Source organism: Actinoplanes italicus, from assembly GCF_003001815.1.
GTDB lineage: Bacteria > Actinomycetota > Actinomycetes > Mycobacteriales > Micromonosporaceae > Actinoplanes > Actinoplanes italicus.
In genome coordinates this window covers 115095-172765 of sequence record NZ_PVMZ01000018.1, presented here as the reverse complement: position 1 = coordinate 172765, position 57671 = coordinate 115095, and the positions used below count along the sequence as shown (strand labels likewise).

Below are 57671 nucleotides of genomic sequence, written 5' to 3'. Positions count from 1 at the left end.
GCGGCCCGGAGACCGCAGCCGTCCAGATGGAACGTCTCCAGATCGGCGTCAAAACGGATCACGAACCGCATCGTCACGACCCCATCATCCTCATCGCCGGACAATTCGCCTCCGAATTACGCTCCGGAGGCGCGGCTGGCGGGTAGCGGGGTTCCGGACTGGCCGACGCGGGCTCCGAGGCGGGCTTCGGTGCGGTGGTATGCGATCGCGGTCAGCAGGGCCAGCGCGGCCAGGGTGATCCAGAGCAGGCTCGGTGCGGTGGCGAGGAGAACTCCGGCGAGTACGGGGGAGAGCGCGGCCGACACGCCCCAGGCCAGCTGGTAGACGGCGGTGTAGCGGCCGGTCATGTGCGCGGGGGCGAGAGCGAGGGCGACCGTGTCCGCGGTCGGTTCGTAGAAGGACTGCGCCAGGCCGAGCACCACGGTCGCGGCGATCGCGACGGGAGCGGCGGCCAGCGGGGCGGGGAGGAACAGCAGGCAGCCGGCGGCCCAGAGCAGGGCGGCCAGGGCGAGCACCCGCAGCCTGCCGGTACCGCGGGTCAGCAGCGGTGTTCGGGTCATCGCCAGCGCCACCGTTCCGGTGAGCAGACCGGCCGCGAGCCCGGGCAGCCAGGCCGGTCCGTGCGCGACCTCGATCAGGTAGACCGGCATGGCGATGATCGGGGTCGATGCCAGCAGGGTGCACACCGTGTTCAGCAGCGTGAGGTGCAGGAGGGCGCGGTCCCGGAGCACCGTCCGGTACGACGCCCGGCCGCCGGCGGGATCGCCGGTGCCCGGGGACGGCCGCCGGATGGGGCGGTGGCTGCCGGCGGTGGCGACGACGGTCAGGACGGCGGCGAGGGCGTAGGACGCCGTGTCGACCGCCAGCATGATCAGCAGACCCTCCTTGCGTCCCAGCAGCAGGACACCGGAGGCGGCGAAGCCACCCAGCATCACGCCGGCCAGGCGGGCGCTGCGCAGCAGGCCCAGCCAGCGTTCGGCGCGATCGCCGGTGAGCGCGCCGATCAGTGGGGCGAACGCCGACCAGAACATCCGGACGGACGCCACGCCGAGGATCGAGGCGAGGGTGAAAGAGAGGAGGTCGCGTGCCGAGAGCAGTAGCAGGCCGCCGAGGACGGCCACCACGTTGGCCAGGATGACCACCCGTGCCGCGCCGATCCGGTCGACGAGCGTGCCGGCGAGAGGGCCGGCGGCCAGTGCCACCGCGGCGGCGACCCCCAGGGCCGTGCCCGTCCGGGCGAGCGGCAGGCCGGCCACCTCATGCCCGTAGAGCAGGCCGAACGGTCCGAACAGACCGCTGCCCAGGGCGTCGACGGTCATCGCCACGGCCAATAACCGGAGGCGGGGAGCACGGATATCCATAGGCCAAAGGCTATATAGGTAGCTAGCTAAATATCAAGGTATGATCGCCGGGTGACGATCTCTGATGAGCTGCCGGTACGGTTGCGGGCGCTCGCCCATCCGGTGCGTCTCGGCATCCTGCGCGAGCTGTTCGAGCAGGGTGAGGTTTGTGCGTGCGACCTCGGGTCGGCGTTCGGGGTCAGCCAGCCGACCATCTCCGAGCACCTGCGGGTGCTGCGCCAGGCCGGCCTGGTGCAGACCCGCCGGGACGGCACGAAGATCTGCTACTCCCCGGACGGCGCCGCGCTCGACTGGGTCACCGCGGGGCTCGACGCGCTGCGCCCCGCGGTGCCGGCCAGGTGACCCGGCTGTGCCACACCGCAGTCTCAAGCTCGCCGAGACAGCGGTGTGACACAGCCGATCCGTGGGTTCAGGAGACCGTGCGGGACCACTGCTGGTTCGTGCCCGAGCCGCAGGCGTACTGCTGGATGTCGGCGCCGTCGGCCGTGTTCGAGGAGACCACGTCGAGGCACTTGCCGCTGTGCCTGGCCTTCAGCTGGAAGTAACTGCCGGTCGCGGCCCACTGCCACTGCTGGTTGGTGCCGGTCCCGCAGGTGTACTGGATGATGTTGGCGCCGTCGGCGGTGGACCCCGACGTCACGTCCAGGCACTTCCCGCTGTGCTGGGCCACGATCTGGAAGTACCCGCTGCCCGCGTCGCGGAACTCCCAGCGCTGGTTCCCGCCACTGTTCCAGGCGTACTGCTTCACCTCGGCATTGTTGGCCATCGAGGCGCTCACCACGTCCATCACCTTGCCGCTGTTGCGGTTCGTGATGCGGTGGTAGGTGGCGGCGTTGCCCGTGACCGTTCCGGCGGCGGCGTCGACGGTGATCGTCGGGTACCAGGTCAGCGACATGCTCGTGTTCGAAGGGAAGCTGATCGGTAGCCAGACGTAACGCGAGTCGTTGACCGGGCCGGACCAGGCGCCGGCCCAGCGGTCGCCCATGTAGAGGTAACTCGTGCCGGACGTGCCGGTGATCGGCAGGACATAGGCCGGCTGCGAGCCGTACGTGGTGGAGTCACCGACGTTCGTCCAGCCCGACCAGGGGCCGCCGATGCTGGTCGCGGTGGCGTACTTGGACTGGTTCGGGTTCCAGCCGGAGGTGCCCGAGGTCAGCAGGAAGTAGACGCCGTTGCGCTTGAACATGGCCGGCGCCTCGCGGGTGGCGTTGTCCCAGAAGTTGCCGACCAGCGTCTGCACCTGCAGGTAGTCGGCGGTGAGGCGGTAGATCTGCAGGTCGCGGTTCTCGTCGGCCGCGGAGATCATGTACGCGGTCCCGCCGTCGTCGTAGAGCGTGATGTCGCGGGACATGTACTGGTTGAACGGGCGGAAACTGCCGTGGTACGTGTACGCGCCGTCGATCGTCGCCGACGACGCCACGGCCGCCCGCGCCTCGCCGTAATCCGTCCCGTTCTCCTTGTGCATCCACATCACGTAGCGCCCGGTCGACGCGTTGTAGATGACCTTGGGTCGCTCGATCTTGGAACTGCCCAGTTCGGACGCCGACGACGAGGTGAGCACGTTGTTGCGGAACTCCCAGGTGCGCAGGTCGGTCGACCGGTACACCGAGACGGCCCGGAACGTGTCGTCGGCGTTGCGGTTCTCACCGAACCAGTACCAGTAGGACCCGACCTTCAGGACGCCGCCACCGTGGGCGTGCACCCCGGCTCCGGCCGTGTCGGTGAACTGAACGCCGTTGGTGATCGTGACCGGCGCGGCTTGCGCGGGCAGAGGCAGGGCCAGCGTCAACAGGACTACCGCGAGGGCGGCGAGAAGTCTCATCCGAGCTCCCGATCGATGCGTAAGAATGTGTGTAACGTCTTCGTAAACGGTCGGAAACGGTGAGGCCATGGTGCGATCCCGCTCGGTCGGAAACGCAACCAATCGAACAACCCTGTTCCAGGTGCAGCGGCACGACCGCCTGCTCACCGAGCTACGCCGCAGCGGCGCGGTCCGCGTCAGCGACCTGGCCCGCGATCTCGGGGTGAGTGAGCTGACCATCCGCCGGGACATCGCCGCCCTGGCCGCCCGCAACCTGGTCCACCGCGTCCACGGCGGCGCCACGCTCCCAGCGCCGATCCGATCACTGCCGGCCCGCCGGACCGCCTTCACGATCGGGATGGTGGTGCCGTCGCTCGACTTCTACTGGCCGCCGATCGTGGCCGGAGCGCGGGCGGCCGGTGCGGCGCTCGGGGTGAACGTGCAGTTGCGCGGGTCCAGTTACGACCCGGAGGAGGACCGGCGGCAGATCGGGCGGCTCGTCGACGCCGGCCAGGTGCAGGGGCTGCTGCTCGCACCCAGTCTCGACGGCGACGATGCGGACCGGATGATCGACTGGATCACCCGGCTGCCGGTGCCGGTGATCCTGGTCGAACGGCAGCCGCGCCGGTGGACGAGTACGCCCCGGCAGATCGAGTGGGTCCGCAGCGATCACGGGCTCGGGCTCGAGATCGCCGTCCACCACCTGTACGAGCAGGGACACCGCAGGATCGGGCTGCGGCTCTCCGGAGGCAGCCCGACCTCGGCGTACCTTCTGCAGGGCTGGCGCCGGGCGTGCGCCGACCTCGACATCGCCGACGACGCGGTGAACGTACCGCTCAAAGGGTTGTCCGCGGTGATCGTGCACAGTGACCCGCAGGCCATCGTGCTCGCTCAGAACGCCGCGGACCAGGGCATCCGGGTGCCCGACGACCTGGCGATCGTGTCCTACGACGACGAGGTGGCGCACCTGGCCGAGCCGGCGCTGACCGCGATCCGCCCGCCGAAGAACCACGTCGGCAGGCTCGCCGTCGAACTCATGGTGTCGCGTCTGCTCGACGGCGACAAACGCCCGGCCCAGGGCGTCCTGGTCGCCCCCGAGTTGGTGGTGCGCCAGTCCTCCCTGTCCCGCCGAGTCCGAGCCTGACCCCACCCACCCCACCCCGCATCGTGGTGATCTGTGCCCGCCGACAGACCGCACTTCACCACGCGCCGCAGCCAAGCGGTTCGCGTGGTGATCTGTGCCCGTGGGTGAGCCGTAGTTCACCACGCGGGGTAGCTGAGCGGTTTGCGTGGTGATCTGTGCCCGTGGGCAGACCGCAGTTCACCACGCGGGAGGGGGTCAGCGGCGTGGGGCTGTGGCGGAGTCGCGGATGCGGAGGGACGGGCTGATCATGATGCGGTGGGTCGGGCGCTGCGGATCGGTGAGGCGGTCGGCGGCCAGGCGGACCGCCGCGCGGCCGATCGAGCGGCGCGGCGGGCGCACCGCGGTCAGCGCCGGGCTGAACAGGCCGGCCACCTCGTCGTCGTAGGCGATCACCGACAGGTCGCCGGGAACCGACAGGTGGCGTTCCTCGCAGCGCTGCACCAGGGCGATCGCCTCGGCGTCGGCGTGCACGAGCAATGCCGTCGTCCCCGTCTCGAGCGCGGAGTCGAGCGCCCGGTCCAGTGCGGCCTTGCACTCGGGCGACGACGCGTCCGGCACCACGGTGTCGACCGTGTCGCTCACGTCGATGCCGCACTCGGCGGCCGCCTCGAGCCAGCCCCGGTGGATGTGCGGGCGGGTCGGGCTGGGACCGGACAGGACCACGCCGACCTTGCGGTGACCGAGACCGGTCAGGTGCCGCACGGCCATGCCGGCGCCCTGCGCGTGATCGGAGACGACCGATTCGAGATGGGCGTGGTGCGGGCCGGCCGTGGCGGTGCGTTCCAGCAGGACGACCGGGATGCCGAGGCCGGCCAGCCACTCGATGGTCTGCTGCGCTGTCGGCGCGTCCAGCCTGGGCGCCACGATCAGCGCGTCGACGCCCTGGTCGACGAGGCGGTTGAGCTGCGGCCGGTCGTCCTCGGTCTGGTACGACGAGCCGCGCAGCACGATCCGCAGGTCGAGGTCACGGGCGGCCTCCTCGGCGCCGCGCGCGACGTGCGGGTAGTAGTAGTCGAGTGACGGCACGAGCATGCCGATGCTGCCGGTGAAGTCGAGCTCCGGCTCGCGGGTGTCGTCGCCGGAGGGCAGCGCCACCCCGCCGTGCACCCTCCGGACCAGGCCCTCGGAGGCGAGCTGGGCGATGTCGCGCCGGATCGTGACGGTGGAGGCGCCGAGCGCGTCGGTGAGATCCGAGACCCGCAGCACGCCGTCGCGCTGCAACTGCTCCAGCAGCCGCGCCCGGCGGGCCACCTGTAATGGGCCCCGCTTGTCAGAGTTGCTCACCGCTGCTTCTCCTTCACGGTCAGTTCGAGGGTACCGACGGGTCCCAGGGTGGTGACGTCGATGTCGAGGCGGGTCAGGTGGTCGCCCCAGACCTCGGTGAGCATCGGGTCGTCGAGTTTGCGGACGGTCGTCGAAAAGGGCAGGTCGCCCCAGGTCACGGTGACCGGGCCGAGGTCGGCACCGCCGTCGGCCGGGGTGACCGGACCGGCCGTGATCAGGTGTAGGACGGTGCGCCCGGAGCCCGGCGCCAGCTCCCAGGAGTCACGGATCGTGATCGTGCCGGTCGTGCGGTCGAGCCGGGCGGTGCGGATCCAGCGGCGGATGTCGTCACGGGGATAGGCCCCGGCGAGATCGAGGGTCATCCCGTCAGGGAAAAGGTTGACGTCCCGGGCAGCGAAGGAGCGGCCCGCCGCCTGCTCGGAACCGCGGATCGACGGCGTGTTGTGCCAGGTGGAGCGCATGGTCCAGATCTCGTAGCGGCGCGGCCCGAACGTCTGCGCGGTGTAGGTGGGCCGCCCCGGATCGACCAGCACGGGCACCCCGTCGCAGGCCACCACGAAGCTGCCGACGTCGTTGTGGTTGTGGTTCTCGTCGTTGTGTCCGCCCTTGATCGCCAGCGTGAGGCCGTCGGCGCTGCCCGCGGCGGGCCGGGCCAGCAGTACCTGGGTGGACGGGAACCACACCTCGCGCGGCAGCGGCGAGACACCCGGCGCGGCGGCGGCCCAGTCCCGGTCCAGGACGGCCTGCAGCAGGTGGCCGAGGCCGTGGCTCTCGGTGGCGACCGGTTCGCCGGGCCGCCGGTGCGTGGCCGCGTGCGCCTCGGCCTCGGGCACACCGGCCAGGCGGGCCAGGCGGTGCACGATGTGCCACGGCTCGTGCGGCGACGGGCGGGCCGGTCCGTCGGCGTGGTTCAGATACCACGGTCCGCCCAGGTGGACGCGGTGCGGGAAGGCGATCAGCTCCGGGTCGAGGTCACGGCCGAGACGCTCCAGGGTCTCCAGGTAGCGCAGCGCACCGAACCACCAGTAGTGGTAGCCCTCGTCGATGGCGCCGTCGGCGGGCACGGCAGCGGCGTACCGGTCGATGCCCTCGGTCACGAGATCGGTCAGGTGCCGCCTGCGCTCCTCGGAGGAGACCAGCAGGGAGGTGGCGATCAGGATGTTGCTGTGGATCCACGGGTTCCAGTTGTGCACGTGCCCGTCGAGCCCGAGCCACTGCCAGTCGCGCCGCTCGATGAACGGGACGAGTACCCGCCGGTCGACCTCGTACCGGATCCGGGCGCGCAGGCCGGGGTACCGCTCGTCGAGCTGGGCGCCGAGCACGTGGTCGATCAGGGCGAGCTCGGCGGCCACCTCTCCGGCGCCCAGATCCACGTAGGGGTCGGTGACTGCCGGTAGCACCGAGCCGTGCCTGGTGAGCGTGTCGTCGTGGGCCGGCCAGCACCAGGTGCTCTGCTCGCAGAACAGCACGACGCCGTCGGCGACCTCGTCGATCCAGACCGGGTCGAGGGTGGCCGCGGCCAGCGTCACGGCCCGCGCCAGGCGCTGATGCCGCTCCCAGACGGCCTGCTCGTACGTGTCACGATCACCGTCGCGGAAGTAGCGCGCGAAGTCACGGGCGAGCGGGTTCGGCCACGGCGCGCCCAGCGCGGCGCGGGCCCGCTCGGAGAGCAGGCGGAGGGTCGGTTCGTCGGCCGCCTCCCAGGACTGCCGGTCGGTGGCGGCTGGGACGAACATGGGTCACCTCCCGTGATCGATCGCGATCGTATCAGATCACTTTCTTCGTCAATGGCGACTGTTGCGGGCGTGGGCGGCCGGACGGCTGGTCCGAGGGTCAACCTAAAAGGCCAGCTCACGGCGTTATCTGAGCACTTTTGACGATGCTTGAGCGAAGAACTCATTGACATGCTCGATTGTGAGCGTTTTACTTCCCGGAAACCGATCACAGGTACCCGCCCGATCGACTCCGGAGCGTGACGTGCCCTCCCTGAATCCTGCCCTCGGCACCCGGGACGACTGGACCGGCTTCGCCGATCGTCTCCTCGCCGCCGCGCGCCGGCACGCCTCGCCGTCGCACGCGCTGATCACGCTGCCCGGCGCCGAGGGCGGCTACGGCCGGGCCGTCGACGGCCTCGAGGGTTTCGCCCGCACCTTCCTGCTGGCCGGCTTCCGCCTGGCCGGCGAGCGGGGCAAGGGCCTCGACGAGCTGGCGGAACGATATGCCGCCGGCCTTGCGGCGGGCACCGATCCTTCGAACCCCGACCGGTGGGTACGGCTCGACGAGCACTCCCAGGCCAAGGTCGAGGCGGCCTCGATCGCTCTGATCCTCGACATGACGCGGCCCTGGATCTGGGACCTCCTCGACGGGCGCGTCCAGGAGCGGATCGTCGACTACCTGTCCCCGGCCGTCGGCGACGACACCTATCCACGGATCAACTGGGTCTGGTTCCGCCTGGTCGTGCAGACGTTCCTGCGGTCGGTCGGCGGCCCGTACTCCACCGCCGACATGGCCGAGGACCTCGCCACCCACGACACGTTCCGCCGCGCCGACGGCTGGCTGTCCGACGGCTCGTCCCGTGCTTTCGACCACTACACCGGCTGGGCCCTGCACCTCTACCCGGTCCTCTGGTCGCGCATGGCCGGAGCCCCGGAGTTGCGCGCCATCGACCGGGACCTGCTCGATCGATACCTGGCCGACGCGCTCGCCCTGGTCGGTGCGGACGGCTCGCCCCTGCTCCAGGGCCGCAGCCTGACCTACCGGTTCGCCGCCGCGGCGCCGTTCTGGGCCGGGATCCTGGCCGAGGTCCCGTCACACTCACCGGGACAGCTCCGGCACGCCGCGGCCAAGGTGGCCGGACACTTCGCCAGGTCCACGGCCGAGTCCGGCGACCTGCTCACGCTCGGGTGGCACGGCCCGTGGCCGCGGCTCGCCCAGTCCTACTCCGGTCCCGGTTCGCCCTACTGGGCCGCCAAGGGCCTGCTCGGCGTGGCCCTCCCGGCCGACCATCCGGTGTGGACCGCGCCGTCCGAGCCGCTGCCGGTGGAGACCGGTGACGTGCTCCGGGCCGTCCGCGCACCGGGCTGGCTGATCGCCGGCACCCGCGCCGACGGCATCGTCCGCGTCGTCAACCACGGCACCGACCATGGTGAGCAGGGCGTTCCCGGCGGCGACTCACCGCTGTACGCCCGGCTCGGCTACTCCACGGCCACCGCTCCCGTCCTCGACGAGAGCGGCTGGACCGACCCGATCGACCAGTCGGCCGTCCTCGTCGACGCGGCCGGCCGGCACTCGCACCGCACCGGGATGCGCACTCTGGCCGTACGCATCGAAGGGGTTGTGGGGGTTGCCGGGTCTGTTGCCGAGGCGCATTGGCTGGACCCGGAACCGTCCGGCCGGGACCACGGGTCGGGCCGCTCCGGAGCACTGCGCCGAGCCGGGCGGATCACCACCTTCTCCCTGGTCCGTGGTGCCTGGGAGATCCGTCTCGTCCGGGTCGACGACGCTCCGGACGCGGTCCGGCTGCGCGTGGGCGGCTGGCCGGTCACCGGCGACGTCCTCACCTCGCGGATCACCCCGGTCCTCGGTGGCGGGGAGACGGGAAGCACCGAACACGGCGACGCGTCCCCGCTCGGCAACCCGGTCCGGGTGCCCTGGACCGAGCACCCGGTGCCGGAGAGCTGGATCGCGCTGCTCGTCGAACTGTCCACCCATCCGGCGCCGGCGCGATGCCACGTCGAGATCCATCAAGCGCGCGTCCGGGTCGTCTGGCCCGACGCCGTCCTCACGCACACCCGTATCGATATATAGGAGTTGAGATGAAGCGCTCCCTCGCCGCTCTCACGGCGCTCCTGCTGGCTGTCTCCGGTTGCTCGGGCGACCCCGACGACTCGGAGGAGTCGGGCCCGATCACCCTCACCCTGGCCGGGTGGAGCCTGGCCACCACGCCCGAGTTCAAGACCCTCGCCGACGGCTTCAAGACCTCGCACCCGGACATCACGGTCGAGCTCAAGGAGTACGACGCCGCCAACTACGACACCCAGATGATCGCCGACCTGGCCGCCGGCAAGGCGCCGGACGTCTACGTGCAGAAGAACCTCAAGAACTTCTACACCTACCAGAACGGCAAGCAGCTGGTCGACGTGTCCGACGTGGCCGGCAAGCTCGGCCCGAAGGTCGGCGGCCTGAGCTTCTACCAGGTCGAAGGCAAGACGTACGCGATCCCGTACCGCCAGGACTCGTGGGTCCTCTACTACAACAAGGCGCTGTTCGACAAAGCCGGCGTCAAGCACCCGGACGGCAGCTGGACCTGGGCCGAGTACGCGGCCGCCGCCAAGCAGCTGACCACCGGGCTGAAGGCCAAGGGCGACAAGGCGCTCGGCGCGTACCAGCACACCTGGCAGTCCACGTCGCAGGGCTTCGCGCTCGCCCAGACCGCCGGCGCGAGCCTGGAGAGCGGGAACTTCGCCTACCTCAAGCCGTACTACGAGACGGCGCTCGACCTGCAGACCGCGGGCGCGCAGGTCAGCCTCGGTGACGCCACCACCAACAGCCTCACCTACCAGGCACAGTTCGGCAAACAGCAGGCCGCCATGATGACGATGGGCACCTGGTACATCGCCACCCTGCTCAACCAGCAGGCCAAGGGCGACGCCGACACCTTCGAGTGGGGGATCGCCCCGGCACCGCAGCAGACCAAGGCCACCACCGGCACGTCGGCCACCCCGGTCACGTGGGCCGACCCGACCGGCCTCGGCATCAACCCGAAGATCAGCGAGCGGAAGATCGCGGCGGCCAAGGAGTTCCTGGCGTACGCGGCCTCGGCCGACGCCGCGAAGTCGCTGGCCGGGATCGGTGTGACCCCGGCCGACAACAGCTCGGTGGCGGACACGATCTTCTCGCTCAAGGGCGCGCCGTCCGACGACCTGTCGAAATTCACCTTCGCCACGCACGACACGAAGCCGGAGAACCCGGTCTCCAAGTACACCGCTCCGCTGCAGAACATCCTCAAGGACCTGCACACCGAGATCCTCTCCGGAGCCACGCCGATCGACGCCGCCATCACCAAGGCACAGGACCGGGCCAAGAACGAGGTCCTCAGTAAGTGATCCGCCCGCGGGCCCGGCCCACGCCGGAGCCGGGCCCGCGGCAAAACCTCGACAGGAGCTCCGCATGACGACGATGCCGGTGCGGCGCCGGCGATGGCGCAACACGGCGGTGGGCTGGTCGTTCCTGCTGCCGAACTTCGCCGGCTTCGTGATTCTCACGCTGGTGCCGGTGGGCCTGCTGTTCTACTACGCCTTCACCGAATGGGACGTGTTCGGCGGCGCCACCTGGACCGGGCTGGACAACTTCCGGCAGATGGCCCGGGACACCAGTTTCTGGACCGCGCTGACCAACACCTTCTACTACTCGGTCTTCCACATCCCGCTCACCCTCGGCGTCTCCCTGGCGCTGGCACTGCTGCTCAACAAGAAGCTGCGCGGGGTGGCGTTCTTCCGGACGGTCGCGTTCTTCCCGTACATCACCTCGATCGTGGCGATCGCGCAGATCTGGAACATGCTGCTCAGCCCCGGCTTCGGGCCGGTCAACGAGGTGCTGCGGTGGATCGGCGTGGACAATCCGCCCGGCTGGACCACCTCGGCGGACTGGTCGATGCCGGCCGTCATCCTGGTCGGGACCTGGCGCGACATGGGCTATTACATGCTGCTGTTCCTGGCCGGGCTGCAGACCATCCCGGCCCAGTTGCACGAGGCCGCTCTGGTCGACGGGGCCAATCCCTGGCAGCGGTTTCTCGCGGTCACACTGCCCGGACTGCGGCCCACCACGTTCTTCGTCACCGTGCTGATCACCATCAACAGCTTCAAGGTTTTCGACGTGATCCTGGTGATGACCGACGGCGGCCCCGGCCAGTCGACGCTCGTGCTGTCGCAGTACATCTTCCAGAAGGGCTTCGAGGAGAACCAGTTCGGCTACGCGTCCGCGGTCTCCATCGTGCTCTTCGCCATCTGCTTCCTCGTGACGATCATCCAGTTCGTCGTGAACAAACGCAGGAGCGAATGATGACGACTCTGCTCGCTGTGAAAGAAGATCCGGTCAAGATCGATGTGCCGGTACGACGTCCGTCGCGCGCCTGGCGGGTCCTCGGTTATCTCGCGCTCGGGGTGGCCTCGGTCGGTGTGCTGCTGCCGTTCTACTGGATGGTGATGTCCTCGCTGAAGACGAACAACGAGGTCTTCACCGTTCCGGTCCAATGGATCGCCACCGATCCGGTGTGGAGCAACTACGCCGAGATCTGGCGCAAGTCGGACATGACGACGTGGCTCGGCAACACCGTCTTCCTTGCCGCGGTCGTCACGTTCCTGCAGGTCCTGACCGGCAGCTTCGCGGCATACGGCTTCGCGAAGATCCGCTTCCCCGGACGTGACGTGCTGTTCCTCGCCTATATCGGCACCCTCGCGGTGCCGTGGGCGTCGTACATGGTCCCGCAGTTCGTGATGATGACGAAGCTCCAGCTCACCGACACCCTGTGGTCGATCGTGGCGCTGCAGGCGTTCGGCGCGCTCGGCGTGTTCATGATGAAGCAGTTCTACGAGACCATCCCCGACGAGCTGCTCGACGCGGCCCGGATCGACGGGATGAACGAGTACGGCATCTACCGGCGGATCATGCTGCCGCTGTCCGTGCCGGCGCTCGCCAGCCTGGCCCTGATCACCCTCGTCACCACGTGGAACGACTACCTCGGGCCGCTGCTCTACCTGCGCAGCCCCGACCTGTGGACGATCCAGATCGGACTCAAGTCGTTCATCGGCCAGTACAACGCCGAGTACGCGCTGATCATGACCGGCTCGGTGCTGTCGGTGCTGCCGGTCGTGGTGATCTTCCTGGCCGGGCAGCGGTACTTCGTCGAGGGCGTCGCGACCACGGGACTCAAGGGATGAACGCCGGCCGGATCTTCGAGGCGGTGCACACGGCACTGCTGACGAACCTGCTGCTCGCGATCGCCTGCGCGCCGCTGGTGCTGGTCGTGCTCACCACCGATCCTTCACGTACCTGGCCACTGCTCGTGCTGTTCGCGCCGCTCGCCGGGCCTGCCCTCGTTGCGGTGTTCACGGTGCTCAAGTCGTACCCCAGCCCGGTCGTGAAGGTTTTCTGGACGGCGTGGCGCACCTCGGCGAGACCCGCGCTGGCCACCGGGACCGTCGCGACCGTCGCGCTGCTCGTCCTCGGTGTCGACGCGCGCTGGGCGTGGGGCAGGCCGGTCGGCGCGGTCGTGCTGCCGATGATCGTCGTGGCCATGACGCTGCTCGTGATCACCACGCTGCTGGTGCTGGTGGTCCTGGCCGAGCGGCCCGAGGCACGGCTGCGTGACGCCGCACGCGCCGCGCTCTACCTGGGTGTGCGTCGCTGGTACCTGAGCCTGTTCTCGCTGTTCGCCCTGGTGCTGTTCGAGGCGTTGCTGGCGGCGCGGCCGGCCATCGCGATCGGTGTCGTGGCCAGCCCGCTGCTCTACGTCGTGTGGGCGAACAGCCGGTTCACCCTGACCCCTATCGGAAGGACACCATGACGGCGATCGCCGACCAGACCGGAACTGCCGTGACCGCCGCCCTGCGCACCATCGACGCCAACATCGCCGAGTTCGGCGACCGTTACCCGGGTGACACGACCGAGAACGATCGCTACCTCGAGCGGCCCGCCAACACCGGCTGGACCACCAGTTTCTGGCCCGGGATGCTGTGGCTGGCCCACGACCTGACCGGCGACGACACGTACCGGAAGGCGGCCTCCGCGCACGTCCGATCGTTCGTCGACCGGGTCGACCAGGGAATCGACCTCGACACCCACGACCTGGGGTTCCTCTACACGCTGTCGTGCGTGACCGCGTGGCGGCGGGGTCGTGACCCGGAGGCCAAACGCGCCGCGCTGGCCGCAGCCGATCATCTGATGCGCAGGGTGCTGCCGTCCGCGGGGATCATCCAGGCCTGGGGCGACCTGGCCGATCCGCGGCAGCAGGGCCGCACCATCGTGGACAGTCTCATGAACACGCCACTGCTGTTCTGGGCCAGCCGGACCAGCGGAGACCCCCGCTACGCTGCGGCCGCCCGGCGGCACACCGCCCAGCTGCGTGATCACCTGCTGCGGCCGGACGACACGACGTACCACACGTTCTACTGGGATCCGGCCACCGGCGAGCCGCTGCGCGGGGAGACCGAGCAGGGCAGCGCGGACGAGTCGTGCTGGGCCCGGGGGCAGGCGTGGGGGATCTACGGGTTCACGCTCAACCACCAGTACACCGGGGATCCGTCGCTGTTGGCGGCCGCGGTCCGGTGTGCCGACTACTTCCTGGCGCACCTGCCTGCCGACGGGGTCGCGCACTGGGACCTGATCTTTGCTCGTTCCGGGGAGACCGCTGAGGAGCGTGACAGCTCGGCGGCGGCCATCGCGGTCAACGGGCTACTCGAGCTGGCGGCCCTTGTTCCGGCCTCGCTGGCAGATCACTATCGGGCGTCCGCGGGGCGGATCCTGCGGTCGCTCATCGACGACTACTCGACCGTGCGGCGGCCGGACTCCAACGCGTTGTTGCTGCACGGCGTCTATGACAAACCGAAATCGGTCGGTGTGGACGAGGGGAATCTCTGGGGGGACTACTTCTACCTCGAGGCTCTCACCCGCGTCACCCGGCCCGGCTGGGCCCACCCCTGGTAAGGAGATCCACGATGGACTACCGGTATCACTGCAACATCCCGGCTCAGCCGGGGCTCAACTCCCTGCCGTTCAACCCGTGCTCGCTGCTGGACTTCCAGCTGCTCACACTGCAGCCCGGGGAGACGTGGTCGGGCTCCTCCGGGGACCGTGAGATCCTCGCCGTCATCCTCGGCGGGACGGCTGACTTCACCGTCGGAGGAGAGAAGTTCGCCGCCGTCGGCGGGCGGGCGAACGTGTTCGCTGGTAAGCCTCATTCGGTTTACATCCCAATTAATTCTGACATTTCGATTACGGCTCTTGACGCGGTGGAGATCGCCCTGCCGAGCGCTCCAAGCGATCTTGCGGTCGACCCCTACGTCATCGGGCCCTCCCAGGTCGCGTCCGGCCGCTGGGGAGGGGCGAACTTCGGCCGCAACTACCACCAGATCCTGACCGAAATCGCCCAACCCTCTCTGCCCGCGCGCCGGCTCATCGTGGGGGAGACGTTCACCCCGTCCGGCAACTGGAGCACCTATCCGCCGCACCGGCACAAGAACGACAACCTGCCGGCCGAGGCCGCCCACGAGGAGATGTACTACTTCCGGGTCGCGCCGGACGGTGGCTTCGGCATCTGCCGGATGTACACCGACGAGGGCTACGAGGAGAACTTCACGGTCCGCGACCACGGCATGCACATGATGCCCGAGGGCTATCACACCGTCGTGAGCGCGCCCGGCTACACCACTTACTACCTGTGGTTCCTCGCCGGATCGCAGCGCACCCAGGGCGCACACGAGGACACCGATCTCAGCTGGGTCGGCAAGACCGTGCCCACGCTGCGCGATCTGGGCCTTTGATGGTTCTGGACAGCTTCCGCCTGGACGGGCGGGTCGCTCTCGTCACCGGCGGCAACCGCGGACTCGGCCGCGCGTGCGCCGAAGCCCTCACCGAGGCGGGCGCCTCGGTGATCGCGCCCGGCAGCAGGGAGCTCGACCTGGCCACCGCGGACCTGCACGCGTACGTGTCCGAACTGGATCGCATCGACATCCTCGTCAACAACGCCGGGATCATCCGCCGGGCACCCGCCGCCGAGGTCACCGCCGGTGACTGGAACGACGTCCTGACCGTCAACCTGGACGCCGCCTTCCAGCTCTCCCAGGCGGCCGGCCAGCGGATGATCGCCCAGGGCCACGGGAAGATCATCAACATCGCGTCGATGCTCTCGTTCCAGGGCGGCATCCGGGTGCCCGCCTACACCGCCAGCAAACACGCGATCCTCGGTCTGACCAGGGCACTCGCCAACGAGTGGGCCGGCTTCGGGGTCAACGTCAACGCCATCGCGCCCGGTTACATGGCCACCGACAACACGTCCGCGCTGCGCGCCGACCCGGACCGGGCGCCGGGGATCCTCGACCGCATCCCGGCCGGGCGCTGGGGCGAGGCCGACGATCTCAAGGGCGCGGTGGTCTTCCTGGCCTCGGACGCCGCCCGCTACGTGCACGGGGCGGTCCTTCCGGTCGACGGGGGCTGGTTGGCCCGCTGAAGATCCTTTTACGGTACGACCTGCGCGGCGCGCCGAACGCACCATGCCCGTGCCGTGGCCACGACGCGCCGTAGGTGGGGGTCCGGCCCGACAGCGCGACCGCCGGGCTGCGATCCCCACTCACCGGCTGTCGCCTGCCACCCTTCCCGCAGGCGCCGGCGGTCGTCGTGCCGGGCGCACCGCAAGGGTCGCCCGGCCGTACATGAGGCGGGTTCCGAGCACTTCCGAACCCGCCTCATGCGCCGCCGGCAGTCGAACCCCCGCGACCGCAGTTCGCTCTCGGAACCTGCCTGACCTGCGGTCAGCGAGTCCTTGCTGTACCTCGGCCCCGCCCTTCGCCTGGTGTTTCACCGGCATCGGCTACGGCTGGCGGGTAGGTGGCGCGTCGGCTGGCGATGGGCGGGTTGCCGGCGGTGGAGGGCTACGGATGGCGATGTGTGTGGTGCGCGCCGCTCGTCCGGCAGGCCGCTTGTCGGTGGCTCGGCTACGGCCGGCGGGGTGTCCGGCGGCCGTACCGGCATAAAGTCGGCTCCCCCATAGTTGGATGACACGTCAACCACTTGGAAGGGGTTCGGTCATGACCACCATCGGCATTCTCGGCGCGGGCAAACTCGGCACCGTCCTGGCCCGGCTCGCCGTCGCGGCCGGATACCGGGTCCTGATCGCGGGCTCCGGCGACCCGTCGAAGATCGGCCTCATCGTCAGTGTCCTGGCGCCCGGCGCCACCGCCGTCACCGCGACCGAGGCCGCCACCCGCGCCGACGTCGTCGTACTCGCGCTGCCGCTCGGCAAACACCGCACCGTCCCGGCCGGGGTGTTGAGCGGCAAACTGGTCATCGACGCCATGAACTACTGGTGGGAGGTCGACGGTCACCGTGACGAACTGCGCGCCGACACCAGCAACCTGGTCCGGGCCGCACTGCCCGGCGCGCGAGTCGTGAAGGCGTTCAACCACATGGGCTACCACGTGCTGGAGGAGGAGGCCCGTCCCGCCGGCTCACCCCACCGCAAGGCCATGGCCATCGCCGGCGACGACCCCACCGACGTTGCCGCGGTGGCCGAACTCGTCGACCGGCTGGGCTTCGACCCGGTCGAGGCCGGCGGCTTGGCCGAGGGCGTACGTATGGAACCCGGAACCGCCCTGTTCGGCTCCAACACCGACGCCGCCGGTGTCCGGGCCATGCTCGCCGCAGCCGGATCTTGAGCGCTGTTCGCCGCCCGCGTGAGTCTCGGACACCGCTGGGCCGCTGGGCCGCTGGGCTGCAGGGCCGCCGGGCTGCAGGGCCGCCGGGCTGCAGGGCCGAACCTGGCGCTCAAGACCCACAAGCAGTCGCAGATCTTGGATCCTCTTCCAGGCCGGAACGGCGGTCAAAGTCCAAGTTCGCGCGAGGGGCAAATAGAGAGCTTTCGCAGTCGAGGTCCAGCTCGGCAGCCCCGTCTCAGCCCTCGAATCCAGCTGCCATGACGTGGCTTGGCTACGGCTGGGGCACACATCCAGGCTTTGCGTGTGCTCCTGACGTCGTCGGCAACAACGGTGAGGTCCCACGCCGCCGGTCCGTGGACGCCTGCCGTCACCATCGCGGCGTCAGGATCGCGCGCAACGGCTACGTGTGATCCCACCGCCGCACCACCGGCCCTGCACGGCGGCGCTCTCCGGAGCACCGGATCAGGCCGCGCTCTTCAAGCCGGTCAAGCGATCCCGCTGCCCTCCGTTGCCGGCCGGCTTCCACGGCTGAGCTACGGCTGGCGGGCCGCACCCTGACCGCGAAGGCTCTCTAGCGCCCGTGATCGGTGATGCCTCCGTACGACATCCTCACCGCGTAGATCTTGTTAGGTTCGGCCGTTGTACCCGCCCCAAGGCCACAAGATCGGTGACGTTTCGTCGTGCGGTGCCCGGCCGCGTGGATCTTGTGGGGTTCGGCCGTCGCGGCCGCCTCAACGTCACAAGATCTGGCGGAGACGCTTGCCATCGCGATGAGCGTCGAGTCTGCGGCGGCCGACGCGGCGAAAGCGGTTGGCGGAGGCGTGGCGGCGGAGGCGCGGTGGCGGAGGCGCGGTGGCGGCGGAAAAGGGCGACGCCTCGCTGCCGGCAGTGGCGCACCGGCAGCGAGGCGTCGGAAGGGGTCAGCGGAGGGCGGGCTCCGCCGGTTCGGCGTGGGCGGTGTGGTGGGCGCCGGCCGGGTGGGCGCGTTCGAGGGCGGCGCCCTCGACGTCCACGTTGGGCAGGATGCGGTCGAGCCAGCGGGGGATCCACCAGGCCGAGCTGCCCAGCAGGTGCATGACCGCCGGGATGAGGAGCATGCGGACCAGGAAGGCGTCGACCAGGACGCCGAACGCCAGGCCGAAGCCGAGCGACCTGATCATGGCGGTGTTGGAGAAGATGAAGCCGCCGAAGACGCTGATCATGATGATGGCGGCCGCGGTGACCACCGTACGGCCGGCGTGCACGCCCTGCTGGACGGCGAGCCGGGCGGGAGCGCCGTGGGCGTACGCCTCGCGCATGCCGGAGACCAGGAACAGCTGGTAGTCCATGGCCAGGCCGAACAGGATGCCGATCAGGATGGTCGGCAGGAAGCTCAGCACCGGGCCCGGGTCGTGGATGCCGAAGACGGCGCCGAGCCAGCCCCACTGGAAGATCGCGGTGACACCGCCGAACGTGGCGAACAGCGACAGGATGAAGCCGAGCGTCGCGGTGACCGGTACCAGGATGGACCGGAACACCAGGATCATGATGATCAGGCTGATGCCGATGACCAGCCCCAGATAGCCGGGCAGCGCGTCGGCCAGTTTCTCCGAGATGTCGATGTTGCCGCTCGCGCTGCCGGCCACGCCGAGCACCACGTCCCCGGAAGAAGAACCGGAAGAACCGGAGGAAGAAGCGACGGGGGAGAGGCCGCGCAGGTCATGGACCAGCTGCTCGGTCTCGGCCGTGGTCGGTCCCTCCTGCGGGATGATCTGGAACCCGAGGGTCCGGTTGTCGGCGGAGGCACCGATCGGGGCGACCGCGGACACGTTGTTCTGGGCCAGCAGCAGCGTGCCGATCCGGACCTGCTCGGCGATCAGGTCGTCGCCGGTGACCGGGGCCGGCAGGTCGGCGACGACGACGAGCGAGCCGTTGACGCCGGCACCGAACTTCTGCTCGATGGTCTTGAACGCCTGGTACTGGGAGGAGTCCTGGGCCTCGGAAGAGCCGTCGGGCAGGCCCAGCCGCATCGACATGGCCGGGATCGCCACCGCGACCAGCGCGATCAGCAGGACCAGAACCGTGGTCACGGCGCGGCCGGTGCTCATCGGCTTGACCTTCGCGTTCGACTGCGCCTTCGCCTTGCGGTTGAGGACGCGGTTGCCGATCAGCGAGAGCAGGGCAGGGGTCAGGGTCACGGCGAGGAGTACGGCCACGGCCACACAGATCGCGGCGACCGTACCCATCAGGCCGAGGAACGGGATGCCGGTCACGTTCAGCGCCAGCAGCGCCACCAGCACCGTCGACCCGGCGAACACCACCGCGTTGCCGGACGTGCCGTTGGCCAGGCCGATCGACTCCTGGAAGTCCACGCCGTCGAGCAGCTGCCGCCGATGCCGGTTGAGGATGAACAGTGAGTAGTCGATGCCGACGGCGAGGCCCAGCATGACGCCGAGCACCGGGGTGATCGACAGCATCTCGACCGCACCGGAGAGCGCCAGCGACGCGGTGACGCCGATACCGACGCCGGCCAGGGCGGTCAGGATCGGCAGGGCGGCGCCGATGAGCGTACGCAGCATGACCAGCAGCGTGATCGCCGCGATGATCAGGCCGACCACCTCGCCGACGCCGACCAGCTCCGGCAGGCCCTGGGTGATCTCGTTGGAGTATTGGACCTCGACACCGCCCGGCAGGCCCGCGTCGACGTGCTCGACGACGCGCTCCTTGGTCTCGGGGGTGACGTCGAGCTGCGGCACCTCGAACTGGACCTGCGCCACCGCGGTGGAGCCGTCCGCCGAGACGGTACGGATCGGCGCCGACATGGCGAGCAGCTGCTGACCACGCGCCAGCTTCGCGGCCTGCGCCTCCAGCTCCTTGCTCTTCTCGATGAGGGTCGCCTGCTGGGTCTCGACCTTCGCCCGGTCGGCGGCCGACAGGCTGTCCCAGAAGCTCTTGGCCTGGTTGAGCTGCTGCTGGCCGTCATTGATCTGGGCGCGGCCGTCGGCGATCTGTTTGAGACCGTCGTCGACCTGCGCCTGCCGGTCGGCGATCTGCTTCTCGATGGCGAACGGGTCGGTGGTCGAGCCGACGCCCTCGAGCTCAGCGGTCGACTTGAGCAGCGCGGTGATCCCGGCCCGCTGGGCTTCGGTCAGCTGCGCCCCGTCGGGGGTGCGGAAGACGATCTTGCCGTTGCCGCCGGCCGCGACGGGCAGCCGTTCGCCGAGGCGTTCGCTCACCTTCGCGGTCTCGGTGCCGGGGATGTCGACGACCGGGGACAGCTCACCCCGGGCGACGAAGTAGCCGGTGACGGCGAGGCCCAGGATCACCAACCATGACGCCAGGACGACCCCGGCCCGCCGGGCACAGAAGCGGCCCACGCGGTAGAGAAACTCGGCCAATGTGTCTCGGTCCTTCTAATAGCCGGTGCGGACAGTTTCGATCATGCGTTCAAGCAGGTTGCGCCACAGATCACGGGAATGCTGGTCGGTCCCCGCGGCGGTCACGCCGATCCAGTGGGTGGCGATCACGACGACGCCGTTCATCAGCGAGCTGACGAGGATCGCGGCGTCGAGCGGGTCGGCTTCCGGGTAGCGGCGGGCCAGTTCCCGGGCCATCTCCTCCGACGTTCGCGTGAAGGTGGCCTGGAAGATCTGGGTGGCCTGCGGGTCGCCGGGCGCGAACCCGCCGAGCGCCCGCCACAGATAGCCGATGATGCCGGGCACGTCGGTCACCCGGAGGGCCCCGGCGACGTCGGCGAACATCGACGCCCGCTCACCGGACGTGACGTTGGTGCGGAAGCCGTCGATCACCACGGCGAGCATCTCGGTGCAGACCGTGGTCACCACGTCGTCGATCGACGCGAAGTGGTTGAAGATGGTGCGCCGGGAGACGTCGGCGCGCTCGGCGAGCTGGTCGACGCTGAACCGGACACCCTCGGAGATCAAGGCGTTCGCCGCGTCGAGGATGGCGCGCCGGTGACGTGCCTTCAGCGCCGCCCGGCGATCGATGGTCACGCTTCTACACTAAGTGCATCGTTGCACTAGGTGCAAAGCAAGGGCCGCCCTCCACCGGTGCGTGGAGGGCGGCCCTTTGCCGAGAGACGTCAGCGCTGCTGTGTCTCGGTGGTGCCGGGGTGCAGCTCAGTGGTGGTCTTCGTGACGAACTTGCCGGTCTTCGCGCTCCGGTTGACCTCGCGGTCACCGTGGCCGGAGTCACCACCCACCTGCTCGGTGGTCGTGGTGCTCGGATTCCGCTGCGTGGTGCTCTCCTTGACGAACTTGCCGGTCTTCGCGCTGCGGTTGACCTCGTGTTCGTTCCCGGCCATCGGGGGGCCTCCTGTCCGGTGGTGAATGTCCTGCACCCCTGTCGATGCCCGTTCAGCGGGCCGGGAAACCATCCAATGCCTGACGGAGGTCGTCGATCAGGTCGTCGGGGTGCTCGATGCCGACCGCGATCCGGATCGTGCCGGGGCCGATCGAGGCGGCCCGCAACTGGTCGGCGTCGAGCTGGCGGTGCGAACTCGACGCCGGGTGCAGGATCAGGGTCTGTGTGCCGCCCAGCGACGGTGCGAGCTTGATCACCCGTACCGCCTTCTGGAATGTGAGGCCCGCCTCGTAACCGCCGGCCAGATCGAAACAGAAGGGAGCGGCGAAGCCGCGGACGTACGACGTGGCGACCGCATGACTGGGATGGCCGGGCGCGCCGGTCCACAGCACACGCTCGACCGCCGGATGATCGGCCAGGAACCCGGCGACCCGCGCCACGTTGTCCGTGTGCCGGGCGATCCGCAGCGGCAGGGTCTGCAGGCCGCGAAGCGTCAGCCAGGCCGCGAACGGGTCGGTGACCGAACCGAACTCGACCGCCTCGCCCCACACCTCGCGGTACAGGGCGTCGTCGGCGAAGACCGCGATGCCGCCGGTCACGTCGCTGTGCCCGCCCAGGAACTTCGTCACCGAGTGGAGCACCACGTCGGCGCCGTGGTCGATCGGCCGGCACAGCAGCGGAGTGGCGAACGTGTTGTCGACGATCGTCACCACCCCGGCCTCTCTGGCGATCGGTGCGAGGGCAGGTAGGTCGCTCGAGTGACCGGTCGGATTGGCGATCGTCTCCAGGTAGAGGATCCGTGTCCGCGGGGTGATCGCGTTCCGTACCTCCTCGGGATCGTGCCCCGTGACGAAGGAGATGGTGAGGTCGTAGCGATCGGCGAGTTTGCGCAGCGCCGCATGGGTGCCGCCGTAGAGGGTGTGCTGGGCGATGACGTGATCGCCGGCGCGCAGCAGGCTGTGCAGCAGCAGCGACACGGCGCCCATCCCGGAGCCGGTGGCGATCGCGGCGGCGCCACCCTCCAGTTCCGCGACCGCCTCCTCCAGGGCGCGCACGGTCGGGTTGGCGAAGCGGGAGTAGACGTAGGACCCGTCGGGCCGGTTCAGCCCGTCGGCCAGCGGATCCGGATCGTCGAACGCGAACGAGGACGTCTGATACAGCGGGACGCTCAGCGGCGTGCTGTCCGGAACCGGAACAGGGATGTGGACGACGCGGGTGTCGGGATGCATACCTCCGATCCTGAGTGCCCGTGGCGGTGCCGCGACAGAGCCAATGCCGCTAGATTGGTTTGTCGATGAGTCCAATCACGTCCGCGGAGCTCGCCGCCCGCCTCGGCCGCTGGTCCGCCGGCCGCGGTCCGCTCTACCTGCTCCTGGCCGGTCGCCTCCGGGCCCTCATCGACGACGGCGAGCTGCCGCCCGGCACCGGGCTGCCCACCGACCGGGCCCTCGCGGCCGGGCTCGCCACCGGGCGGACCACCGTCGTCGCCGCCTACGATCTGTTACGAGAGGAGGGGCGCCTCCTCCGGCGGCAGGGCAGCGGCACCTGGGTGGCCGGTTCCGCGCCTGCTGCGGTGCCGTCCGCCGAGCCGACCGGCAACCCGGTCTTCCTGCACCTGCTCGAACAGCCCGATCACGTCTCCCAGTTCGCGTGCGCCGGGCCGCTCAGTGCGCCGCCCGAGTGCCGCGACGCTTTCCGGGCGGCGCTGACACGCCTCGACGACGGCCTCGGCTACTTCCCGGCGGGTCACCCACGGTTACGGCAGGCCATTGCCCAGCGGTACGCGTCACGCGGGCTCTCCACCGAAGCCGGGCAGATCCTCGTGACCACCGGTGGTCAGCAGGCGCTGTCGCTGCTCACCCGCGCGCTGGTGGCGCCGGGCGACGAGGTCGCCGTGCAGGCGCCCACCTATCCGGGGATGCTGGAGGTGCTGCGGGAGCACGCGGCCGTGCCGCTGCCGGTGGGCGACGACTTCGCTTCCGCGTTCGCGCGGGCGCCCGTTTTCGCGTACCACATCGGGGTTTGTCACAACCCGACCGGCCGGACCCTGCCGGAGACCTCGCGCCGGGAGATCGCCGAGGCGGCCCGTGCCGCCGGAGTGCCCCTCGTCGTCGACGACGTGCTCGCCGAGCTGGACTTCGGCGGTCCGCAGCCGCTGCTGCCGGGAACGATCAGTGTCGGCTCGCTCAGCAAGGTGGTGTGGGGCGGCCTGCGCGTCGGCTGGATCCGGGCCGACCCGATCCTGATCGGACGGCTGGCCCGGCTCAAGGCGGTGCACGACCTGGGCAGCGCGGTGATCGACCAGCTCGCCGCGACCTACCTGCTCGCCGACCTGGACGCTCTCGCGGCGGCCCGTGTCCTCCAGCTTCGCGAGCGCCATGACCACCTCTGCGCCGAGCTGCGCGAACACCTGCCCGACTGGACGTTCGACCCAGCGGACGGCGGGCAGACCCTGTGGGTACGGCTGCCACGCGGCGACGCCGGTTCGTTCGCGCAGGCCGCGCTCCGGCACGGTGTCGCGGTGCTGCCGGGCAATCAGCTCGATGCGTCCGGCGGCAGCACCGACCGGGTACGCCTGCCCTTCGTGGCCCCGCCCGCCGAGCTCACGGCTGCGGTGTCCGCCCTGGCCGACGCCTGGCACGGCTACGCCGGAGGCCCCGCCGTCACACCGCTGCCAGCGATCGCCGTCTAATGACTCGTCATATGTAGTTGCACTACGTATAGTCGTGGGCATGCGGGAAACCACGTACTTCATCCTGGCGGCCCTGCAGGACGGGCCGCTGCACGGATACGCGATCATCCAACGGGCGTCGGAGCTGTCCACCGGGCGGATCCGCCTGGCCACCGGCACGCTCTACACCGCACTCGAGCGACTCACCGGCACCGGCCTCATCCGGGTCGTCGACGAGCAGATCGTCAACGGCCGGGCGCGGCGCTCCTACGAGCTCACGCCGACCGGCGGCGCCGCCCTCAAGGACCACGCCGAGCAACTGGCCGCCGCCGCGCGCGTCGTCACCGAGCGCCGGGTCACCCGGACGGTGGTGCGTCCCGCATGACCAGGGTGGAACGCCGCTACGCCCGGCTCGTCCGTCTCTATCCGGCGCGTTACCCGCGTGAGGAGATCCTCGACACCGTCCTTCAGGTCAACGGCGCTTTCCGCGTACGGGAAGCCACCGCCCTCATCGCCGGTGCGATGCGGGCCCGTACCGGGGCCGACGTGCAGCGCACCCCGTCCGAGTTCGCCTTCTCGGCCGCCCGGCTGGCCGCGCTCGCCCTGCTCGTCTACGCGGCCGCGAAGGACGTCCTCGAGGCGGTTCCGCTCGACGTGCGGGCGGTCGTCACCGCGCCCGACGGCCTCGTCCAGTTCGCGGTCGTCAGTCTCTGCGCCCTCGTCCTGCACCTGACCGCGATGGTCGCGCTGTCCCGTGGCGCCCACCGGCTCGCGGCCATCGCGGCCGTCCTCGCGCTGCCGGTCGCCACGGTCGCCCAATGGCGGCACGGGATGCCGTGGGGCGCCGACGGCTACTGGGCCACCCCACTCGCCGCCCTGCTCACCGTGGTGCTGCTGTTCGCCCCGCGCCGGGAGAGGTCTTCGCCGCTGTTCTGGCTGCTCGCCGTCGTTCCGGCGATCGTCGTGCTGCCGACCGGCTCAGGGCAGTACCTGGGCCCGTCCTGGTTCATCCAGCAGCAGATGCTGCTGATTCTCGTGACGGTCGCGCTGCTCTGGTCGTTCGTGGACGCCCGGGTGCCGCTCGCGGTCGCGGCGGTGTTCGCCTGCAACGTGCTGACCGGTTTCCTCGTCGTCCTGATCAGCGGATACCTCGGCGACGGCGCGATTCTTCTCGGGCTCGCGATCACCACGCTGCCGGCGATCGCCCTGGTGGCCGCGGCGACCCTGAGCCGGCGCCGGTCACTGATCTGAGAGCCCCGCTCAGGAGCGGGTCAGCCAGGCGGTGGCCTGATTGGACTTGTCGCCGATCGCCTGCCAGCGCATCTCGAGGCGGCCGCGCTGATCCACACGCAGGGTCAGGTCGGCCGTCGTGACGCAGTTCCCGATCGGGTCCCAGCTGGTCTTCTCCTGCAGCAGGTGCATCTCCCGTTCCGTCGGGGCCGGGTCGGCGAGGGTGAGACTCCAGGTGCAGTTCAGCGTCGACGACTCGAACTCGCCGACAGCGGCCGCCTCGGCGAACGTGATCGTCACCTTCCACGAGGTGACGCTGCCGCCCGGCTGGCTGGCCCGGCCCGACCAGCGCCCGACGAAGGCCGCGGGCACCGCCTTGACCGACGGGGAACCGGCGCTGCTGGGCGTGGTGGTGCTCGGGCCCGGCGGCGCCGACTCGGCCGGCCCGGTGTACTGCCAGACCTCACGGGCGATCGCACCCGCCGCGAGCAGCGCGCTGACGACGATCAGGGCGATCAACGGCCTCCGCCCTGGAAGACCCCGATCGGGTACGGCCGTGGGCGCCCCGGCGGCGGTCGGACCGTCCGGTGGGCGTACCGCGGTCGGCGCGGCGACGGTCACCGGCGGCGCCGGAACGGTGGGCGCCGGTTCCGGGCCGTCCGGCCGGAGCCGGTCCCTGCGGGCCGCCCGCCGGGTCCGCTTGCGGCCGGACTCCTCGGCGTGGGCCCGGACCACCGCCTCCAGCAGCGGCCGGGCCTGGTCCGCGGTGAGCCGGCGAGCCGGGTCCTTGGCCAGCAGGCCTTTGACGACCGGCCACAGCAGCCCGGCGTGCGCGGGCGTCTCCGGACGGCCGTGCAGGACGGCGGCCAGCGTGCTCTGCGTGTCGGTGCCGTGGAACGGGGGACGGCCGGTCACCGCCGTGTAGAGGGTGACGCCGAGCGCCCACAGGTCGGTGGCGGCGGTCGCCGGGCGGCCGTTGATCCGCTCCGGCGCGAGGTACGCCGGGGAGCCGATCATCTGGCCGGTGGTGGTCAGCGCGGTGGCGTCGTCGAGCGCGGCGATCCCGAAGTCGGTCAGGACCACCCGGTCGCCGTCGAGCAGGATGTTCGCGGGTTTGACGTCGCGGTGCAGCACGCCGTCGCGGTGTGCGGCGCGCAGCGCGTCGAGGACCTGGAGCCCGATGGCGGCACACCGGTGTTCGGTCAGCAGCCCGTGCTCGCGGATGGCCCCGGCCAGCGACCCGCCACCGACCAGCTCCATCACGATCCACGGCCGGCCGTCCTGGACGACCACGTCGTGCACGGTGACGATGCCGGGGTGCCGCAGCCGGGCCGCGGCCTGCGCCTCGCGCATCGCCCGGCGGATCGCGGGGTCGTCCGCGCCGACCGGACCGTCGTCGGCACCCGGAAGGTAGATCTCCTTGACCGCGACGTCGCGCCCGAGCAGCGTGTCGTGGGCCTGCCAGACCGCACCCATGCCGCCCCGGCCCAGCCAGCCGTCCAGCCGGTACCGGTCGCCCACCACCCGTGCCGAACCCCCGGACATGCCAGGAATCTACCGCCCTCGATCAAACCGCAAAACCACCTGATGGGGCCCGCGACGCAGGCGTGAGGGCGGAGGTCGTGGGACACGCCGGCTGCGGCTGCGCGAGGAGGGCCACGGAGAACCGCTGAGCTGTACCCCCGTCATCGATCACAGCTGAGCCGGTTCTCGTACCCGTCCGGATAGTCGGCGCCGACGGCCTCGGCGGCGAGGTCGCGGACCTGCTGCGACCAGCCGCCCGCGTCCTTCTTCTCCTTGAAGACCCTCCATCCGGTGGCGCCCCGCAGCGCGGCGGCCGCCGTCTCGGAACCGGATTCGTCGCCGGCCCGGTCGGCACGCTTCCACTCGCTGAGCCACTCGCAGGTCACCTTCATCATGACCCGGGAGGTGAACAGGTCGGGTGAGTTGATGCCGTTCACCTCGAGGCCCGGAATGTCGAGGCCCGGCGGTAGCGGAACGTCGGCGAGGATCGCGGTGGCCTCCTTCGGCACCTCACCGGGCGTGACGACCTGCTGCGGCAATGAGGCCAGGTACTCCTCCGGGCCGACGCGGACGACCCGGTCGAGCAGCTGCTGGAACCGTGCCGCGGTCATGCCACCGGCGCGGATGTCGATGAAGGTGCCGTCCTTGGGCTTGAGCAGCACCTCGTGGTCCCACGTGCCGCGGTCGAAGAGGTGCCCCGGCCGCCCGGCCACGGTCGTCGGGCGCGGTTTGCCGGCATACAGCCGGTCCTCGTAGCGGCTCTGGTAGAACTTCTCGTCCGACCAGTCGAACTCGACGGTGCCACCGTCCTTGGAATACGACGCGGTGCCGTCCAGAGCGCCGTACCCGTAGATCACGGTGAGCTTCCACCCCTTCTCGCCGACGATCAGGCGGGGGTAAGTCCCGGCGGTTTCGAGATCCAGCAGTCGGCCGGCCTCCTCGCCGCCGGTTCCCGTCGAGGCCGAGGGGCTCGTGCCGATCCCGGCACTCGCGCCGGTGCCGGGCAGCACCAGCGGCGACTCCGGCTCGGGCCGCAGCAGGGCGGTGGCCCCGATCAGCCCGGCGACGGCGGCGGCAGCGGTCACCGCGGCGGCGAACCGGCGGCGCAGCGGGCGGCGCAGCGGGCGGCGCAGCGGGAGGACACTGACGGGAGGTGCGGACATGATCTCCTCCAGGAGACTCTGCTGCGCCCCGTCGAGCCGTCCGACGATCTCGGGACGGTACGGGTCCGCGTCGCGAACCAGGCGGTCCAGCTGCTCGTCGCTCATCGGCCCTCCTCCGGGGCGGTCGCGGTCAGGACGTCGAGTACATGTCCGGCGTCCGGAGGATCGTCACCGACGAGTTCCCGCAGCCGGGCCCGCGCCCGCGACAGCCGGGTCCGCACGGTGCCCGCGCTCAGCCGCAGCACCTCGGCGACCTCGCGGGGCTGCAGTCCCTCCCACACGGTGAGCGTGAGGACTTCCCGATCCACGTCGCCAAGCCGTGCGAGCGCGTCGCGCACAGCCAGGCGCTGCGCCACCTCGTTCCCCGGATCAGCGGAGATCAGGCCGCTCAACCGGTGCCGCAGCCGCTCGCCGAGCCGTTCGCGGCGCGCGCCGCCCCGGTGGTGGTTGGCCAGGACGCGACGGGCCACCCCGTACAGCCAGAGGGTGATCTCGTCGTCGGGTGGCAGGTCCGTGCTGCGCCGCCAGGCCACCAGGAACGTCTCGGCGACGATGTCGGACGCGTCCTCGGGCTGTTCGACCCGGCGTGTCGCGTACGCGAGCATCGCCTCGAAGTTGGCCGCGTAGACACGCCGGAACCGCTCATCGGGAGAGATCACGAAACGTCCATGTCCGGCACGCCCCCGAACGTTACCGCCGGCCGCGGCTCGCGGATGCCACGGCCGGCGTGAACTCAGGCGGGTGGGAGCAGCGCCAGGTTCTGGATGGCGGCGAGCCCGTACAGGGCGGTGGTGTTGGTGTCCACCCAGGGCGCGTCCTCGACCGGGTTGAGCACCTCCGGCCCGGTCAGGGCGGTGGTACGCCACGGGGAGGCGTCGGTGTAGCCGTCGGTGGCGTTGAACTCCCGCCACGCCCGGGCGGCCAGGGCGGCGTCGCCGAGGCGGGCCGCGGCGTACGCGGTCAGCCGGGAGTGGCCCTGCTTGAGGATCAGGTTGCCGAAGTGGGCGCCCGTCTCCGCGGTCTGCTCCTCGCGGGTGGCGTTGAAGAGCCGGCAGTACTGCAACCAGGCGGCCTCGAAGGCCGGCAGGTCGACCAGCGCGATCAGTTCGGCACAGATCTCGACCTGCCCGAACATGGCGCTCAGGTGTGACACGCTGACGGTCTTCTGCGCGACCGCGAACTCCCCGGTGTCGATGTCGTAGAGACCACTGCCGGTGACGAACCCGTTCGGCATCCGCCCGATGGTCCGCATCGTGGCGAGCAGCTTCTTCTCGGCGGCGGCGGCCTTCGGCCCGCGGCGTTCCCATTCGGTGAGCCAGGCCGCGGCGAGCCCGCTCCAGTCGGTGCCGAGGCCGATCGACAGGGCGTGCGGGTCCGGCGTGTACGGCTCGGTGCGGATCTTCCGGAGAGGGTCGAGGGCCAGGAACGTACGGTCGGAGTCGACCAGTTCGTGCATGAGGTCCCCGACGCGCTCGTCGGCGGTGAGGAAGTAGAAGATCCGCCGGTAGACGGCGGTGCTGATGCGCTGCTGCTTGGCGCTGTCGGCCCAGTGCTGCACACCGTGCCGGGTGCCGAGCCCGGCCCACTGCCCGAGGTGGTAGACGTCGACCTCGCCGGTGTGCCGGGTCATCGCCTCGGCGAAGCGGAAGATGTCGGCCCGCCCGGAACGCAGGTAGGCGAACCACAGCCACAGGTCGGGCGACAGTTCCGAGTTGTCCCACGCGTAGCCGCCGATGTCGTAACGCCACACGTGCCGATCCACGTCGGGCGTGTGCATCACGTCGCCGTAATTCCAGAACCCGTACCAGTGCCGGGATTCGGCCTGATCACGGTAGTAGTCGAAGAGGAAGTCGAGCCGGTCCTCGATCTTCGCGCGGTCGGGCGCGGACCGGTCCACGGGTTTGAAGAGGCCGCCGAACGCGCCGGCGGCGGCCAGGTGGGCGGGCGGGGCCACGATCTGCGGAGGGGCGGCGACGGTACGTGCCAGGGCCGCCAGCTCCGGCGCGGACGGGGTGGCGGCCAGCGCGAAGAACGTGAGTTCCGTGGTCCGGGCGACGCCGTAGGGCGTACCGAATCCGGGTTCGTAGTCCTCGTAGGTGATGTTGAGCCCTTCGAGCTGCTCGGGATAGGTGTCCTGGCCGAGACCGTCGTGATAGAACCGGGTGTCCATCGGCCCGGCCTCGGGCGACCACATCCACAGCGTCGCTGTCGCCTCGTCGGTGTCGGCGCCCCGGATGTCGAGCTGCGCCGGGTACTTCTGCCAGAAGTCGCGCATCCCGAACCCGAGCCCGCCGCTGACCCCGCCGACGTAACCGAACCCACTCGACCGGCGTCCCGCGTCCACATCGATCCACCCGTGCCCGGCCTTGGTGCGCTTACGGATCGTGTAGCCCTCCGAGCTGAGCTGGGCGAGCGTGTAGTCACCCCAGGCCGGGATCAACGGCAGCCGGGTGGTGACCCGCTGGTCCCAGGTGGCCGGGTCGGGCAGCTTCCGGCCGGCGAGCTGCGCCGTCCGTACCGCAGCCCCGGGGTCTCGCCGAAGGCCGGTTATGCCCTTGACCGCCTCACGCAGGAGCCCGTCACCGTCCCCGGAGATCCGGATGTGCCGGTCGTAGGGTTCGTCGCGCATCGGCACGCCGACCCGGACACCGAGCCCCGCGATGAACTCCTTCTGCCCGTCGCTGTCGAACAGGAACGTGTGCACCACCCGGACATGCGACGCCCCGGCGTAGAAGTAGAGCCGCACGATGAACGGCAGCCACGACCGTCCGCGCCGCCGGTGGGTGCCCTCGATCTTCACGACCGCCCGGACCGGCCCGCGCTGCTCGATCGTCACCTTGCGGACATCGCTGGTCAGGCGCTCGCGGGAGGTCCGGCGCTCGTCACCGTCGTCGGCTGTGGTCTGGCGGAGACTGACGAGCCGGAGATCCCTGGCGATCACGGTGTCATCGCGGGAGATGGAGCGGATCAGGGCTTCTCCGCGCCGGCCGACGACTACGTCGATCAAGCCGGTGCCGATGACGATGGAATCGCGCCGATCGGACACGGTGACGGCGGCAGCCGGTGCCGGGCCGGTGGTCCGCCTCAGCACATAGGTGTCGTGCACGGGAGCATCGGCGGGCAGGGCGTGCGCGCTCCACTTGAGCGACCCGTCCGGCCAGTAGCCGATCGGCCAGCTCTGCACCGGGACCGCAGCGCCGTCCGGCGTGGCCAGCGCGAACGGCGAGTCCGCCGGGACCGCGCCCTGCGGCCAGGGCACGCCCCAGGTGCTGCCGACGTTGGTGCCGGGCTTGTCCTCGAGCCAGTTCACCGTGACGGATTCGGGCGCCGTGGCCGGGGCGTGGAAGCGCAGCGGGGCGCCGGTGGGCCTGGGGGCGGCGGCGAACAGGGGAGTGGCCGCGACGCCGCGGACGAAGGTGCGGCGGGAGATTGACGACATGGGGATCAGCCTTTGAGTCCGGAGGTGGCGAAGCCCTCGACCAGCAGCCGCTGGAACGCGGCGAAGAACAGCAGGATGGGCACGATCGCGAGCGCGGACAGGGCCAGCATCGGCCCGAACGCGTTGTAGTCGGTGGTGTCGATGAACAGCCGCAGCGCCAGCGGCAGCGTCAGCTTCTCCGGCGACGACAGGTAGATCAGCTGGCTGAAGAAGTCGTTCCAGGTCCAGATGAACGTGAAGATGCCGGTGGTGACGAGCGCCGGGCGGACCAGCGGAAGCACCACCTTGCCGAAGATGCGGATCGACCCGCACCCGTCGAGCCGGGCCGCCTCGTCGAGTTCGCGCGGGATGGTCCGCATGAACTGGACCATCAGGAAGATGAAGAACGCGTCCGTGGCCAGCAGTTTCGGCAGGATCAGCGGCCAGAACGAGTCGACCATCTCGAACCGCTGGAACAGCGAGTACTGCGGGATGGTGACGATGTGCACCGGCAGCATGATCGTCGCGAGCGTGAACGCGAAGAACGGCGTGCGCAGCCGGAACCTCAGCCGGGCGAACGCGTACGCGGCCAGCGAGCAGCTCGCGATGTTGGCGATCGCGCACGCGCCCGCCACCAGCGTCGAGTTGAGGAAGAACTGCCAGGCGTGCACCCCGGCGATCTCCCCGGCCAGCGCCCGGTAGTTGTCCAGGATGTACTCACGCGGCAGCAGCGCGAGGCTCTGCACGATCTCGGCCGGCGGTTTGAACGACGCCAGGAACAGCCAGGCGATCGGATAGAGCAGGGGCGCGAGCAGAACGAGGACGGCCGCGTGCCGGAGCCGGCTCACGAGTCGTCACCGCTGTAGAAGACCCAACCTCTGGCGGTACGGAAGAGCAGCGCCGTGATGAGCGCGATCACCACCAGGAGGAACCAGGACATCGCCGACGCGTAACCCATCTTGAACTCGACGAATCCCTTCTCGTACAGGTAGAGGGTGTAGAAGAGCGTGGAGTCGCTGGGCCCGCCGGTGCCGTTGCTGACCACATAGGCGCCGGTGAAGACCTGGAACGCCCGGATCGTGTCGAGCACCAGGTTGAAGAAGATGACCGGCGACAGCATCGGGATGGTGATCCGCAGGAAGGACCGCCACGGCCCGGCCCCGTCGACCGCGGCCGCGTCGTAGTACTCCTGCGGGATCTGCTGCAGGCCGGCCAGGAAGATCACCATCGGGGCGCCGAACTGCCACACCGCGAGCAGGACCAGCGCGAGCAGAGCCCGGTCCGGCTGTCCGATCCAGTCGTGGAAGATCACCCGCCAGACGAGCGCCACACTGACGCTCGCGCCGAGCAGCGACGGCGCGTAGAACGCCGACCGGTAGAAGCCCTGCGCCCGGCTGCGGCGATTGATGAGCAGGGCGACACCGAGAGCCGCCACCAGTTGTACGGGCACCGAGATCAGCACGAACTTGGACGTGGCCCCGACCGCGTTCCAGAAGTGCGGGTCGACCGTCAGCATCCGTACGTAGTTGTCGAACCCGACCCACTCGGGCTCGGTGAACAGGTCGTAGTCGGTGAACGACAGGTACAGCAGCCACACCATCGGGCCCAGGGTGAGCAGCACCATCCCGGCCGCCCACGGTGAGAGGAACAGGTAGGCGATCGACGCGCGTTCGCCGTACCGCCGCCGGGCCTTCGATCCCGGTGTTGGTTCTGCCGACCGACGCGGCCGGTCCAGCACGGTGGTCATGCCCCGAGCGCCTGCTGGATCTCGCTCATCAGGCGCGGCGCCGCCGCCTCCGGGGTGGCCTTGCCGTGCATGACGTCGTCGTAGATGCGCTGGAACTGGGTCTTCACCACGCCGGCGCCCTTCGGCGGCGGCGCCGGGGCGGGCAGCAGTTGCGGCGACACCTTGGCCTCGTAGTCGGCGACCATCTTCCACTCGTCGGTCAGTTTCGTGGCGAGGGTCTCCCGGACCTTGAGGTTCGGCGGCAGGCCGCGGGCCATGCCGAGGATGGCGCCGGCCTCGGGGTCGTTGAGGAAGAAGTCGACGAACTTGAGGGCGACGTCGCGGTTCCTGGTGCGCTGGGCGACGCTGAGCATCATCGGCGGCTGGGTGAACTGGCCGATGCCGGTGCCCGCCGTGGGGAACTGGGTGAGCGCGAACTCGCCGCCGTAGTTGTCCCAGGAGGTCATGCCGACCGTGCTGTCCGGGCAGAACTCGGCGGTCGACTCCTTGCGGGGGAACGGGGTGAGCGTGGTGTTCGCCGTGACCTCCGCCGGGGTGATCGCCTTCGCCTCGCGGAAGCGCACGCCCAGCCTCCACCACGCGATCACCTCGGCCTCGGTGTAGCCGAGCTTGCCGTCCGCGGTGTAGAGGTCCCTGCCCTGCTGGCGCAGCCAGTCGCCGAACCAGTCCTCGATGCCGAACGGGTCGCTCAGGCCGCTCACCTTCGGGCCGAACTTCGTGCTCACCGCCGTGGCGGCCTCCAGCAGATCGTCCCAGGTCCAGCCGTCGGCCGGCAGCTTCGCCCCGGCCTCCTCCCAGCGTTTGGCGTCGTACTGCAGCACGTGGGTGGTCTGGCCCATCGGCAGGCCGTACGTCTTGCCGCCGACGTCACCGGCCGGGAACAGCTTGGGCTCCAGGTCGGCGGTCTGCACCTCGGTGCCGAGATGCGCGGTGAGGTCGAGCAGGGTGTTGCGTTCGGCGTACTCGCGCAGGTAGCGGTCGCCCATCTGCAGCACGTCGGGTGCGTTGCCGCCGCTCATCTCGGTGGCGAGCTTCTGGAAGTACGGGTCGTAGGCGGCGTAGGTGGTCTTGACCTCGACGCCGGGGTTCTTGCCGACGAACAGGTCGACGACCTGCTGGGTGAGCTTGGCCCGTTCCTCGCTGCCCCACCACGCGAACCGCAGCGTGGTCTTGTCGCCTCCACCGTCACCGCCGCACGCCGCGGTGGTGAGGCCGGCGCCGGCCAGAGCGAGACCGGTTCGTAGGAGGGTGCGTCTGCTGACCGTCATCGAGGCCTCCCGTGTAACGTTTCAGAAAATGGCCGCGTATCGAATCGCTTCGATTGAGTGACGGCAGCTTTGCACGGGGGTTATCGGCACGTCAACGCCTTGAATCCATAGACAGTTATCTTTATAGAAGAGTGCCGCCCGGCCCCCTTCTCCGGGTTCCGGGCGGCCCTGGTGTCATCGTGCCGCGATCGCGACCTCCGGGTAGCGGGTCGAGGCGCCGCTCAGCAGCGGCTGGTGCCGGTGCCGCAGGTGCTGGTCGAACGTCGCCCGGACGTACCGGCGGGTGATCTCGGTGGCCCGCTCGCCGGTGATCGTCTGCCCGATGTCGATGCCGAGCTGATCGGCGAAGACCCCGAGGTCGGTGAAGGACGCGTGATCCGTGCCGGCCACCGTGAGCCAGCGCTTCCACCCGCCCGCCCGCCCGTAGTCGGCGGCCAGCCACTGATCCTCGCTGTCCGGTCCGTGGTCGGCCGAGCTGAGCACCACGAAGGGCCGCCGTACGCCGGTCGCCGGGACGACCGGGTCGCCCCCGGTGTCCGTCGTGCCGTCGATGTCGATCGCGGCGTCGATCCGCCGGTCACCGGCCATCGCGGCGAGCGCGCTCGCGCCACCGGCCGAATGCCCCGCCGCGCCGATCCGCGACGGGTCGATCAGCCGGCCGCCCCGCCACGCCGGATCACGGCCGGTCAGCTCGTCGATCACGAACGACACGTCGGCCGCCCGGCCGCGGTAGAGCTTGCCGAAGAACGTGCGGTCGTCGTCGAGCTCGCACGCCACGCACCCGGTGATCCGCCCGTCCGGGAAGGTCACCGCGTACGTCTCGTAGGTGTGCTGGATGCCGGCCACCACGTACCCGTGGCTGGCCAGGTCCTCGGCCAGTCCGGACAGCGTGGCCATCGGCTGCGTCCATCCCGGCGACAGGACGATCAGCGGCAGGCTGTGCGCCCGCCCGGCCGGTGCCGCGCCGGCCACGGCGTGGGTGGCGACCGTACTGAAGATCTCCCGCGGCACCGCCGGGTCGAGGCGCTTGCCCTCGGTGATCAGGCGGGACTCCTCGGGCGACAGGTACTGGACCCGGGTGCCCTGTGACGTCTTCGCGGGATACCACACCGTCACCATGAGCTCCCGGAACGCCTGCTCGGGAACCCACGGGTCGGATCGGGAGGTGTCCTTGAGATGGAGTTCGGTCGCGCCGACCGGGTGCCGGCCGGTCGGCGCGGTGAGAGCGAGCGGCTCGGCGGTCGCAGCCGGGACCGCGCCCGTTCCCAGAAGCCCGGCCGCGACCACGACAGCGGTGAGAAAAGCGCCCATGCGCACGTTCCCTTCGATCGGAGTTGACCGATGCTAGGAACGGCGCGGGGGCCGAATCGTCGGCCCGTGGAGGGACGTGTGGCATGCCCGTCGGACCGCCGGCATACGACGACGGTGGGAGCCCGCCTCTCACACGACGACGGCCGGGCTGGTGAGCCCGGCCGTCGGTGAGACGCGGATCAGCGGTCGCGGTCGCTGGCGATGTCCTCGGAGTAGGTGGCTCCGCCGTCGGACTCGGAGGTCAGCGGGCGGGCACCGCCCTCCGGCGGCCCGGCCAGCGACTGCTCACCAGCCGCCAGGTGCGGGAACTTCTGGTCGAAGGCGGGCCGCTCGGAGCGGATCCGCGGCATGTGGTCGAAGTTGCGCAGCGGGGGCGGGCTCGTGGTGGCCCACTCCAGCGAGTTGCCGTGACCCCACGGGTCGCTCACCGTGACGATGCGGCCGACCTTGTAGGACTTCCACACGTTGTAGACGAACGGCAGGGTCGCGATGCCCAGGATGAACGAGCCGATCGTGGAGAACGTGTTGAGGAACGTGAAGCCGTCCATCTCCATGTAGTCGACGTACCGCCGGGGCATGCCCTTGTTGCCGAGCCAGTGCTGCACCAGGAACGTGCCGTGGAAGCCGATCATCGTGAGCCAGAAGTGGATCTTCCCGAGTCGTTCGTCGAGCATCCGGCCGAACATCTTGGGGAACCAGAAGTAGATGCCGGAGAAGACCGCGAACACGATCGTGCCGAACAGCACGTAGTGGAAGTGCGCGATCACGAAGTACGAGTCGGAGACGTGGAAGTCGATCGGCGGCGCGGCGAGCAGGACACCGGAGAGACCACCGAACAGGAACGTCACCATGAAGCCGACGGCGAAGAGCATCGGCGACTCGAAGCTGATCTGGCCGCGCCACATGGTGCCGATCCAGACGAAGAACTTCATGCCGGTCGGGACCGCGATCAGGAAGCTCAGGAAGCTGAAGAACGGCAGCAGCACCTGGCCGGTGGCGAACATGTGGTGCGCCCACACGCTCATCGACAGCGCGCCGATCAGCAGGGTCGCGGCCACCAGACCCTTGTAGCCGAAGACCGGCTTGCGGCTGAAGACCGGGATGACCTCGGTGATGATGCCGAAGAACGGCAGCGCGATGATGTAGACCTCGGGATGGCCGAAGAACCAGAACAGGTGCTGCCACAGCATCGGCCCGCCGGTCTCCACGTTGAACACCTGCGCGCCGAGCACCCGGTCGGCCGCCAGCGCGAACAGCGCCGCCGCGAAGAACGGGAAGACCAGGATCACCAGCAGGCTCGTGACCAGCATGTTCCAGGTCAGGACCGGCATCCGGAACATCGTCATGCCCGGGGCCCGCAGGGTCAGGATCGTGGTGATCAGGTTGACCGCGCCGAGAATCGATCCGAGACCGCTGAGCGCCAGGCCGACGACCCAGCAGTTCCCGCCGATGCCGGGCGAGTGCAGGCTGTCGCTGAGCGGCGTGTAGGCGAACCAGCCGAAGTCGGCGGCGCCACCGGGCGTGAGGAACCCGCTCATCGCGATCAGGGTCCCGAACAGATAGAGCCAGTACGCGAACGCGTTGAGCCGTGGGAACGCCACGTCCGGCGCTCCGATCTGGATCGGCACCACGTAGTTGGCGAACGCGAACACGATCGGGGTGGCGAAGAACAGCAGCATGGCCGTGCCGTGCATGGTGAACAGCTGGTTGAACTGCTCCGGCGAGAGGATCTGCATCCCCGGCTTGGCCAGCTCGGCACGCATCAGCAGCGCCATGATGCCGCCGACCATGTAGAACACGACCGACGTGACCATGTACATGATCCCGATCTGCTTCGCGTCCGTGGTGCGCAGGAGCCGGCCGAGCGCCGTTCCCTTCACCTGCCGGCGAACCGGATGTGGCCGTACGGGCACCGGCCTGGGCGCGACGGTAGTCAAAGCGAGCTCCTCACCAGCGGATGCGACAACGGTGGCCTATACCCGTTATAGGCTTCTACCGCAGCAATCCGCTCCAGATCGGCGTAATAGCCGCATCCGGCCCGCCGAATCGGGTATAGGGAGGTCAGGCCGCCATCTCGGAGGTGCCACCGAGCATCTCGTCGATGGCCGACGGGGACAGCGGCCGGGCGAACAGGAAGCCCTGCGCCCGCCGGTAACCCAGCTCGAACAGCCGCCGGGCCTGCTCCGGCGTCTCCACGCCCTCAGCCACCGTGCCGAGACCCATCTTCTCGGCGATGTCGGCGATCGCGCCCGCGATCGCCTCCTGCTGCGGCGTCCCGTTCAGCCCGTCGACGAATGACTTGTCGACCTTGATCACGTCGACCGGGCAGGTACGCAGCAGGCCGAGCGACGAGTGCCCGGTGCCGAAGTCGTCCAGGGCGATGTGCACGCCCAGATCGCTCAGCGCGTGCACGGACGCCAGCGCCCGGCCGCCGCCGAACACCGCGGTCTCGGTGATCTCCACGGTGAGCTGCTCCGGCGGCAGGCCGTGCCGCTTCAGCGCGGCGGCCACCACGTCGGGCAGGCCGGGGTCGAGCAGCTGCCGGGCCGACACGTTGACCGCCACCGAGTCGAGGGCGTCCGGGCCGTGCATCCGGCGCCAGGCCGCCGCCTGCGCGCACACCGTGTCGATGATCCATTCGCCTAGCTCGACGATCAGCCCGGTCTCCTCGGCCACCGGCACGAAGTCGGCCGGCGAGATGGTACGGCCGTCCGCGCGGGTCCACCGGACCAGCGACTCGACGCCGGTGACCAGGCCGTGCGGCAACGCCACGACCGGCTGGTACAGCATGTGGAACTCGCCGGCGGTCAGCCCCCGGCGCAGGTCGGCGGCGATCGTCGCGCGCTGGGTGAGGTTGCGCTCCAGCGACGCGTCGTACCGGACCATCCGGCCGCCGCTGTGACCGGCGGCCTCCCGCAGCGCGATCTCGGCGCGGCGGTACAGGTCGGTGTCGTCGGCGATCCCGATCGACACCTCGACCACCACCTCGTGCCCGGCGGCGTTCAGCGGCTCCTCGCCCCCGGCGACCAGGCGGTCCACGATCGCCGCCGTGGCGGACGGCGTGCCCGGCAGCAGCAGGCCGAACTCGTCGCCGCCCAGCCGGGCGACCACCGCCCGCTCGCCGGCGATCCGGGTGAGCCTGCCGGCGTACCCGATCAGCAGCGCGTCCCCGGCGACCGGCCCCAGGCTGTCGTTGATCGACCGGAAGTCCTTGAGGTCGATCAGCACCACGGTGTGCGGGCCCTCGGCGGCTGCCACCGCGGTGGTGAACGGCCGCCGGGTGTAGAGGCCGGTCAGCTCGTCGTGCATGGCCTGGTGCGCGACCCGGTCCAGCAGGGTGGCGTTCTCGGCCAGCGCGATCGCCTGCCGCGACACCACGAGCAGCAGGAGCAGCGTCGTCCCGGCCACCTGAACCGTGCTGAGATGCCCGGTCCGCAGGTACACCGTCCCCACGAGCAGGCTGGTCAGCCCGCTCGCGACCAGCGGGATCACCGCGCCGCGCCGGTAGACCGCCGGGTGCGCCACCCGGGCCGGCCGCTCGCCGTGCCCGGCCAGGACCCGCTGCTGCGCGTGCGCCGCCAGGGCGCCGAACATACCGACGAACGGCAGGACCACGGCGCTGCCGTTGAGGTGCGGCCAGGGCAGCAGCACGAACATCAGGATCACCGACAGCGGTCCGGCGATCCCGATCGGCGACAGCCACCACAGGGCGGCGCGCGGTGCCGGGCTGCGCCGGGCCGTCATGATCTTCACGACGACGACCACGCCGGCCACGCCGATCCCGACCATGGCCAGGTTCAGGTACCACGCCGAGGCGCGGCCGCCGAACCGGTCGACGGCCCAGCCCATGTACTCCGAGGCCGCGACACCGGCGGTCACCGCCACCACGGCCAGGTCCAGCAGGGCCGTGGTGAGCTGCCGCCAGCTGCGGCCACCGCTCGGCAGGCGCAGCAGTGCCGTGATGGCCAGGCCGGTGCCGAGGACGTACAGGATCAGGGTCCGCTCGCCGAGCGGGGGCATTCCGTCGAACGGGACGACGGCGACCTCGACGGTCTGGCTCACCGTTCCGGCCAGGACTGCGCCCATCGCCACGGCGAGCCGCCGCCAGAACTGCCGTAGCGGCCCGCTCGTCGAGCCGGAGGTGGCCGCGAAGGCCACGACCGCGGTCGCGACGCCGCAGACCGCCGGAATCCACACCAGCAGCCGGTGGAAGCCGATCTGGGTGCCAAGCGCGATCAGGACCACGTCGGCGAGTGCCGTCAGGATGGCGAAGGGTGCGAACCACGCACGCCAGTGAGGCAGGGGCGCTGTCCGGGCCACGTCCGCCTCCCTGATCTGATCGATGTCCGCCGCAAGCCGTCAATCGGCAACCCGGAATTTGACCTGAGGAATCTAGTACGCCGCGGGGGCGGGGCGTGCGCCGCCGTCGCCTTCCGCTATAGCTAACGGCGTGGACAACAACGAGCGGCCGGAGCGACGGCCCCGCGCACGCCGCGAGACCGGGCCCCAGATCCGGGACGTGGCGGCCGCGGCCGGAGTCTCCTACCAGACCGTCTCACGGGTGCTGAACAACTCGCCGCGGGTCCGGCCGGAGACCCGGCAGCTCGTGCTCGACGCCATGGAGCGGCTGCAGTACCGGCCCAACCGGGCGGCGCAGACCCTGGGTTCCGGCCGGGCGAACGCGGTCACCGTGGTCACTGCCAACACCACGCTGTACGGCTACGCGGGCGTCCTGCAGGGCGTCGAGGAGGCCGGCCGCTCCCTGGGCCTGGCGGTCGGTGTCCGGGTCGTCGAGTCCGAGGCGGCCGCCGACGTGCGGCAGGCCGTCGACTACGTGAGCGACCCCAGTGCCGGCAGTGTCGTGGTGGTCGCCTTCGACCCGGCCGGCGCCGCGGTGGCGCGGGCCCTGCCGGACGAGGTGCCGATGGTGGCGGCGACCGAGGCGGGCGGCCTGCCGGGCGCGACCCGGCCGATGATCTGGCTGGACGAGCGGCACGCCGCGGCCGAGGCGACCCGGCACCTGCTCGGGCTGGGGCATCACACCGTGCACCACGTGGCGATCCCGTCGGAGGCGCGGGCGAGTGCCCGGCAGAGCGGCTGGCGGGAGGCCCTGACCGAGGCGGGCCGTCCGGTGCCGGAGATCGTGGCGGCCGGCTGGGACGTGCGGGAGGCCTATGCGGCGGGCCGGGGGCTGGCGGCGGATCCGGCGGTCACCGCGATCCTCTGCGGCAACGACGACACGGCGCTGGCGGTACGCCGGGCGCTGTACGAGGCGGGCCGCGACGTGCCGGGCGAGGTGAGCATCGTCGGGTTCGACGACGTGCCGGGCGCCGCCTTCTGGACGCCGGCGCTGACCACCGTGCGGATGGACTTCCAGGGCCTGGGCCGGGCGTGCGTGGCGGAGCTGGTGGGTGAGCCGATCACCGGCCCGCAGGTGCCGCACCTGGTGGTTCGCGAGTCGACCGCGTCACCGAGGTAACAAAACCGTAACGCGGGCTTCCGGTCGCAAGGTGTGACCGGTCACACTGTTCTCGTCCTCATCCATGTGACCGGTCACATGGATAGCAGTGAACCCCTTCCCCCGGACAGAGGAGCGTTATGAGACGCACCCTCGGGATCGCGGTCGCCGTCACCACGGCCGCCTCCCTGCTGACCGCACCGCCCGCCCACGCGGCGCCCTCCCAGATCACCTTCGACCTCGGCGTGAGCACCGGCGCCCTGCGCTACGGCGCGACCGGCTTCCTGTACGGCCTCGGCGACGAGGGCATCCCCGACGAGACCATGCTCGCCGCCCTCAAACCACAGGTCACGGCCCAGAAGGCGCCCGACGGGCTGCAGCATCCCAACGGTGACGCCCTGAAGATCGCGCCGATGTTCAAGCGGGCCGGCGGCCGCGAGATCCAGATCTACATGCAGGACGTCTACCAGCAGTGGCCCTACGAGAACCTGGGCATCAACGACTACCTCGCCAAGGTCGACACGATGACCCGCAAGGTCGTCGCCGACCCGTACCGCAGCTCGTACGTCTACGTGCCCTTCAACGAGCCCGACCAGATCTGGTACGGCGGCAACCTCAACGGCCTGCTCGCCGACTGGCGGACCGTCTACCGGCGGATCCGCTCGATCGACCCCACCGCGCGCATCGCCGGCCCGGGTTTCGCCGCGTACCGCTCGGCCGACCTGAGGACGTTCCTCACCTACGCCCGCGACAACAACGTGCTGCCCGACGTGATGGCCTGGCACGAGCTCGGCGACGACTTCTACTCCAGCTGGCACCTGCACTACTCCGACTACCGCTCGATCGAGACGAGCCTCGGCATCAGCCCGCGGCCGATCAGCATCAACGAGTACGGCCGGATCTCCGGCGACCTCGGCGTGCCCGGCAACCTGGTGCAGTACGTCGCCAAGTTCGAGAACAGCAAGGTCGACGGCTGCCTCGCCTACTGGACCACGGCCGGCGGCCTCAACGACCTGGTCACCCGCAACAACCAGGCCACCGGCGCCTGGTGGCTGTACCACTGGTACGGCGAGATGACCGGCAACACCGTCGCCGTCACGCCGCCGTCGCCCGGCGGGGCGCTGCAGGGCCTCGGCGCGGTCGACGCGAACAAGAAACAGGCCCGGATCATCCTCGGCGGCAACAACCCGGCGTCCGGTACGTACGACACGAACGTGCAGGTCCGGGGCGTGCCCAGCTATCTCGGCTCGAGGGTGCACGCGACCGTCTGGGGTGTCGACAACGCGGGCATCAACCCGTCGAGCGGACCCTACAAGGTGACCGAAGGTGACTTCACCGTCAGCGGGGGCCAGCTGACCGTTCCCCTGACCGGGCTGAAGGGCCAGTCGGCGTACCAGATCATCCTGACGCCCGACCGGGATCTGACCGCCGTGCCGGCCAATCGCTACGAGGCGGAATACGGCGGCCTGTCCGGCGGCGCCCGGGTCACCTACGGCACCAACACCGGATATTCCGGGACCTACTTCACCGAGGGGTACGGGGCCAGCAGCACCGCCTCGACCAGGTTCGTCGTGACCGCCCCGAACGACGGCTACTACAACCTGAGCCTCCGCTACAGCGCCGGGGCCTACACCAATGCGCCCGCGAACCGGTCGATCCGCCTGCGCGTCAACGGCTCGAACGTCAGCGACGTGGCCCTGCCCGGCACCGCGAACTGGAACACCTGGAACACCGTCACCACCAAGGTGTACCTGCCGGCCGGGATCAACCGGATCGAGTACAACGCCTACGCCGCCGACGACCGGGACGCCGTCAACCTCGACTACCTGGACCTCGCGGCGACCAGTGGCACGGTCAGCGCCTACGAGGCGGAGAGCTCGGCGAACACGCTCGGCGGGACCGCCGTGGTGACGACCGACGCGGCGGCCTCGGGTGGCCGGTATGTCGGCTGGGTCGGAGCGGGCTCCGCCAACACACTGCGGTTCAACGGTGTGACCGTGCCCAGCGCGGGCCGCTACCGGCTGGTCGTGTCCTACGCCAACGCCGAGGTGGTCGGGGACCACGCCTACAACAACAACATCGTCGACCGGCACGCCGACATCAGCGTCAACGGCGGGACCGCGAAGCGGCACGTCTTCCGGAACACGCTCGCCTGGAACACGTACCGGACCACGGTGGTCGATGTGGATCTGGCAGCGGGCGCGAACACCATCACGTTCGGGAACGCCTCCACGGGCTACGCCCCGAACATCGACCGCGTCCAGACAGCCGCCGTCCTCGGCTGAACCCCGCAGCCGGCGCCGGGTGACAGCCCGAAGTTCCCGGCTGTGCGCCACGGCTGTCTCAGCGGGGCTGGGACAGCCGTGGGCGACAGCCACAGAAGATCGCGAAGGAGTACATGTGAGCGTGGCCTGGGGACGGTACGTCGTCGATACTCCGGCGGACGGACCGGCCACCCTTCGGATCGGGGCCGGAGCGGCTCAGCCACTCGTCGAGGTGCTCACCGCCGGCAGCGGGCGCGGGCACGTGTCCGCCCGCTTCTCGGAGACCTCGATCGGGCGGCGGTTCCGCTTCACTGGCGCGATCCGGACGCCCGGCGAGCCTGGCGCGGTCCGGACGCCCGGCGGGCCTGGCGCGGTCCGGGCGTCCGGAGAGCTTCGGGTTCGGCTGCGGGATGACGAGAGCGGGCTGACCGCCGAGGTCTGCTTGAGCGGTGATCTTCAGGTCACCACCACGATCACCAACGAGGGTTCGGCGCCGGTTCTGCTGCTCGGCGTCACCAGCCTGGCGGTCGGGCTGGGGCCGGCCGCCGACCTGGACCTGGTGGCCGGGGACAGCGAATGGCTCGGTGAGGGCCGCTGGACCCGGCGGCCGCTACGGGAGGTCGTGCCCGACCTGAATCTGGCGGTTCACGGTCAGGACGGGCGCGGCCGGTATGCGGTGACCAGCACCGGAACCTGGTCGACCGGGGCACGGCAGCCCACCGGTGTCCTCGTCGACCGGGTCACCGGGACCGCCGTGGGCTGGCAGGTCGAACACAACGGCCCGTGGCGGTGGGAGGTCGGCGAACGGCTCGACGGCACCTACCTGGCACTGACCGGCCCGACCGACATCGATCATCAGTGGCAGCAGCCGCTGCTGCCGGGCGAGTCGTTCACCACGGTGCCCGCCTCGATCGCGGTCGGTGACGGCCTGCACGGCGCGGTCGCGGCGCTCACCGCCCAGCGCAGAAGCCAGAGACGGCCGGACTCGGGGCTGCCGGTGATCTTCAACGACTACATGAACACGCTGATGGGGGACCCGACCACGGAGAAGCTGCGGCCGCTGATCGACGCGGCGGCGACGGCCGGGGCCGAGGTGTTCTGCATCGACGCCGGCTGGTACGACAACGACACCACCTGGTGGGACAGCGTGGGGGAGTGGCAGCCGTCGACCAGCCGGTTCCCGGGCGGTCTCGGCGAGGTGATCGGCCACATCCGAGGGCACGGCATGGTTCCCGGACTGTGGCTGGAGCCCGAGGTCATCGGCGTGCGCAGCCCGATGGCCGACAAACTGCCCGCCGACGCGTTCCTGCAGCGCGGCGGCACCCGGCTGGTCGAGCACGGCCGCTACCACCTCGACCTGCGGCACCCGGCCGCGGTCGCGCATCTGGACGAGGTGGTGGACCGGCTCGTCGAACAGTTCGGTGCCGGCTATTTCAAACTCGACTACAACATCGACCCCGGCGCGGGTACGGACCTCGCCGCGCCCGCGGTCGGCGCCGGGCTGCTCGACCACAACCGGGCGCATCTCGCCTGGCTGGACGGGGTCCTCGACCGCCATCCGGGGCTGATCCTGGAGAACTGCGCGTCCGGCGGCATGCGGGCCGACTACGCGCTGCTCAGCCGGATGCAGCTCCAGTCGACGAGCGATCAGCAGGACTTCCGCAAGTACCCGCCGATCGCCGTCGCCGCGCCGCTGGCGATCCTGCCGGAACAGGCCGCCAGCTGGGCCTATCCGCAGCCGGAGATGAGCGACGAGGAGATCGCCTTCACCATGTGCACGGGGCTGCTCGGGCGGCTCTACCTCTCCGGGCGGCTCGATGCCATGAGCCCCGAACAGCACCGGCTCGTCCGCGACGGCGTCGAGGCGTTCCGGGTGATCCGGGGTGACCTGGCCGGGGCCGTGCCGGTGTGGCCGCTCGGGCTGCCCGGCTGGGACGACGCCTGGCTGAGCCTGGGCCTGCGGGCCGGCGATACCACCTACCTGGGGATCTGGCGGCGCGGAGGTCTTCCGTCGGCGGAGATCCAGCTTGATCATCTGCGGGGGAGGCGGATCGATGTCGATGTGCTCTACCCGGAGCGGCTGCCCGCCTGGGCGTACCGCTGGGGGAGTGAGAGCGGCTCGCTCACCGTGACCACCGCAGCTGATGAAACGCACACCGCGCGGGTCCTGCGGATCCGCACCCTCCCATAGATACGAAGGATCTCGATGAAACGCTGGATAGCCGTCGGCGCCGCCCTCACCCTGGGACTGGCCGCCTGCTCCGACCCGTCCGCCGCCCCCGAGACGAGCACCGCCGAGGTGACCTGGCCCGCCCCCGACACCAAGCTCGACGGCGTCAAGCTGACCATCTGGGCCGCGCAGAACAGCAACACCGTCCCGAAGGCCGTCGTCGACGGGTTCCAGAAGGCCACCGGCGCGACCGTCGAGGTGGTCACCGTGCCGGACCCGTACGAGCAGAGCGTGCAGACCAAGGTCGCCACCGGTGACAAGCCGGACCTGGCGTTCTGGCAGCCGACCGCGTCGATGCTGACCGCGATCAACGCCCGGACCAACCTGCAGCCGCTCACCGGCGCGCCGTGGCTGCCGTCGCTGGACCCGGCGCTGCGCGACATCACCGGGCTGCTCGACCAGACCCGGTACGCCGCGCTGGTAACCAGCCCGGCGGTCGAGGGCGTCTACTACAACAGGGAGGTCTTCGCGGCGAACGGGATCACCGCGACGCCGAAGAACTTCGACGAGATGGTCAAGCTGGCCCGCGACCTGAAGGCCAAGGGCGTCACACCCTTCTACGAGATGGGCGCCGACCGCTGGGCCACCCAGTGGTGGGTTCAGGTGCAGCTCGCCGACGCGGCCAAGGCCGGGCTGTGGGACCGGGTCAACAGCGGTCAGGAGAAGTTCACCGACAAGACCATCCTGGACACGATCAAGACGTACCAGCAGCTCATCAAGGACGGCCTGTTCAACGCCGACATCAAGACGGCCAAATTCGAGGATCAGGGTACGGCTCTGCTCGACGGCAAGGCGGCCATGGTCGTGCAGGTGAACTCGTTCTTCGGACAGCTGCAGGCCAAGGCGGACACCGCGACGCTCGACTCCAAGGTGGGCTTCTTCCCGATCTCGCCGTCCGGCAACGTCGGCACCTTCATCCCGGACCAGTCGAACGCCCTGGTCGCGTTCAAGACCGGCGACGCCAAGCGCGAGGCCGCGGCCCGTCAGCTGCTCGCCTACTGGATGGGCCCCGGTTACCAGAGCTTCGTCACCGACCGCAACACGGTGTCGCTGCAGACCGCGGTGCCCAGCCCGGCCGGCGTGCCGAAGGCGCTGCTCGACGTGCACGCGTCGCTGCCCACCTCGGTCGGTTCCATGCAGGCCCTGGCCGTGGCCAACCCCGACCTCTACATCAATCTGGCGGACATGATCGCCGGCACCATGACACCCGAGCAGGTCGCCGTCGCGACCCAGGACCAGTTCGTCCAGCTTGCGAAGGCCGCCGGTTACTTGAAGTGACGATCCTGCAGAACGGTGCGCCGGGTTCCATCACCCGGCGCACCCACCCCCTCTGGTTCCTTCTTCCGGCGTACGGGCTGCTGCTCGTCTTCTTCTTCCTGCCGACCGTCTTCAACTTCGTGTACGCGTTCACCGACTGGTCGGGGTTCAAGGCGGCGATCAACCCGGTCGGCTTCGAGAACTTCGAGCAGCTGGTCTCGGACGGCACGCTGTTCCGGTCGCTGCGCATCACCATCGTGTACGCGGTGCTCGTCGCGCTCTTCCAGAACGTGTTCGGGTTCGGGCTGGCCGTGCTGCTGGAGCGCGACACCGCCGTCAACCGGATCGCGCGCACCTTCTTCCTGATCCCGGTGCTGATGTCCGCGCTCGCCGTCGGCTACATCTTCCAGGCGCTGCTCAAAGGCACCGAACTGCTCGCGCACACCACCTGGACGGTCGTGGTCGTCGCACTGATCCACGCGTGGAAGTGGATGGGCCTGTCCATGCTCATCTACCTGGCCGGGCTCAAGACGATCCCGCTCGACGTGATCGAGGCCGCGAGCATCGACGGCGCGTCGCGCCGGACGGCGTTCTGGCGGATCCGGGTGCCGCTGCTCGCGCCCGCGGTCACCTTCAACGTGGCGACCGCGCTGCTCGGGTCGATGAACGGCTTCGACATCGTGCAGGCCACCACCGGCGGCGGTCCGGCGCGTACCACCGAGATCCTCAACATCTTCATCTACCGGACCTTCGGCCAGGGGCTGTTCGCGCAGGCCACCACGATGAGCCTGGTGCTGTTCCTGCTGGTCGCGCTGATGGCGTTCCCGGTGATCTACGTGCTCCGCAAGCGTGAGGAGGTCCTGTGAGCCGCCGCCTGCAACCCGTGGCCGCGCTGCTCCTGGTCGCCGTGGTGATCGGCGTGCCGCTCTGGCTCGTCGTCGCGACCGCCGGCAAGTCACAGGGCGAGGCCGTCGACCCCGATCTCACGCCGCCGTCGACGTGGCATCTGTGGGAGAACCTGCGGCAGGTGTGGGTGGACGCCGACATCCCGGCGGCACTGTTCGGCAGCCTGCTGATCGTGGCGCCGACCGTGCTGATCGTGCTGATCCTCGGCTCGATGGCGGCGTGGGTGCTGGCCCGGCGCACGTCGCGGTTCACGGCGATGCTCTACGCGCTCGGGATCAGCGGGATCATCCTGCCGCCCGCGGTCGTCACGGTCGTGCTGCTGCTTCGGCAGCTCGGGCTGGCCGGCACGGCGGCCGGCATGATCGGCGTCTACGCAGGGATCTACCTGTCGACGGTGATCTTCTTCGTGACGGGCTTCGTCCGTACGATCCCGGAGTCCTTGGAAGAGGCCGCGCGGATCGACGGCGCCGGACCGATCGCGGTGTTCCGGCGTGTCGTGCTGCCGTTGCTGCGCCCGGTGCTGGCCACCGCGACGATCCTGATCTGCCTGTACGTGTGGAACGACGTCTTCTATGCGTTCTTCGTGGTCGGGGGCCGTCTGGACACCCTGCCGCTGAACCTGTTCCAGGTCGCGAGCGCGGGTCTCTACCTCAACAACTGGCACCTGATCTTCGCGTACGTGATCCTCATGAGCCTGCCGTTGATCGTCACGTTCGCGATCGCCCAGCGCAAGATCATCTCTGGCATCACGAGTGGCGCAGTTAAATAGGCTGATGTCGTGAAGAGAGACGTCTGGCCCCGGTCGATGTTCCGGCACGTCGCGCTGCTGGTCGTGGTCTCGCTGGCGTTGACCGTGGTCGTCGGCTTCGTGCTGTGGCTGTTGCTGGCGAAACCCGACCTGGCGACGACGACCCCGCCGGCCACCGGACCCCGGCCGTTGACCGCCGCCGAGCGGCTCGACAGTCTCAAGCTGGCGCTCGCGGTCGTCGCCGGGATCGGCGGCATCGTGGCGCTGACCGTCGCCTACCGCAAGCAGCGGCAGGGGGAGGCGGCCGAGCGTCGCGAGGAGACGAAACTGTTCACCGAACGGTTCGTCAAATCCTCGGAGCAACTCGGCCACGACAGCCCGCGGGTCCGGGTGGCGGGCGCCTACGCGATGGCCGAACTCGCCGACGACTGGGCGTCGGGGCGGCAGATGTGCGTCGACGTGTTGTGTGCGTACATCCGCCTGCCGTACGAGACGGATGACGAGAGCGAACGCCAGGTCCGGTGGACCCTGTTCCGGATCATCCGGAACCATCTGCGCCCGGACCCGAAGTGGGGCCGGGTGAAGTGGTCGGACTGCCGGTTCAGCTTCGAGGGCGCGGTGATCGACGGCGCCGACCTCTCCAAGGTGCAACTCGATGCTCAGGGCAACATGAGCTTCTTCGGCGTCCGTTTCATCGGGTGGTTCGACTTCGCCGAGGCGCGCCTCGGCGGGGCGCCGGTGTGGTTCAACAGGGCCCGGTTCGAAAGCGGGGACGTGTCCTTCCAGGGTGCCGACTTCCGGGGCAGCCAGGTGGTGTTCGAGGCCGTCGAGTTCGCGGGCGGCATGGTGACGTTCGAGGGGCTCGAGGCCGATCCGGACTCGGTGATCCTCGACGGGGCGGCGCATACCGGCGGCGAGGTGGTCTGGGGCCCGCTGGCTGCGCTGCCGCGTCCGGTCCCGGCGCGACGGCGATTTCGGATCGGTCGTCGTGCCGGGCGGTGAGGGCCGCGAGGACATCCACGGCGACGGCGTTCAGGATCGGTGGGCGCGCAGGGCGGTGAGGACCGCGGTCACCTCCGGGCGCGGGGACGGCAGGCGGCGGACGGCGGCCGTGATGCGCCTGGTCACCGGCGGGTCGAGCGGGCGCGTGGCGACCCGGTACCGGTCGTCGACGGCCAGGCCGGGCAGCAGGGTGATCGAGCTGCCCTTCTCCACGTGCGCCAGTGCCAGCATGTAGTTGTTGAACCGGCAGATCACCGCCGGCTCGAAGCCCGCCTCCCGGCACAGGCGGGTGGCCAGCTCCGACATGTACGCCCCGGCCGCCTCGAACGTCCACCGCTGATCGGCGCACGCCTCCATCGGCACCGCCTCCAGCGCGGTCAGCGGATGCTCCGGCGGCAGAACCAGCACGATCTCGTCGGCGGCGATCGGCACCAGGTCGATCGCCGGGTCGAGTTCGGCGCCCGCGAAGTCGGTCGTCGTGATGATCACGTCGGCGTCGCCGCGGCGCAGCGCCGGCATGCTCTCGTGCGGCTCGAGCTCGTGCAGCACCACGGTCACGTCCGGGTGCAGCGCGGCCAGGCGGGTGACGCCCGGCTCGGCCAGGGTGTGCACGGCGCTGCCGAACGCCGCCAGGACCACCGTGCCGGCCGGTTCGTCGGCCAGACCGCGCAACTCGGCCTCGGCGGCGTCCATCCGGGCCAGGATCTCCCGGGCCCGGCCGGCCAGCAGCAGGCCGGCGGCGGTCAGCCGGACCCGGCGGCCGGTGCGTTCCAGCAGAGCCGTACGGGTCTCGCGCTCCAGGGTGGCGAGCTGCTGGGACACCGCGGACGGGCTCAGGTTCCCGCGCTGGGCGACGGCCCGGACCGTGCCGTACACGGCCAGATCAGCCAGCAGCCGCAACCGCCACGGATTCAGGGTCATGACCCGCGACTGTACGGCTCCGCTTAACAGCAACGACGAGAATGTGAGATGGACGTGATGCTCGGGCGGTTCCTAACGTCGAGGCATGACGGAAACCTTCTGGTCCGACGCCGAGCGTCACCTGGTCCGCTACATCGGCGCGAGCAGCTTCGTGCCGGAGATCATCGAGCGGGCCGAGGGCAGTTTTGTTCACACCGCCGACGGCCGCCGGCTGCTCGACTTCACGTCCGGGCAGATGAGCGCCATCCTCGGCCACTCGCATCCGGCCGTCGTCGACACCGTCCAGCGGCAGGTGGCTACCCTCGACCACATCTTCAGCGGCATGCTGAGCCGTCCGGTCGTCGACCTGGCCCGGCGGCTCGCCGAGTCGCTGCCCGAGCCGCTCAGCAAGGTTCTGCTGCTCACCACGGGCGCCGAGTCCAACGAGGCGGCCCTGCGCATGGCGAAACTGGTCACCGGGCGGCACGAGGTCATCGCGTTCGCCCGGTCGTGGCACGGGATGACGCAGGCCGCGGCGACCGCCACCTACAGTTCCGGGCGCAAGGGGTACGGCCCCGCGGCGCCCGGCAACTTCGCGATCCCCACGCCCGACGCGTACCGGCCGGACTTCACCACACCCGACGGCGAGCTCGACTGGCGGCGGCAGCTCGACTACTCGTTCCAGCTGTTCGACGCCCAGTCCGTGGGCAGCCTCGCTGCCTGCATCGTCGAGCCGATCCTGAGCTCCGGCGGCGTCATCGACCTGCCGCCCGGCTACCTCGCGGAGCTGCGCGACCGGGTCCACGCGCGAGGCGGGCTGCTGATCCTCGACGAGGCGCAGACCGGGCTGTGCCGGACCGGCGACTGGTACGCGTTCCAGCGCGACGGCGTCGTGCCGGACATCCTCACGCTGTCCAAGACACTCGGTGCCGGGCTGCCGCTCGCCGCCGTCGTGACCAGCCCGGAGATCGAGCAGGCCGCCCACGACCGCGGCTTCCTGTTCTTCACCACCCACGTGTCGGACCCGCTGGTGGCGGCGGTCGGCAACACCGTTCTCGACGTGCTCACCGCGGAGAGGCTCGACGTGCGTGCGGGAGAGCTTGGGGCGTACCTGCGTAAAGGTCTTCTCGAATTGGCCGAGAAGCATCCGGTGATCGGTGACGTGCGCGGCCGCGGCCTGCTGGTCGGCCTGGAACTGGTGACCGATCGGGAGACGCGGGTGCCGGCCGACGAGCTGGGCGCCGCGGTCACCCGGCGATGCCTCGAGCTGGGCCTGCACATGAACGTGGTCCAGCTGCCCGGCATGGGCGGCGTCTTCCGGATCGCGCCGCCGCTGACCGCGACCCCGGCCGAGCTCGACCTGGGCCTGGAGATCCTCGACGAGGCGATCAGCTCGGTCTAGCAGCCGCCGGCCGCTCGCGGTCCCCGTCCCCGTCCCCGTCCCCGCCCGAGAGTCACGAGCGTCCAACAAGCCGTTCAGCACCACCACACACCACGCAGGGCCGGCGTTCCACTCGCGTGGTGAGTTGTGGCTGGCTGGTGGGCGTAGGTCACCACGCAGGGCTGGCGCTTTACTCGCGTGGTGAGTTGTGGCTGGCTGGTGGGCGTAGGTCACCACGCAGGGCTGGCGCTTTACTCGCGTGGTGAGTTGTGGCTGGCTGGTGGGCGTAGGTCACCACGCAGGGCTGGCGCTTTACTCGCGTGGTGAGTTGTGGCTGGCTGGTGGGCGTAGGTCACCAGGCTGCTGCCGTGGGCGGCGGAGATGGCGGATCGGCTGACCGCGCTGTCGTGCAGCCACCTCATGACAGCCGGAGTCCATGGCTGAGGTGCGGCTGACGGCGCTGTCCCGGCCGAGTTTGATCGTCCGGCGGTGTCTCGCGCACGCTTCCCGGTCCGGTGTGATCGCCCGGCCGTGGGGAGCGCACCCTTCCTCGCGCGGGGAGCAGCCATATCACCGGGCCGGCCTCCGAAAACGGTCCGTGATGATCGTCCAGCACCGGGAAACGCGGTCGGCACCCCTCATGCGAGCCGGCGGCCACGACCACACGTCTCCGGTGAGCGGGACCGGACGGCGCCACAGGTCAGCCAGTCCCGCGACCGGGCTACGGCTGACGGGCTCGCACGAGGTAGGGCCGCGGCCTCGCATCCCGCGCCGGCAGCGTCCTATTCGCGGGGTGGCGCGGACAGCGGGTGACGTTCGTTGTCGCGGGCGGCCAGGCGGGCCAGCGCCCGCTGGTACTGCCCCGGGTTGATCTCGCCGGCGAGCAGTTGGCTGGCCAGCGCGCCTTCGAGGCTGGCGGCGATGTCGAGAGGCGCGGCGGGCTCCTCGCGGTCCGGCCACAGGGCGGCGCACGCGACCAGCAGGACCATGCCGAGAACGATGAGCAGAACAAGCATCGTGGCCACCTCCGTCGACGCACAGCATCGCCGGAGGTGGCCACGGTGGGCAGGGCCGAAAGTCCCTGGGGTCAGACGCCCGCGCGGTGCAGGTGGAGTTCCTGCGGCTCGTCCGGCACGTCGGTGACGCCGGCGGCGACCGCCTGCTCGTGCCGCTTGTGCGCGGACGGCAGGAGCAGGGCCGCGACGATCGCGAGGACGGCGACCCCGGTGCAGACCCAGAAGCCGTCGGTGAACGCGGCGTCGGTCGGCAGTCCCTGCGGGGTGGTGTTCGAGGTGATGACCGCGGCGACGACGGCGGTGCCGATGCTGCTGCCGATGGTCCGGGCGATCGAGTTGACGCTGGTGGCCTCACCGGTCTGGGACGGCGGGACGCTCTCGATGATCGCGTTCGACATGGCGGCGAACGCGAAGCCGATGCCCGCGCCGGTGAGCAGGCCGGACGCCAGCACCTGCCAGATCTCGCCGTGCCCGAGGGCGGGGATCGCGAACGCGCCCACCACCAGGACCGCGCCGAGGAACATGGGCAGCTTCGGCCCGTACTTCCGGTTCAGGATGCCGGCGATCGGGCCGAAGACCACCATCATCACGACCGTGGGCAGCAGGAACAGGCCCGCCTCGGTGACCGACTTGCCGAACCCGTACCCGGTCACCTCGGGCAGTTGAAGCAGTGTCGGGACCAGCAGGAACGTGCCGAACATCGCAAAGCCGAGGATCAGCGCGACCAGGTCGGTGGCCCAGACGCCGCGGATGCGCATCAGCTTCATGTCGATCAGGGGCTCGGAGACCCGCAGCTCGACCAGCACGAACACGACCAGGCCGATCACACCGGCGGCGAGCAGGCCGATCGTCTTCGCCTCGCCCCAGCCCCAGGCCTGGCCCTTGCTGATCGCCAGCAGCAGGCCGACCAGCGACAGCGACAGGATGGTCGCGCCGAGGATGTCGAGCTTGCCGGGCGTGCGTACCGGCGACTCCTTCATGCCGAAGATCGCGCCGACCAGGGCGATGACGACCAGCGCCAGTGGCAGCCAGAACAGCCAGTGCCAGGACAGGTGCTCGACGATCGGGCCGGCGGCCACGATGCCGATGCCGGCCCCGACGCCGAAGATCGCCGAGATCATGCCGACCGTGGTGGCGACCCGTTCGCGGGGCAGCTCGTCGCGGACCATGCCGATCGACAGCGGCATCATCGCGCCACCGGCACCCTGCAGGATGCGGCCGATGATCAGGACGGTCAGGTTGGTGGCGAGCGCCGAGACGACCGCGCCGACCGCCAGGATCGACAGGACGACGATCAGCATCTTGCGCTTGCCGACCATGTCGCCGAGGCGTCCCAGGATCGGTGTGAGGACCGAGGCGGACAGCAGGTAGGCCGTGACGATCCAGCTCACGTCGCTGGTCGACACGTTCAGCTCGTGACCGATCGTGGACAGCGCGGGCGAGACCAGGGACTGCAGGCACGCGAACGCCAGACCGCCCAGGGCCAGGTAGAGCACCAGCAGGCCGCCGCCCGTGCTGCGAGTTTCAGTGGTCGGTGTCATCGGTTCCCCGAACCTAGGAGTAAACGCTTGCTGACTTATTATCGGCGTCACTCCCGCGATATGAAGTAAACGGTTGCTTACATCACAGCATTCAAGGTCGTGATCGGGGATGGTGCTCCGGGAGGTCTTCGGGCAGCGGCGGCCAGGACGGGTCCGGGCGGAAGTCGCACCAGGTGCCGTCGAACGGGAACGCGCCCGCCTCGGCCAGAGCGATCAGATCCTTGCCGGCCCGGCGCACCCGCTCCTCGTCGTGCACCCAGTACGACTCGGGCATCGCGAGGCGGGTGGTGAGCTCCTCCTCGTCCTTCCAGCGCCAGGTGCGGTCGGGTTCGACGACCACGTCGAGGTCCCAGTCGGAGGTGTCCAGGCCGGCGGTCGCGCCGGTCCGCCACGGCACCGAGGGGGCCTCGAGGTTGCCGTACCAGCGGAAGAACCTGCCGTCCGGGCGGAAGAACCATCGGACCGAATAATCCCGGCCGTACGGGACCCAGCTGAGCGTCCCGTGCTCGACGGTGTGCGACACCGGCACCCGCGTGGCCGCCGACCATTCCGGGAGCGGTGTCTGTGCCAGTCCGCGCCCGTCCGGCATGTTGAACAGCCAGCCCCGCGTGCCCGCCGGCGCCCAGAGCAGCACGGCGTCGTCGTGGGCCTCGACAACCCGGTAGGGAAAGATCAGCGCTGGGCGATCGCGCTGGAAATGCCGCAGGCGGATGGTCTCACCGGGAACGAACTCCACGGAAGGCATGAGATCAGGCTAGATCAATCAAGAGTCAGTCGTACGCCCGTCAAGCTCACGTACCACGCGGAGTCGGTGAAGCCCGGCCCGGTCTCCGGGCCGATGTAGGCGTCGAGGTGCTTCGGCCCGCCGAGGCCGGGCGTGAACTCGTCGGTGATCTCCCAGTCGGCGTCGCGCAGGGCCGTGCACACCGCCTGCGGGGGTGCCGACCCGTCGTCCTGGCTGCCGCACCCGGCGATCGTGAACCGGGTACCGCGCGGCAGCACCGTGGGGTCGGCGGCCGCCGACACGAACGGCACGAGCGTGCCGCCGTCACTGGTCCGCGGCGCGGTGTCCAGCCAGAAGCCGACGTCGTACGACCAGTTGAGATACCGCCCGGACGAGGTGCGCCCGGTGCCCTCGTCCCGGACCGCGTCGACGAACCCGGCCGGGTAGGTGCCGAGATCGTCGTCGCCGTTCGTGCACTCCAGGCGGGGACATCCGGTGACCGGCGTCGGATCGCCGTCGTGAAACCGTTCGACCGCCGTGTAGTACACCGTGATCTCCCATCCGGTGCTGGTCCGCCGGCCCGGAGTCCTCGTCGCCGTCGTCGTCCCCGTCCCCGCCGTCGTCCCCGTCGTCGCCGGGACGGAGCCCGGCGAGGTCTCCGGCGACGGTGGGGGTGCCGTCGCCGAGGAGGGAATCGGCGCCGAGGAGGCAACCGGCGCGGGGGAGGGCTCCACTCGCGGCGGAGCCGTCCCGCACCCGGCCGCAGCGGTCACGGCGGCGAGGACGAGGCAGATACGCACTGAGCAGAGCATGCCACCGGCTATCCGGCCGCGGGCAGTTCCGGCAGTTTCGGCTCCGGCGGGCCGCCGGCCTCCTCAGCCTCGTCGGCCGGTTCGTCGCGGACCCACACGTGCTGCGGCGGAAGGATCACGGTGGCGCGGCGGTCCATGGGGCTCGCCTCGGGGAAGGCCAGGATTTTGAACTTCGGCATGGCCGTAGGCATCGGCACCGTGCCCACCCTGCTGAGGATTTCCGTCGCCGTGCGCGCGTGGACCGGCTTCGACAGCCTGAGCGGGATGGACACGCTCCGCGTGCCGCAGGCGCCCGTTCCGGAGGCGGCCTACGAAAGGCCGGCGGTCGACATCGGTGCGTGCGCTGCGATTCGCTGAGTCCGGGGGTCGGCGAGCAGGCGCCCGCCGAACCGATCTCGTACGGTGAGTAGCTGACGAACTGCGGCACGAACCCCGTCATCCACGGCACTCTATTGAATACGCCGGCGGGTTCTCGCGCAGAGGCCGGACCGCGGCCGGGACCGGAGCGCCGGCCGGGACATAGCGGGCCGTGAACGCGCCGTAGTAGCCGAACAGCGGGCCGAACCTGCGGTTGGAGACGTCGACCCGGATCCGGAACATGCCGGCCCGCTCGTCCCAGAACTCGTGCACCTCGGCGTCGCCGGTCACGGCGGACGGGCAGGCGACGCCGCCGCGGAAGGTCTGCCGGGTGCTGCGGATACGCAGGCCGCCGCGCCCGTCGACGGAGACGTCCAGATCGACGGCGAGATGCTGGGTGGTGCCCAGGTAGTCGATGATCACGTTGCGGTCCGCGTCGTGGACCATCGTGGCGTCGAAGCGGCGGCGCCGGTGTGGCCGGACCTGGAAGGTGCGCACGAACGTGAGCGTGGGCCGGCCGTACCCGTCACGGTAGGCGTAGTTCTCGATGGTGAACCCGACGTCGGTGCCGGTCTCCGGGAACAGGATGTGCCGCAGCGTGCCGAGCTGCAGGAACGGCAGCGTGAACGGCCCGCCACGCCACACCCGGTACATCACCCCGGAGCCGACGCAGCCCTGGTCGCGTTCGCCGTCGACCCCGAACCGGCGTTGCATCCGCGGGTGCAGCCGGTCGAAGTCGTCACCGAGAGCCTTCTCGAACACCGAGGTCATCGCTGGTCATCCTTTGCGGGTCGGCGGCGGCATCGGCGTGCCGCCGGGGTGAGTCGATGCGGGGGTACGCCCAGAGCCAGCGCCACAGCCGTGACGACCACCGGCCACCGCCCGTCGAGCAGGACGGCGCCGGCGACCAGCGCCGCACGGGCCAGCACCTCGGCGGTGGCGTGCAGCAGGGCCCGCTCCGGGGTGATCCGGTGCTCGAGCCACAGCCGGAGGCGATCGAACGACCAGGCGGTGGCCCAGCCGAACACCGGCCCGAAGGCCAGGTCGATCAGGCGGCCGGCGCGGCCCCAGCGGGTGCGGTAGGCGTACCCGGTGAGGAATTTGATCCCACCGGGAACCGGGACGTATCGCCAGTAGCCGGACCCCTCGCGGATCGGTGATCTGGGGTCGGCGGAGCCGAACCGCAGTGACGAGACCGCCCCGCCGCCCGCCCGCCGCTCGCCGGTGTGCACTCCGTATCCGGCGATCTCGACGCCGGGCAGGACGGTCGTGGCGTAGGTGAACTCGGCGGGCGCCGTGCCGGGCACGGGATCGATGCGGCCGAACCGCGCGTCCCAGCGCGGGTGCCGCTCGTGGTCCTGGGTCGCGGCCCACACGTCGTCGAGTGGTGCGGCGATCGTCGTCTCGACGTAGATCCTGGCC

General features: G+C 70.2%; 49 protein-coding genes (1 of these 49 only partly in view). 23 read left to right on the top strand and 26 right to left on the bottom strand.

All coding sequences use genetic code 11. The features are described from left to right. Positions 1 to 116: 116 nt before the first annotated feature. Positions 117 to 1361 (bottom strand): MFS transporter, encoded by a 1245-nt coding sequence (locus CLV67_RS35565; protein WP_106326438.1) that lies wholly within the window; start codon positions 1359 to 1361, stop codon positions 117 to 119. A gap of 51 nt (positions 1362 to 1412) precedes the next feature. Between CLV67_RS35565 and CLV67_RS35560 the strand changes: the two genes are divergently transcribed. Then, positions 1413 to 1703: an ArsR/SmtB family transcription factor gene (locus CLV67_RS35560; RefSeq protein ID WP_203737156.1), complete on the top strand. Its 291-nt coding sequence runs from the start codon at positions 1413 to 1415 to the stop codon at positions 1701 to 1703. 67 nt (positions 1704 to 1770) lie between these two features. Here the strand turns inward: CLV67_RS35560 and CLV67_RS35555 are convergent, their stop codons facing one another. Next, a complete protein-coding gene (locus tag CLV67_RS35555) occupies positions 1771 to 3183 on the bottom strand; it encodes an RICIN domain-containing protein (protein ID WP_106326434.1) in 1413 nt (470 codons plus the stop codon). A 121-nt stretch (positions 3184 to 3304) separates the two neighbouring features. On the opposite strand from CLV67_RS35555, the gene CLV67_RS35550 reads away from it, so the two are divergent. Then, a complete protein-coding gene (locus CLV67_RS35550) occupies positions 3305 to 4306 on the top strand; it encodes a LacI family DNA-binding transcriptional regulator (protein ID WP_239166371.1) in 1002 nt (333 codons plus the stop codon). 195 nt (positions 4307 to 4501) lie between these two features. On the opposite strand, the gene CLV67_RS35545 is transcribed toward CLV67_RS35550, so the two are convergent. Further along, on the bottom strand, positions 4502 to 5590 hold the full coding sequence (locus CLV67_RS35545) for a substrate-binding domain-containing protein (protein ID WP_106326430.1): 1089 nt from the start codon (positions 5588 to 5590) through the stop codon (positions 4502 to 4504). After that, complete coding sequence (locus CLV67_RS35540) at positions 5587 to 7326, bottom strand: heparinase II/III domain-containing protein (RefSeq protein WP_106326428.1); 1740 nt, start codon at positions 7324 to 7326, stop codon at positions 5587 to 5589. Before CLV67_RS35540 ends, CLV67_RS35545 begins: the two co-directional genes overlap by 4 nt. A 241-nt stretch (positions 7327 to 7567) precedes the next feature. Between CLV67_RS35540 and CLV67_RS35535 the strand changes: the two genes are divergently transcribed. The 9 genes from CLV67_RS35535 to CLV67_RS35495 all read left to right on the top strand — a co-directional run bounded on the left by CLV67_RS35535 (position 7568) and on the right by CLV67_RS35495 (position 17019). Further along, positions 7568 to 9397, top strand: coding sequence for a DUF2264 domain-containing protein (locus CLV67_RS35535; protein ID WP_203737157.1), 1830 nt, complete (start codon positions 7568 to 7570; stop codon positions 9395 to 9397). Positions 9398 to 9405: 8 nt separating this feature from the next. Beyond that, positions 9406 to 10695: an ABC transporter substrate-binding protein gene (locus CLV67_RS35530; protein WP_106326426.1), complete on the top strand. Its 1290-nt coding sequence runs from the start codon at positions 9406 to 9408 to the stop codon at positions 10693 to 10695. A gap of 64 nt (positions 10696 to 10759) precedes the next feature. Next, on the top strand, positions 10760 to 11650 hold the full coding sequence (locus CLV67_RS35525) for a carbohydrate ABC transporter permease (RefSeq protein ID WP_106326424.1): 891 nt from the start codon (positions 10760 to 10762) through the stop codon (positions 11648 to 11650). Beyond that, the gene (locus CLV67_RS35520; protein WP_170154117.1) at positions 11647 to 12528 is read left to right on the top strand and encodes a carbohydrate ABC transporter permease; all 882 of its coding nucleotides are present in this window, start codon (positions 11647 to 11649) and stop codon (positions 12526 to 12528) included. Before CLV67_RS35525 ends, CLV67_RS35520 begins: the two co-directional genes overlap by 4 nt. After that, positions 12525 to 13154: a ferredoxin-NADPH reductase gene (locus CLV67_RS35515; protein WP_106326420.1), complete on the top strand. Its 630-nt coding sequence runs from the start codon at positions 12525 to 12527 to the stop codon at positions 13152 to 13154. Before CLV67_RS35520 ends, CLV67_RS35515 begins: the two co-directional genes overlap by 4 nt. Further along, on the top strand, positions 13151 to 14293 hold the full coding sequence (locus CLV67_RS35510; protein ID WP_106326418.1) for a glycoside hydrolase family 88 protein: 1143 nt from the start codon (positions 13151 to 13153) through the stop codon (positions 14291 to 14293). Before CLV67_RS35515 ends, CLV67_RS35510 begins: the two co-directional genes overlap by 4 nt. 11 nt (positions 14294 to 14304) lie before the next feature. Beyond that, the gene (gene iolB, locus CLV67_RS35505) at positions 14305 to 15129 is read left to right on the top strand and encodes a 5-deoxy-glucuronate isomerase (RefSeq protein ID WP_106326416.1); all 825 of its coding nucleotides are present in this window, start codon (positions 14305 to 14307) and stop codon (positions 15127 to 15129) included. Then, complete coding sequence (locus tag CLV67_RS35500) at positions 15129 to 15815, top strand: SDR family oxidoreductase (protein ID WP_106326414.1); 687 nt, start codon at positions 15129 to 15131, stop codon at positions 15813 to 15815. Before iolB ends, CLV67_RS35500 begins: the two co-directional genes overlap by 1 nt. Positions 15816 to 16359: 544 nt before the next feature. Next, positions 16360 to 17019: an NADPH-dependent F420 reductase gene (locus tag CLV67_RS35495; RefSeq protein ID WP_106326412.1), complete on the top strand. Its 660-nt coding sequence runs from the start codon at positions 16360 to 16362 to the stop codon at positions 17017 to 17019. A gap of 920 nt (positions 17020 to 17939) precedes the next feature. On the opposite strand, the gene CLV67_RS35490 is transcribed toward CLV67_RS35495, so the two are convergent. The 4 genes from CLV67_RS35490 to CLV67_RS35475 form a co-directional block, all read right to left on the bottom strand. Continuing rightward, positions 17940 to 20396, bottom strand: coding sequence for an MMPL family transporter (locus tag CLV67_RS35490; protein WP_106326410.1), 2457 nt, complete (start codon positions 20394 to 20396; stop codon positions 17940 to 17942). 15 nt (positions 20397 to 20411) lie between these two features. Continuing rightward, positions 20412 to 21011 carry a TetR/AcrR family transcriptional regulator gene (locus CLV67_RS35485; protein WP_106326408.1) on the bottom strand — a complete coding sequence of 200 codons (600 nt, stop codon included), beginning with the start codon at positions 21009 to 21011 and terminating at the stop codon, positions 20412 to 20414. An 89-nt stretch (positions 21012 to 21100) separates the two neighbouring features. Continuing rightward, a complete protein-coding gene (locus tag CLV67_RS35480; RefSeq protein WP_106326406.1) occupies positions 21101 to 21322 on the bottom strand; it encodes a hypothetical protein in 222 nt (73 codons plus the stop codon). Between the two features lie 52 nt (positions 21323 to 21374). Next, positions 21375 to 22550 (bottom strand): trans-sulfuration enzyme family protein, encoded by a 1176-nt coding sequence (locus tag CLV67_RS35475; protein ID WP_106326404.1) that lies wholly within the window; start codon positions 22548 to 22550, stop codon positions 21375 to 21377. A gap of 65 nt (positions 22551 to 22615) precedes the next feature. Between CLV67_RS35475 and CLV67_RS35470 the strand changes: the two genes are divergently transcribed. The 3 genes from CLV67_RS35470 to CLV67_RS35460 are packed head-to-tail and all read left to right on the top strand — an operon-like array spanning position 22616 to position 25243. Next, entirely contained in the window at positions 22616 to 24013 is a 1398-nt protein-coding gene (locus CLV67_RS35470; RefSeq protein ID WP_106326402.1) for an aminotransferase-like domain-containing protein, read from the top strand. 40 nt (positions 24014 to 24053) lie between these two features. After that, complete coding sequence (locus CLV67_RS35465; protein ID WP_106326400.1) at positions 24054 to 24377, top strand: PadR family transcriptional regulator; 324 nt, start codon at positions 24054 to 24056, stop codon at positions 24375 to 24377. Next, positions 24374 to 25243: a hypothetical protein gene (locus CLV67_RS35460; protein WP_106326398.1), complete on the top strand. Its 870-nt coding sequence runs from the start codon at positions 24374 to 24376 to the stop codon at positions 25241 to 25243. Before CLV67_RS35465 ends, CLV67_RS35460 begins: the two co-directional genes overlap by 4 nt. Before the next feature lie 9 nt (positions 25244 to 25252). Here CLV67_RS35460 and CLV67_RS35455 read toward each other — a convergent pair whose 3' ends face one another. The 10 genes from CLV67_RS35455 to CLV67_RS35410 all read right to left on the bottom strand — a co-directional run bounded on the left by CLV67_RS35455 (position 25253) and on the right by CLV67_RS35410 (position 39973). Continuing rightward, positions 25253 to 26767: a serine/threonine-protein kinase gene (locus tag CLV67_RS35455; RefSeq protein ID WP_106326396.1), complete on the bottom strand. Its 1515-nt coding sequence runs from the start codon at positions 26765 to 26767 to the stop codon at positions 25253 to 25255. 140 nt (positions 26768 to 26907) lie between these two features. After that, positions 26908 to 28014, bottom strand: coding sequence for a hypothetical protein (locus CLV67_RS35450; RefSeq protein WP_106326394.1), 1107 nt, complete (start codon positions 28012 to 28014; stop codon positions 26908 to 26910). Next, positions 28011 to 28568 (bottom strand): RNA polymerase sigma factor, encoded by a 558-nt coding sequence (locus CLV67_RS35445; RefSeq protein ID WP_239166373.1) that lies wholly within the window; start codon positions 28566 to 28568, stop codon positions 28011 to 28013. Before CLV67_RS35445 ends, CLV67_RS35450 begins: the two co-directional genes overlap by 4 nt. A 74-nt stretch (positions 28569 to 28642) precedes the next feature. Continuing rightward, positions 28643 to 31348: an exo-rhamnogalacturonan lyase family protein gene (locus CLV67_RS35440; RefSeq protein ID WP_106326392.1), complete on the bottom strand. Its 2706-nt coding sequence runs from the start codon at positions 31346 to 31348 to the stop codon at positions 28643 to 28645. Between the two features lie 5 nt (positions 31349 to 31353). Beyond that, positions 31354 to 32175, bottom strand: coding sequence for a carbohydrate ABC transporter permease (locus tag CLV67_RS35435; protein WP_106326390.1), 822 nt, complete (start codon positions 32173 to 32175; stop codon positions 31354 to 31356). Then, the gene (locus tag CLV67_RS35430) at positions 32172 to 33074 is read right to left on the bottom strand and encodes a carbohydrate ABC transporter permease (RefSeq protein ID WP_106326388.1); all 903 of its coding nucleotides are present in this window, start codon (positions 33072 to 33074) and stop codon (positions 32172 to 32174) included. Before CLV67_RS35430 ends, CLV67_RS35435 begins: the two co-directional genes overlap by 4 nt. Continuing rightward, the gene (locus CLV67_RS35425) at positions 33071 to 34342 is read right to left on the bottom strand and encodes an ABC transporter substrate-binding protein (protein ID WP_106326386.1); all 1272 of its coding nucleotides are present in this window, start codon (positions 34340 to 34342) and stop codon (positions 33071 to 33073) included. The genes CLV67_RS35430 and CLV67_RS35425 overlap by 4 nt, the downstream gene beginning before the upstream one ends. A gap of 174 nt (positions 34343 to 34516) precedes the next feature. Further along, positions 34517 to 35653, bottom strand: coding sequence for an alpha/beta hydrolase family protein (locus tag CLV67_RS35420; protein ID WP_146169413.1), 1137 nt, complete (start codon positions 35651 to 35653; stop codon positions 34517 to 34519). Positions 35654 to 35832: 179 nt separating this feature from the next. Continuing rightward, the gene (gene ctaD, locus CLV67_RS35415) at positions 35833 to 37590 is read right to left on the bottom strand and encodes an aa3-type cytochrome oxidase subunit I (RefSeq protein ID WP_106326384.1); all 1758 of its coding nucleotides are present in this window, start codon (positions 37588 to 37590) and stop codon (positions 35833 to 35835) included. A 124-nt stretch (positions 37591 to 37714) separates the two neighbouring features. After that, entirely contained in the window at positions 37715 to 39973 is a 2259-nt protein-coding gene (locus CLV67_RS35410; protein ID WP_239166374.1) for a putative bifunctional diguanylate cyclase/phosphodiesterase, read from the bottom strand. Positions 39974 to 40103: 130 nt separating this feature from the next. Here CLV67_RS35410 and CLV67_RS35405 point away from each other — a divergent pair, with 130 nt between their 5' ends. The 7 genes from CLV67_RS35405 (at position 40104) to CLV67_RS35375 (ending at position 49518) form a co-directional block, all read left to right on the top strand. Beyond that, complete coding sequence (locus tag CLV67_RS35405) at positions 40104 to 41132, top strand: LacI family DNA-binding transcriptional regulator (RefSeq protein WP_239166375.1); 1029 nt, start codon at positions 40104 to 40106, stop codon at positions 41130 to 41132. A 119-nt stretch (positions 41133 to 41251) separates the two neighbouring features. After that, positions 41252 to 43396: a carbohydrate-binding protein gene (locus CLV67_RS35400; protein WP_106326382.1), complete on the top strand. Its 2145-nt coding sequence runs from the start codon at positions 41252 to 41254 to the stop codon at positions 43394 to 43396. Positions 43397 to 43511: 115 nt separating this feature from the next. Then, positions 43512 to 45566, top strand: coding sequence for an alpha-galactosidase (locus CLV67_RS35395; protein ID WP_239166376.1), 2055 nt, complete (start codon positions 43512 to 43514; stop codon positions 45564 to 45566). A gap of 15 nt (positions 45567 to 45581) precedes the next feature. Beyond that, on the top strand, positions 45582 to 46883 hold the full coding sequence (locus CLV67_RS35390; protein ID WP_106326378.1) for an ABC transporter substrate-binding protein: 1302 nt from the start codon (positions 45582 to 45584) through the stop codon (positions 46881 to 46883). Next, entirely contained in the window at positions 46880 to 47728 is an 849-nt protein-coding gene (locus CLV67_RS35385) for a carbohydrate ABC transporter permease (protein WP_170154116.1), read from the top strand. Before CLV67_RS35390 ends, CLV67_RS35385 begins: the two co-directional genes overlap by 4 nt. Next, a complete protein-coding gene (locus CLV67_RS35380) occupies positions 47725 to 48537 on the top strand; it encodes a carbohydrate ABC transporter permease (RefSeq protein ID WP_106326375.1) in 813 nt (270 codons plus the stop codon). The genes CLV67_RS35385 and CLV67_RS35380 overlap by 4 nt, the downstream gene beginning before the upstream one ends. 9 nt (positions 48538 to 48546) lie before the next feature. After that, positions 48547 to 49518, top strand: coding sequence for a pentapeptide repeat-containing protein (locus CLV67_RS35375; RefSeq protein ID WP_146169412.1), 972 nt, complete (start codon positions 48547 to 48549; stop codon positions 49516 to 49518). Positions 49519 to 49548: 30 nt separating this feature from the next. On the opposite strand, the gene CLV67_RS35370 is transcribed toward CLV67_RS35375, so the two are convergent. Continuing rightward, positions 49549 to 50439: a LysR family transcriptional regulator gene (locus CLV67_RS35370; protein WP_106326371.1), complete on the bottom strand. Its 891-nt coding sequence runs from the start codon at positions 50437 to 50439 to the stop codon at positions 49549 to 49551. An 85-nt stretch (positions 50440 to 50524) separates the two neighbouring features. Here CLV67_RS35370 and CLV67_RS35365 point away from each other — a divergent pair, with 85 nt between their 5' ends. After that, positions 50525 to 51820 (top strand): aspartate aminotransferase family protein, encoded by a 1296-nt coding sequence (locus CLV67_RS35365; protein ID WP_106326368.1) that lies wholly within the window; start codon positions 50525 to 50527, stop codon positions 51818 to 51820. 761 nt (positions 51821 to 52581) lie between these two features. Here the strand turns inward: CLV67_RS35365 and CLV67_RS35360 are convergent. The 5 genes from CLV67_RS35360 to CLV67_RS52195 form a co-directional block, all read right to left on the bottom strand. After that, positions 52582 to 52815: a hypothetical protein gene (locus tag CLV67_RS35360; protein WP_146169411.1), complete on the bottom strand. Its 234-nt coding sequence runs from the start codon at positions 52813 to 52815 to the stop codon at positions 52582 to 52584. Between the two features lie 71 nt (positions 52816 to 52886). After that, a complete protein-coding gene (locus tag CLV67_RS35355) occupies positions 52887 to 54356 on the bottom strand; it encodes an MFS transporter (RefSeq protein WP_106326364.1) in 1470 nt (489 codons plus the stop codon). Between the two features lie 91 nt (positions 54357 to 54447). Next, the gene (locus CLV67_RS35350; RefSeq protein ID WP_106326362.1) at positions 54448 to 55101 is read right to left on the bottom strand and encodes a ribonuclease FAU-1 family protein; all 654 of its coding nucleotides are present in this window, start codon (positions 55099 to 55101) and stop codon (positions 54448 to 54450) included. Positions 55102 to 55115: 14 nt separating this feature from the next. Further along, entirely contained in the window at positions 55116 to 55880 is a 765-nt protein-coding gene (locus tag CLV67_RS35345; protein WP_239166377.1) for a hypothetical protein, read from the bottom strand. A gap of 20 nt (positions 55881 to 55900) precedes the next feature. Then, positions 55901 to 56071, bottom strand: coding sequence for a hypothetical protein (locus CLV67_RS52195; RefSeq protein ID WP_170154115.1), 171 nt, complete (start codon positions 56069 to 56071; stop codon positions 55901 to 55903). Between CLV67_RS52195 and CLV67_RS35340 the strand changes: the two genes are divergently transcribed. Further along, on the top strand, positions 56070 to 56249 hold the full coding sequence (locus CLV67_RS35340; RefSeq protein ID WP_146169410.1) for a hypothetical protein: 180 nt from the start codon (positions 56070 to 56072) through the stop codon (positions 56247 to 56249). The genes CLV67_RS52195 and CLV67_RS35340 overlap by 2 nt on opposite strands. Positions 56250 to 56327: 78 nt before the next feature. On the opposite strand, the gene CLV67_RS35335 is transcribed toward CLV67_RS35340, so the two are convergent. Beyond that, complete coding sequence (locus CLV67_RS35335) at positions 56328 to 57020, bottom strand: DUF4166 domain-containing protein (RefSeq protein WP_106326358.1); 693 nt, start codon at positions 57018 to 57020, stop codon at positions 56328 to 56330. Next, positions 57017 to 57671, bottom strand: the 3' portion of a protein-coding gene (locus CLV67_RS35330) for an SRPBCC family protein (RefSeq protein WP_106326356.1). Its footprint extends 2 nt past the window's final position; only the last 655 of its 657 coding nucleotides appear in the window; its start codon straddles the right edge of the window (only 1 of its three bases is visible, at position 57671); its stop codon occupies positions 57017 to 57019. Before CLV67_RS35330 ends, CLV67_RS35335 begins: the two co-directional genes overlap by 4 nt.

What these genes read in the sequence shown, in the direction of transcription:
- CLV67_RS35530 (WP_106326426.1), top strand. Translation starts at nt 9,406, where the DNA reads ATGAAGCGCTCCCTCGCCGCTCTCACGGCGCTCCTGCTGGCTGTCTCC.
- CLV67_RS35370 (WP_106326371.1), bottom strand. Translation starts at nt 50,439, where the DNA reads ATGACCCTGAATCCGTGGCGGTTGCGGCTGCTGGCTGATCTGGCCGTG.
- CLV67_RS35420 (WP_146169413.1), bottom strand. Translation starts at nt 35,653, where the DNA reads ATGGGCGCTTTTCTCACCGCTGTCGTGGTCGCGGCCGGGCTTCTGGGA.
- CLV67_RS52195 (WP_170154115.1), bottom strand. Translation starts at nt 56,071, where the DNA reads ATGCCGAAGTTCAAAATCCTGGCCTTCCCCGAGGCGAGCCCCATGGAC.
- CLV67_RS35335 (WP_106326358.1), bottom strand. Translation starts at nt 57,020, where the DNA reads ATGACCTCGGTGTTCGAGAAGGCTCTCGGTGACGACTTCGACCGGCTG.
- CLV67_RS35515 (WP_106326420.1), top strand. Translation starts at nt 12,525, where the DNA reads ATGAACGCCGGCCGGATCTTCGAGGCGGTGCACACGGCACTGCTGACG.
- CLV67_RS35520 (WP_170154117.1), top strand. Translation starts at nt 11,647, where the DNA reads ATGATGACGACTCTGCTCGCTGTGAAAGAAGATCCGGTCAAGATCGAT.
- CLV67_RS35540 (WP_106326428.1), bottom strand. Translation starts at nt 7,326, where the DNA reads ATGTTCGTCCCAGCCGCCACCGACCGGCAGTCCTGGGAGGCGGCCGAC.
- CLV67_RS35360 (WP_146169411.1), bottom strand. Translation starts at nt 52,815, where the DNA reads ATGCTTGTTCTGCTCATCGTTCTCGGCATGGTCCTGCTGGTCGCGTGC.
- CLV67_RS35440 (WP_106326392.1), bottom strand. Translation starts at nt 31,348, where the DNA reads ATGTCGTCAATCTCCCGCCGCACCTTCGTCCGCGGCGTCGCGGCCACT.
- CLV67_RS35425 (WP_106326386.1), bottom strand. Translation starts at nt 34,342, where the DNA reads ATGACGGTCAGCAGACGCACCCTCCTACGAACCGGTCTCGCTCTGGCC.
- CLV67_RS35350 (WP_106326362.1), bottom strand. Translation starts at nt 55,101, where the DNA reads ATGCCTTCCGTGGAGTTCGTTCCCGGTGAGACCATCCGCCTGCGGCAT.
- CLV67_RS35455 (WP_106326396.1), bottom strand. Translation starts at nt 26,767, where the DNA reads ATGTCCGGGGGTTCGGCACGGGTGGTGGGCGACCGGTACCGGCTGGAC.
- CLV67_RS35500 (WP_106326414.1), top strand. Translation starts at nt 15,129, where the DNA reads ATGGTTCTGGACAGCTTCCGCCTGGACGGGCGGGTCGCTCTCGTCACC.
- CLV67_RS35480 (WP_106326406.1), bottom strand. Translation starts at nt 21,322, where the DNA reads ATGGCCGGGAACGAACACGAGGTCAACCGCAGCGCGAAGACCGGCAAG.
- CLV67_RS35390 (WP_106326378.1), top strand. Translation starts at nt 45,582, where the DNA reads ATGAAACGCTGGATAGCCGTCGGCGCCGCCCTCACCCTGGGACTGGCC.
- CLV67_RS35430 (WP_106326388.1), bottom strand. Translation starts at nt 33,074, where the DNA reads ATGACCACCGTGCTGGACCGGCCGCGTCGGTCGGCAGAACCAACACCG.
- CLV67_RS35510 (WP_106326418.1), top strand. Translation starts at nt 13,151, where the DNA reads ATGACGGCGATCGCCGACCAGACCGGAACTGCCGTGACCGCCGCCCTG.
- CLV67_RS35470 (WP_106326402.1), top strand. Translation starts at nt 22,616, where the DNA reads ATGAGTCCAATCACGTCCGCGGAGCTCGCCGCCCGCCTCGGCCGCTGG.
- CLV67_RS35400 (WP_106326382.1), top strand. Translation starts at nt 41,252, where the DNA reads ATGAGACGCACCCTCGGGATCGCGGTCGCCGTCACCACGGCCGCCTCC.
- CLV67_RS35495 (WP_106326412.1), top strand. Translation starts at nt 16,360, where the DNA reads ATGACACGTCAACCACTTGGAAGGGGTTCGGTCATGACCACCATCGGC.
- CLV67_RS35355 (WP_106326364.1), bottom strand. Translation starts at nt 54,356, where the DNA reads ATGACACCGACCACTGAAACTCGCAGCACGGGCGGCGGCCTGCTGGTG.
- CLV67_RS35465 (WP_106326400.1), top strand. Translation starts at nt 24,054, where the DNA reads ATGCGGGAAACCACGTACTTCATCCTGGCGGCCCTGCAGGACGGGCCG.
- CLV67_RS35460 (WP_106326398.1), top strand. Translation starts at nt 24,374, where the DNA reads ATGACCAGGGTGGAACGCCGCTACGCCCGGCTCGTCCGTCTCTATCCG.
- CLV67_RS35565 (WP_106326438.1), bottom strand. Translation starts at nt 1,361, where the DNA reads ATGGATATCCGTGCTCCCCGCCTCCGGTTATTGGCCGTGGCGATGACC.
- CLV67_RS35475 (WP_106326404.1), bottom strand. Translation starts at nt 22,550, where the DNA reads ATGCATCCCGACACCCGCGTCGTCCACATCCCTGTTCCGGTTCCGGAC.
- iolB (WP_106326416.1), top strand. Translation starts at nt 14,305, where the DNA reads ATGGACTACCGGTATCACTGCAACATCCCGGCTCAGCCGGGGCTCAAC.
- CLV67_RS35340 (WP_146169410.1), top strand. Translation starts at nt 56,070, where the DNA reads ATGGCCGTAGGCATCGGCACCGTGCCCACCCTGCTGAGGATTTCCGTC.
- CLV67_RS35555 (WP_106326434.1), bottom strand. Translation starts at nt 3,183, where the DNA reads ATGAGACTTCTCGCCGCCCTCGCGGTAGTCCTGTTGACGCTGGCCCTG.
- CLV67_RS35365 (WP_106326368.1), top strand. Translation starts at nt 50,525, where the DNA reads ATGACGGAAACCTTCTGGTCCGACGCCGAGCGTCACCTGGTCCGCTAC.
- CLV67_RS35525 (WP_106326424.1), top strand. Translation starts at nt 10,760, where the DNA reads ATGACGACGATGCCGGTGCGGCGCCGGCGATGGCGCAACACGGCGGTG.
- CLV67_RS35450 (WP_106326394.1), bottom strand. Translation starts at nt 28,014, where the DNA reads ATGAGCGACGAGCAGCTGGACCGCCTGGTTCGCGACGCGGACCCGTAC.